General features: G+C 37.9%; 63 protein-coding genes, 2 pseudogenes and 3 riboswitches (2 of these 68 cut by a window edge). Of the genes and pseudogenes, 44 read left to right on the top strand and 21 right to left on the bottom strand.

The genetic code is table 11. The annotated features are described in order from the left end of the window. From iolD to SB717_RS22950, 4 genes are all read left to right on the top strand, one after another. Positions 1–511, top strand: the end of a protein-coding gene (iolD, locus tag SB717_RS22965) for a 3D-(3,5/4)-trihydroxycyclohexane-1,2-dione acylhydrolase (decyclizing) (protein ID WP_410904800.1). Its footprint begins 1,424 nt before the window's first position; 511 of the gene's 1,935 nt are visible here — the last part of the coding sequence; its start codon lies beyond the left edge, outside the window; its stop codon occupies positions 509–511. Positions 512–595: 84 nt separating this feature from the next. Next, positions 596–1,492, top strand: coding sequence for a myo-inosose-2 dehydratase (gene iolE, locus SB717_RS22960; RefSeq protein WP_074682896.1), 897 nt, complete (start codon positions 596–598; stop codon positions 1,490–1,492). A 60-nt stretch (positions 1,493–1,552) separates the two neighbouring features. Continuing rightward, the gene (locus SB717_RS22955; RefSeq protein ID WP_410904799.1) at positions 1,553–2,578 is read left to right on the top strand and encodes a LacI family DNA-binding transcriptional regulator; all 1,026 of its coding nucleotides are present in this window, start codon (positions 1,553–1,555) and stop codon (positions 2,576–2,578) included. Between the two features lie 134 nt (positions 2,579–2,712). After that, complete coding sequence (locus SB717_RS22950; RefSeq protein WP_410904798.1) at positions 2,713–3,501, top strand: 5-deoxy-glucuronate isomerase; 789 nt, start codon at positions 2,713–2,715, stop codon at positions 3,499–3,501. A 242-nt stretch (positions 3,502–3,743) separates the two neighbouring features. Here SB717_RS22950 and SB717_RS22945 read toward each other — a convergent pair whose 3' ends face one another. The 3 genes from SB717_RS22945 to SB717_RS22935 form a co-directional block, all read right to left on the bottom strand. Beyond that, positions 3,744–3,962, bottom strand: coding sequence for a hypothetical protein (locus SB717_RS22945; RefSeq protein ID WP_098448871.1), 219 nt, complete (start codon positions 3,960–3,962; stop codon positions 3,744–3,746). A 340-nt stretch (positions 3,963–4,302) separates the two neighbouring features. Then, positions 4,303–5,169: a YitT family protein gene (locus SB717_RS22940; RefSeq protein ID WP_074682900.1), complete on the bottom strand. Its 867-nt coding sequence runs from the start codon at positions 5,167–5,169 to the stop codon at positions 4,303–4,305. 381 nt (positions 5,170–5,550) lie between these two features. Next, positions 5,551–5,961 carry an Lrp/AsnC family transcriptional regulator gene (locus SB717_RS22935; protein ID WP_098623202.1) on the bottom strand — a complete coding sequence of 137 codons (411 nt, stop codon included), beginning with the start codon at positions 5,959–5,961 and terminating at the stop codon, positions 5,551–5,553. 196 nt (positions 5,962–6,157) lie between these two features. Beyond that, a riboswitch (PreQ1 riboswitch) is annotated at positions 6,158–6,202 on the top strand. A 9-nt stretch (positions 6,203–6,211) separates the two neighbouring features. On the opposite strand from SB717_RS22935, the gene SB717_RS22930 reads away from it, so the two are divergent. From SB717_RS22930 to SB717_RS22915, 4 genes are all read left to right on the top strand, one after another. Beyond that, positions 6,212–6,700 carry a QueT transporter family protein gene (locus tag SB717_RS22930; RefSeq protein WP_410904797.1) on the top strand — a complete coding sequence of 163 codons (489 nt, stop codon included), beginning with the start codon at positions 6,212–6,214 and terminating at the stop codon, positions 6,698–6,700. Positions 6,701–7,135: 435 nt separating this feature from the next. Beyond that, a complete protein-coding gene (locus SB717_RS22925; RefSeq protein ID WP_410904796.1) occupies positions 7,136–7,585 on the top strand; it encodes a hypothetical protein in 450 nt (149 codons plus the stop codon). Between the two features lie 111 nt (positions 7,586–7,696). Then, entirely contained in the window at positions 7,697–7,906 is a 210-nt protein-coding gene (locus SB717_RS22920; RefSeq protein WP_081350987.1) for a hypothetical protein, read from the top strand. Between the two features lie 27 nt (positions 7,907–7,933). Beyond that, positions 7,934–8,281 carry a hypothetical protein gene (locus SB717_RS22915; RefSeq protein WP_410904795.1) on the top strand — a complete coding sequence of 116 codons (348 nt, stop codon included), beginning with the start codon at positions 7,934–7,936 and terminating at the stop codon, positions 8,279–8,281. Between the two features lie 56 nt (positions 8,282–8,337). On the opposite strand, the gene SB717_RS22910 is transcribed toward SB717_RS22915, so the two are convergent. Next, positions 8,338–8,676 (bottom strand): MFS transporter, encoded by a 339-nt coding sequence (locus SB717_RS22910; RefSeq protein WP_312036212.1) that lies wholly within the window; start codon positions 8,674–8,676, stop codon positions 8,338–8,340. A 336-nt stretch (positions 8,677–9,012) separates the two neighbouring features. Here SB717_RS22910 and rluF point away from each other — a divergent pair, with 336 nt between their 5' ends. Beyond that, positions 9,013–9,729, top strand: a complete 717-nt coding sequence (rluF, locus tag SB717_RS22905) for a 23S rRNA pseudouridine(2604) synthase RluF (protein WP_170836846.1) — start codon at positions 9,013–9,015, stop codon at positions 9,727–9,729. 37 nt (positions 9,730–9,766) lie between these two features. Here the strand turns inward: rluF and SB717_RS22900 are convergent, their stop codons facing one another. After that, positions 9,767–10,720, bottom strand: coding sequence for a TRM11 family SAM-dependent methyltransferase (locus SB717_RS22900; RefSeq protein ID WP_340428677.1), 954 nt, complete (start codon positions 10,718–10,720; stop codon positions 9,767–9,769). A gap of 260 nt (positions 10,721–10,980) precedes the next feature. On the opposite strand from SB717_RS22900, the gene SB717_RS22895 reads away from it, so the two are divergent. From SB717_RS22895 to SB717_RS22870, 6 genes and pseudogenes are all read left to right on the top strand, one after another. Continuing rightward, entirely contained in the window at positions 10,981–11,139 is a 159-nt protein-coding gene (locus SB717_RS22895) for a hypothetical protein (protein ID WP_013055238.1), read from the top strand. Between the two features lie 154 nt (positions 11,140–11,293). Continuing rightward, positions 11,294–11,683, top strand: coding sequence for a tautomerase family protein (locus SB717_RS22890; RefSeq protein ID WP_013081615.1), 390 nt, complete (start codon positions 11,294–11,296; stop codon positions 11,681–11,683). A 359-nt stretch (positions 11,684–12,042) separates the two neighbouring features. Next, positions 12,043–13,047 carry a cell division protein FtsZ gene (gene ftsZ / locus SB717_RS22885; RefSeq protein WP_013055240.1) on the top strand — a complete coding sequence of 335 codons (1,005 nt, stop codon included), beginning with the start codon at positions 12,043–12,045 and terminating at the stop codon, positions 13,045–13,047. A 2-nt stretch (positions 13,048–13,049) separates the two neighbouring features. Then, positions 13,050–13,242, top strand: a riboswitch (cobalamin riboswitch). 143 nt (positions 13,243–13,385) lie between these two features. Continuing rightward, positions 13,386–14,927, top strand: coding sequence for a nickel ABC transporter substrate-binding protein (gene nikA / locus SB717_RS22880; RefSeq protein ID WP_074682907.1), 1,542 nt, complete (start codon positions 13,386–13,388; stop codon positions 14,925–14,927). A 69-nt stretch (positions 14,928–14,996) separates the two neighbouring features. After that, positions 14,997–15,161 (top strand): hypothetical protein, encoded by a 165-nt coding sequence (locus SB717_RS22875; protein WP_410904794.1) that lies wholly within the window; start codon positions 14,997–14,999, stop codon positions 15,159–15,161. Positions 15,162–15,179: 18 nt separating this feature from the next. Next, positions 15,180–15,512: pseudogene (locus SB717_RS22870) on the top strand (GNAT family N-acetyltransferase); the annotation flags it as partial. Between the two features lie 324 nt (positions 15,513–15,836). Here SB717_RS22870 and SB717_RS22865 read toward each other — a convergent pair. After that, positions 15,837–17,149, bottom strand: a pseudogene (locus SB717_RS22865) (CitMHS family transporter). A 142-nt stretch (positions 17,150–17,291) separates the two neighbouring features. After that, on the bottom strand, positions 17,292–17,735 hold the full coding sequence (locus SB717_RS22860; protein ID WP_074682909.1) for a YfmQ family protein: 444 nt from the start codon (positions 17,733–17,735) through the stop codon (positions 17,292–17,294). 187 nt (positions 17,736–17,922) lie between these two features. Here SB717_RS22860 and SB717_RS22855 point away from each other — a divergent pair, with 187 nt between their 5' ends. After that, the gene (locus tag SB717_RS22855; RefSeq protein ID WP_013055244.1) at positions 17,923–18,060 is read left to right on the top strand and encodes a lmo0937 family membrane protein; all 138 of its coding nucleotides are present in this window, start codon (positions 17,923–17,925) and stop codon (positions 18,058–18,060) included. Between the two features lie 32 nt (positions 18,061–18,092). Here the strand turns inward: SB717_RS22855 and SB717_RS22850 are convergent, their stop codons facing one another. Further along, positions 18,093–18,863 carry a TatD family hydrolase gene (locus SB717_RS22850; protein WP_074682910.1) on the bottom strand — a complete coding sequence of 257 codons (771 nt, stop codon included), beginning with the start codon at positions 18,861–18,863 and terminating at the stop codon, positions 18,093–18,095. Positions 18,864–19,207: 344 nt separating this feature from the next. Between SB717_RS22850 and SB717_RS22845 the strand changes: the two genes are divergently transcribed. Then, positions 19,208–19,603 (top strand): SET domain-containing protein, encoded by a 396-nt coding sequence (locus SB717_RS22845; protein ID WP_410904793.1) that lies wholly within the window; start codon positions 19,208–19,210, stop codon positions 19,601–19,603. Between the two features lie 35 nt (positions 19,604–19,638). Here SB717_RS22845 and SB717_RS22840 read toward each other — a convergent pair whose 3' ends face one another. After that, a complete protein-coding gene (locus SB717_RS22840; protein WP_013081622.1) occupies positions 19,639–20,781 on the bottom strand; it encodes an AI-2E family transporter in 1,143 nt (380 codons plus the stop codon). A gap of 127 nt (positions 20,782–20,908) precedes the next feature. On the opposite strand from SB717_RS22840, the gene SB717_RS22835 reads away from it, so the two are divergent. Further along, positions 20,909–21,178: a hypothetical protein gene (locus SB717_RS22835; protein ID WP_410904792.1), complete on the top strand. Its 270-nt coding sequence runs from the start codon at positions 20,909–20,911 to the stop codon at positions 21,176–21,178. Positions 21,179–21,426: 248 nt separating this feature from the next. Here SB717_RS22835 and SB717_RS22830 read toward each other — a convergent pair whose 3' ends face one another. Then, entirely contained in the window at positions 21,427–21,957 is a 531-nt protein-coding gene (locus SB717_RS22830) for an IseA DL-endopeptidase inhibitor family protein (RefSeq protein ID WP_074682913.1), read from the bottom strand. A gap of 412 nt (positions 21,958–22,369) precedes the next feature. Between SB717_RS22830 and SB717_RS22825 the strand changes: the two genes are divergently transcribed. Continuing rightward, entirely contained in the window at positions 22,370–22,522 is a 153-nt protein-coding gene (locus SB717_RS22825; RefSeq protein ID WP_410904791.1) for a hypothetical protein, read from the top strand. A 43-nt stretch (positions 22,523–22,565) separates the two neighbouring features. On the opposite strand, the gene SB717_RS22820 is transcribed toward SB717_RS22825, so the two are convergent. Next, the gene (locus tag SB717_RS22820; protein WP_410904790.1) at positions 22,566–24,146 is read right to left on the bottom strand and encodes a lactate permease LctP family transporter; all 1,581 of its coding nucleotides are present in this window, start codon (positions 24,144–24,146) and stop codon (positions 22,566–22,568) included. Between the two features lie 62 nt (positions 24,147–24,208). Then, the gene (locus SB717_RS22815; protein WP_013081626.1) at positions 24,209–25,165 is read right to left on the bottom strand and encodes an L-lactate dehydrogenase; all 957 of its coding nucleotides are present in this window, start codon (positions 25,163–25,165) and stop codon (positions 24,209–24,211) included. Positions 25,166–25,498: 333 nt separating this feature from the next. On the opposite strand from SB717_RS22815, the gene SB717_RS22810 reads away from it, so the two are divergent. Together SB717_RS22810 and SB717_RS22805 are read left to right on the top strand one after the other, a co-directional pair. Continuing rightward, positions 25,499–26,374 carry a cation diffusion facilitator family transporter gene (locus SB717_RS22810; RefSeq protein WP_074682915.1) on the top strand — a complete coding sequence of 292 codons (876 nt, stop codon included), beginning with the start codon at positions 25,499–25,501 and terminating at the stop codon, positions 26,372–26,374. Positions 26,375–26,515: 141 nt separating this feature from the next. Further along, positions 26,516–28,534, top strand: a complete 2,019-nt coding sequence (locus SB717_RS22805; RefSeq protein WP_410904789.1) for a methyl-accepting chemotaxis protein — start codon at positions 26,516–26,518, stop codon at positions 28,532–28,534. A gap of 37 nt (positions 28,535–28,571) precedes the next feature. Here the strand turns inward: SB717_RS22805 and SB717_RS22800 are convergent, their stop codons facing one another. Next, entirely contained in the window at positions 28,572–29,483 is a 912-nt protein-coding gene (locus tag SB717_RS22800; RefSeq protein ID WP_074682917.1) for an RluA family pseudouridine synthase, read from the bottom strand. A 154-nt stretch (positions 29,484–29,637) separates the two neighbouring features. On the opposite strand from SB717_RS22800, the gene SB717_RS22795 reads away from it, so the two are divergent. From SB717_RS22795 to SB717_RS22750, 10 genes are all read left to right on the top strand, one after another. Beyond that, positions 29,638–30,030 carry a DUF5365 family protein gene (locus SB717_RS22795; RefSeq protein ID WP_074682918.1) on the top strand — a complete coding sequence of 131 codons (393 nt, stop codon included), beginning with the start codon at positions 29,638–29,640 and terminating at the stop codon, positions 30,028–30,030. 403 nt (positions 30,031–30,433) lie between these two features. Continuing rightward, a complete protein-coding gene (locus SB717_RS22790) occupies positions 30,434–31,228 on the top strand; it encodes a SurA N-terminal domain-containing protein (RefSeq protein WP_410904788.1) in 795 nt (264 codons plus the stop codon). Between the two features lie 189 nt (positions 31,229–31,417). Further along, complete coding sequence (locus SB717_RS22785; protein WP_074682920.1) at positions 31,418–32,188, top strand: L,D-transpeptidase; 771 nt, start codon at positions 31,418–31,420, stop codon at positions 32,186–32,188. 131 nt (positions 32,189–32,319) lie between these two features. Then, entirely contained in the window at positions 32,320–32,502 is a 183-nt protein-coding gene (locus tag SB717_RS22780) for a hypothetical protein (protein ID WP_200508623.1), read from the top strand. Positions 32,503–32,581: 79 nt separating this feature from the next. Beyond that, the gene (locus tag SB717_RS22775; RefSeq protein ID WP_013055260.1) at positions 32,582–34,120 is read left to right on the top strand and encodes a carbon-nitrogen hydrolase family protein; all 1,539 of its coding nucleotides are present in this window, start codon (positions 32,582–32,584) and stop codon (positions 34,118–34,120) included. A 113-nt stretch (positions 34,121–34,233) separates the two neighbouring features. After that, positions 34,234–34,788, top strand: a complete 555-nt coding sequence (locus tag SB717_RS22770; RefSeq protein WP_074682922.1) for a glycerol-3-phosphate responsive antiterminator — start codon at positions 34,234–34,236, stop codon at positions 34,786–34,788. A 178-nt stretch (positions 34,789–34,966) separates the two neighbouring features. Further along, positions 34,967–35,794, top strand: a complete 828-nt coding sequence (locus tag SB717_RS22765; protein ID WP_028412592.1) for an MIP/aquaporin family protein — start codon at positions 34,967–34,969, stop codon at positions 35,792–35,794. A 67-nt stretch (positions 35,795–35,861) separates the two neighbouring features. Next, positions 35,862–37,352 carry a glycerol kinase GlpK gene (glpK, locus tag SB717_RS22760; RefSeq protein ID WP_074682923.1) on the top strand — a complete coding sequence of 497 codons (1,491 nt, stop codon included), beginning with the start codon at positions 35,862–35,864 and terminating at the stop codon, positions 37,350–37,352. A 186-nt stretch (positions 37,353–37,538) separates the two neighbouring features. Then, a complete protein-coding gene (locus SB717_RS22755; RefSeq protein WP_410904787.1) occupies positions 37,539–39,218 on the top strand; it encodes a glycerol-3-phosphate dehydrogenase/oxidase in 1,680 nt (559 codons plus the stop codon). Positions 39,219–39,382: 164 nt separating this feature from the next. Then, positions 39,383–41,137, top strand: coding sequence for a phospho-sugar mutase (locus SB717_RS22750; protein ID WP_074682924.1), 1,755 nt, complete (start codon positions 39,383–39,385; stop codon positions 41,135–41,137). 34 nt (positions 41,138–41,171) lie between these two features. Here SB717_RS22750 and SB717_RS22745 read toward each other — a convergent pair whose 3' ends face one another. Then, on the bottom strand, positions 41,172–41,780 hold the full coding sequence (locus SB717_RS22745; RefSeq protein WP_410904786.1) for a biotin transporter BioY: 609 nt from the start codon (positions 41,778–41,780) through the stop codon (positions 41,172–41,174). Positions 41,781–41,990: 210 nt separating this feature from the next. Next, positions 41,991–42,242, bottom strand: a complete 252-nt coding sequence (locus SB717_RS22740) for a YhdB family protein (RefSeq protein WP_013055267.1) — start codon at positions 42,240–42,242, stop codon at positions 41,991–41,993. Between the two features lie 320 nt (positions 42,243–42,562). On the opposite strand from SB717_RS22740, the gene SB717_RS22735 reads away from it, so the two are divergent. Together SB717_RS22735 and SB717_RS22730 are read left to right on the top strand one after the other, a co-directional pair. Next, the gene (locus tag SB717_RS22735; protein ID WP_013055269.1) at positions 42,563–43,972 is read left to right on the top strand and encodes a SpoVR family protein; all 1,410 of its coding nucleotides are present in this window, start codon (positions 42,563–42,565) and stop codon (positions 43,970–43,972) included. Between the two features lie 151 nt (positions 43,973–44,123). After that, positions 44,124–44,555, top strand: coding sequence for an Rrf2 family transcriptional regulator (locus tag SB717_RS22730; RefSeq protein WP_074682927.1), 432 nt, complete (start codon positions 44,124–44,126; stop codon positions 44,553–44,555). A 52-nt stretch (positions 44,556–44,607) separates the two neighbouring features. Here the strand turns inward: SB717_RS22730 and SB717_RS22725 are convergent, their stop codons facing one another. Further along, entirely contained in the window at positions 44,608–45,603 is a 996-nt protein-coding gene (locus SB717_RS22725; protein ID WP_410904785.1) for an NADPH:quinone oxidoreductase family protein, read from the bottom strand. Positions 45,604–45,782: 179 nt separating this feature from the next. Between SB717_RS22725 and SB717_RS22720 the strand changes: the two genes are divergently transcribed. Further along, a complete protein-coding gene (locus tag SB717_RS22720; RefSeq protein WP_098623212.1) occupies positions 45,783–46,727 on the top strand; it encodes a nucleoside hydrolase in 945 nt (314 codons plus the stop codon). Between the two features lie 34 nt (positions 46,728–46,761). Here SB717_RS22720 and SB717_RS22715 read toward each other — a convergent pair whose 3' ends face one another. From SB717_RS22715 to SB717_RS22705, 3 genes are read right to left on the bottom strand one after another with little or no spacing between them, the layout of a single operon-like run. Further along, a complete protein-coding gene (locus tag SB717_RS22715) occupies positions 46,762–47,496 on the bottom strand; it encodes an amino acid ABC transporter ATP-binding protein (RefSeq protein ID WP_045292439.1) in 735 nt (244 codons plus the stop codon). 30 nt (positions 47,497–47,526) lie between these two features. Continuing rightward, entirely contained in the window at positions 47,527–48,231 is a 705-nt protein-coding gene (locus SB717_RS22710; RefSeq protein ID WP_074682930.1) for an amino acid ABC transporter permease, read from the bottom strand. Then, the gene (locus tag SB717_RS22705; protein WP_410904784.1) at positions 48,215–49,036 is read right to left on the bottom strand and encodes an amino acid ABC transporter substrate-binding protein; all 822 of its coding nucleotides are present in this window, start codon (positions 49,034–49,036) and stop codon (positions 48,215–48,217) included. The genes SB717_RS22710 and SB717_RS22705 overlap by 17 nt, the downstream gene beginning before the upstream one ends. A gap of 323 nt (positions 49,037–49,359) precedes the next feature. Here SB717_RS22705 and SB717_RS22700 point away from each other — a divergent pair, with 323 nt between their 5' ends. From SB717_RS22700 to thiD, 9 genes are all read left to right on the top strand, one after another. Further along, the gene (locus SB717_RS22700) at positions 49,360–49,776 is read left to right on the top strand and encodes a fluoride efflux transporter FluC (RefSeq protein WP_234483876.1); all 417 of its coding nucleotides are present in this window, start codon (positions 49,360–49,362) and stop codon (positions 49,774–49,776) included. Next, positions 49,777–50,166 (top strand): fluoride efflux transporter CrcB, encoded by a 390-nt coding sequence (gene crcB, locus SB717_RS22695; RefSeq protein WP_074682933.1) that lies wholly within the window; start codon positions 49,777–49,779, stop codon positions 50,164–50,166. A gap of 47 nt (positions 50,167–50,213) precedes the next feature. Next, positions 50,214–50,429, top strand: a complete 216-nt coding sequence (locus SB717_RS22690; RefSeq protein WP_013055279.1) for a hypothetical protein — start codon at positions 50,214–50,216, stop codon at positions 50,427–50,429. Positions 50,430–50,575: 146 nt separating this feature from the next. Next, positions 50,576–50,677: riboswitch (TPP riboswitch) on the top strand. 122 nt (positions 50,678–50,799) lie between these two features. Further along, complete coding sequence (locus tag SB717_RS22685) at positions 50,800–51,423, top strand: thiamine phosphate synthase (protein WP_074682979.1); 624 nt, start codon at positions 50,800–50,802, stop codon at positions 51,421–51,423. After that, positions 51,407–52,534: a glycine oxidase ThiO gene (gene thiO / locus SB717_RS22680; protein ID WP_074682934.1), complete on the top strand. Its 1,128-nt coding sequence runs from the start codon at positions 51,407–51,409 to the stop codon at positions 52,532–52,534. Before SB717_RS22685 ends, thiO begins: the two co-directional genes overlap by 17 nt. Further along, positions 52,531–52,734, top strand: a complete 204-nt coding sequence (gene thiS / locus SB717_RS22675) for a sulfur carrier protein ThiS (protein WP_028412577.1) — start codon at positions 52,531–52,533, stop codon at positions 52,732–52,734. Before thiO ends, thiS begins: the two co-directional genes overlap by 4 nt. A gap of 5 nt (positions 52,735–52,739) precedes the next feature. Beyond that, on the top strand, positions 52,740–53,507 hold the full coding sequence (locus tag SB717_RS22670) for a thiazole synthase (protein ID WP_045292429.1): 768 nt from the start codon (positions 52,740–52,742) through the stop codon (positions 53,505–53,507). Continuing rightward, positions 53,504–54,523 carry a thiazole biosynthesis adenylyltransferase ThiF gene (locus tag SB717_RS22665; protein WP_410904783.1) on the top strand — a complete coding sequence of 340 codons (1,020 nt, stop codon included), beginning with the start codon at positions 53,504–53,506 and terminating at the stop codon, positions 54,521–54,523. The genes SB717_RS22670 and SB717_RS22665 overlap by 4 nt, the downstream gene beginning before the upstream one ends. A gap of 20 nt (positions 54,524–54,543) precedes the next feature. Continuing rightward, positions 54,544–55,353 (top strand): bifunctional hydroxymethylpyrimidine kinase/phosphomethylpyrimidine kinase, encoded by an 810-nt coding sequence (gene thiD, locus SB717_RS22660; protein WP_074682936.1) that lies wholly within the window; start codon positions 54,544–54,546, stop codon positions 55,351–55,353. Between the two features lie 30 nt (positions 55,354–55,383). Here thiD and gpmA read toward each other — a convergent pair whose 3' ends face one another. Further along, complete coding sequence (gene gpmA, locus SB717_RS22655) at positions 55,384–56,109, bottom strand: 2,3-diphosphoglycerate-dependent phosphoglycerate mutase (protein WP_410904809.1); 726 nt, start codon at positions 56,107–56,109, stop codon at positions 55,384–55,386. Between the two features lie 181 nt (positions 56,110–56,290). Between gpmA and SB717_RS22650 the strand changes: the two genes are divergently transcribed. Continuing rightward, entirely contained in the window at positions 56,291–56,488 is a 198-nt protein-coding gene (locus tag SB717_RS22650; protein ID WP_016762958.1) for a hypothetical protein, read from the top strand. Positions 56,489–56,526: 38 nt separating this feature from the next. Here the strand turns inward: SB717_RS22650 and SB717_RS22645 are convergent, their stop codons facing one another. Further along, positions 56,527–56,654: the 3' portion of an NAD(P)-dependent oxidoreductase gene (locus SB717_RS22645; RefSeq protein ID WP_410904782.1), read on the bottom strand. The gene runs 493 nt beyond the window's last position; only the last 128 of its 621 coding nucleotides appear in the window; the start codon falls outside the window, past its right edge; its stop codon occupies positions 56,527–56,529.

The raw sequence follows: 56,654 nt of genomic DNA, 5'->3' as shown, positions 1-56,654 counted from the left end.
ACTTGGAGTTAAGCTGGCAGAACCAGCTAAAGAAGTATATGCGATGGTTGGAGATGGAAGCTATCAAATGCTTCATTCAGAGCTTATTACAAGCCTTCAAGAAAGAAAAAAGATAAACATTTTACTGTTTGATAACTCCGGCTTCGGGTGCATTAATAACCTTCAAATGTCAAACGGTATGGGGAGCTTTGGCACAGAGTTTCGTTATCGAAACGATGAAACAGGAAAACTAAACGGAAACGTGATGAAAATTGATTTTGCAGCCAGCGCCGCAGGCTACGGTGTAAAAACGTATCGCGTAAGTTCTCTTGAAGAATTAAAATCGGCGATAGAAGATGCACAAAAACAAGAGGTTTCTACGCTAATTGATATTAAAGTGCTGCCAAAAACTATGACGAACGGTTATGAATCATGGTGGCATGTAGGAGTAGCAGAGGTATCTAAAAATCAGCATGTACAGGAAGCTTATGAAGATAAGGTGAAAAACCTTGAAATGGCAAGAGTTTATTAAGGAGCAGGAGAAAATGAGGTTGTTGAAGAGAAACATTCGATAAATATAAAAGAGGTTTTAATTTCATATAAGGGAGAGGAAGAGATGTTCAAGGAAAATACGGTCAAACTGGGGATTGCTCCAATTGCTTGGACAAATGATGATATGCCTGAACTGGGAGCTGAAAATACATTCGAGCAGTGTATCAGTGAGATGGCTTTAACCGGTTTTAGAGGAAGTGAGGTCGGAAACAAATATCCGCGAAATGTTTCAATCTTAAAAAAGGCATTATCGCTTCGGAATTTGGAAATTGCAAGTGCCTGGTTTAGTACATTTTTAACAACAAAGCCGCTGGAAGAAACGGTAACGCCATTTATTGAACATCGTAATTTTTTATACGAAATGGGAGCAAAAGTAATTGTTGTGTCTGAACAAGGGCACAGCATTCAGGGGCTGATGGATGTTCCTTTATTTAAAGAAAAGCCTGTGTTCACGCCAACAAAGTGGAGCAGACTTGCAGAAGGCCTGCACCATCTTGGGAAACTGGCACAAGAAAAAGATATGCATATTGTCTATCATCACCATATGGGAACGGGCGTACAAACAACAGAAGAAATTGAGCAGCTAATGGAGCTTACCAATCCGGAGCTTGTTTCGCTGCTATTTGATACCGGTCATCTTGTCTTTTCAGGAGAAGAACCTCTTTATATCTTAAAAAAATATCTGCACCGTATTAAGCATGTTCATTTAAAGGATATTCGTCAAGACGTAGTTGATCGAGTCAAAGAACAAGACCTAAGCTTCTTGCAAGCGGTAAAAGAAGGAGCCTTTACTGTTCCAGGTGACGGAGCTATTGAATTTGATGAAATATTTACTACGCTTGCCGCTTCGGATTATAACGGATGGTTTGTCGTAGAAGCAGAACAGGATCCAGCCCTTGCTAATCCTTTTGAATATGCGCTAAAAGCGAGAAATTTTATTAAAGAAAAAAGCGGTCTTTAATTTCGAATGTAAAAGACTTGATGCCTTTTATATGCTTATCAAGTGAAAGGAGGAGGGGAAATGAAGCCAACCATTTATAGTGTGGCTGAAGAAGCAGGTGTATCAATTTCTACCGTATCAAAAGTTATCAATCAAACCGGTCATATTAGTGAAAGAACAAGACAAAAAGTAATTGAGGTTATGGCGCAGTTGAATTATCATCCAAGCGTCGTAGCATCTGCTTTAACAGGAAAACCCACTAAAACGATTGGGCTTCTCGTACCCGACATCTCCAACCCTTTTTTTGCCGACTTGGCGAGAAGCATAGAAGACCGAAGTCATGAGCAAGGTTTCCATGTGGTAATGTGCAATACCGATAACGATGCGGAAAAAGAGAAGAAGTATCTATCGCTGTTAATTCGTCAAAGAATCGATGGTTTAATTGTAGCATCTGCTTTTCGCAATGCTAATCTTTTAAAAAATATGCTTAAGCAAGATATACCGATTAGCGTTATTGCTTCAGAAATTCCTCATATATCCGTTAATACAGTGACAGTGGATGACTACAAAGGGAGCTATTTGGCGACTGATTATTTGCTGTCTTTACATCATGAAAAAATTGCAATTATTACAGAAAATGCAAAAAGTAATCACGCTCGTTTAGATGCTTTTCGAGACGCTATGCAAGAAAACGGAATCATCGTGCCGCCTGAGCACGTTATTACGACTGAAGCAAGTATTCAAAAAGGATATGAAAGTGCTAAGCGGATTTTTTCAATGAAGGAGAAAGTGACGGCTATTTTTGCTTGTAACGATTTATTGGCTATCGGCGTTATGCAAGCTGCAAAAGAATTCAAAATTGATGTGCCGCAAGACTTATCAGTGATTGGCTTTGATAATACGGTTCTTTCTACTACTATCACGCCCATGTTGACAACGGTAGCACAGCCGACAAAAGAAATGGCTGTAAACGTAGTGGATTTGCTGGTTAGAGAAATGAAATATCCAGCGATTCATAAAGAACATTTGCTTCTTGAGCCAAAATTGATTATTCGTAAATCAACGGCTCCGTTAAGAAGGGGCGCCACAGCATCTGTAAATAATTGAACACAATCAAGAATATTGCTGTTAATAAAAACTCATCATAGTCACATATTCAAAAGAATGTATAGAGTCTATAAAGAAAAAATGAGTGATTAGTAAATTCCGATTGCGCTATTACATAAAGGAGGAAGTTAAGCATGCTAGGTAAATTAGGTGAATTAAATAAAGGATACAACGTACTTACAGAAATGGCCGGTCAGCACAAAGATATGTTGATGGATATTGGGATTTATAATATGTCTCAAGGAAAAGAAGAAACCTTGCTAGACAGCAGCAATGAAACGGCTATTCTTTTACTAGAAGGAAAGGTAAACCTAGAGTGGGAAGGACATTCGAAAGAAATTCAGCGTGATTCCCTTTTTGAAGAAGAGCCTTGGTGTTTGCACGTTTCAAAAAATGTGGAGGTTAAAATTACCGGTCTTGCCGATAGTGAAGTACTAGTTCAAAAAACGGATAATGAAAAAGAGTTTTCATCAAAATTATATACGCCTGAAGATTGTCAAAATACAGTAGCTGGTGAAGGAGTATGGGAAGGTACTGCTCAGCGTGTAATTCGAACAATCTTTGACTATAATAACGCTCCTTATTCTAACCTTGTTATTGGAGAAGTTATTTCTTATCCAGGAAGATGGTCGAGTTATCCGCCTCATCATCATGACCAGCCCGAAGTTTATTACTATCGTTTTGACAAGCCGCAAGGGTTTGGCTGCGCAATGGTTGGAGAAGATGCGTACCGTGTAGTTGATAATAGTTTTATTACAATTCCTGGTGAATTAGATCATCCTCAAGCAACGGCTCCCGGCTATGCGATGTACTTCTGCTGGATGATTCGCCATCTTGATAATAATCCGTGGACAGACCGTATTATGGAAGAAGAGCATAAGTGGTTATTAGAGCCAAATGCAAAAATTTGGCCTGAAAAATAAATAAAATTCTTTATACAAAATGGGTTTTAAATGTTGAAAAACCTCGAATAAAAAATAATTATGCGTAAAATAATAGTTTATTTTTGTAAAAATTGTTTTTATATGTTAAAATGTAGCTTGTATTAATATTCAGGCGATGATATCGCTCTTTTTGGCAGATTCCTTTTTTAGGAGTCTCTTTTTTTTCTAAACAGAAGCAAGAGATCGTATGTCAATCAAAAAAAGGAGATAAGCGTAGCCGCTTATCTCCTTTTCTTTTTAGCATTATCTAACGCTAGGTTCTTTTTCACTACTTTTTCTAAAGTAACTTCCACGTGAACATTTTTTTCATCGATGTCATTCACAAGCACGACGGTTCCTTTTCGTCCTTTAATCTTTAAATCATCACCCGTAGAGGGAATATTTTCCCGCAGCTGGCTTAATAGAAGCTTTCTGTTTTCAAAAAAGTGGACAGCCACCATTTTATCTCACCTAATTTCATATGATATGTGTGATACAAAGATGTGTATATGAAATCCTTCCTATACATTATGTCGTCAATGGTGGTTTTAGAACATGTTCAATAGATAATTGGTGCATCAAATAAATAGAATGACATAGTTATAAATTTCCTATCCTTGGACATACTTATACTACTAATCTAAAAAGGGATGTGGATGAAAATGAAGGTGGCTATCGGATTAAGTGTATTTACGGTCGTTACAGGAGCAATTGCTTTAGGGGCAGTTTACTTTTTAGCAGGTATCTTTTCTTTTTTCTTAACGGTTTTTTCATAAAAAAATCCACCAAGAGGTGGATTTTTTATTTAGCAGCGGCTTTTGTTTCATGAGGCGAATTGCCGATAAATCCAAATTTCCCGCCGACAACTTCTTTTACTTCGTGGATGACAATAAAAGAATTTGGATCAATTTGCTGGATTTTCTTTTTAATTTTTAATAGCTCGTTCTTTTTAATAACAACATAAATGATGCGTTTATCTTTATTGGCGTAGTAGCCATATCCGTAAAAGATTGTGGCTGCATTTCCAAATTCACTGGTGATGACTTGCGCGATGTCTTTGTATTGATCGGACATAATCGTCATTGCTTTTTTGTTGTGGAAACCTTCGATAACAATATCGACGATTTTGGCACAAAGATAGACGAATATAAAAGTATAGAGCGTGTTGTTGACGCCAATGGCAAAAACCGATGCTAAAATAATAACGCTGTCCATGTAGAACATGCTTTTAGAGATATTATAGCCTTTTGTGTAGTTTAATAAATAAGCTAAAAGAGTTGTTCCGCCGGTAGATCCATCTGCGATAAAAATAAGAGCTAGTCCTGTTCCCATTAATAAGGCGCCGAATACAATTCCTAAAATCATGTCGTGAACATGAAAGGGAATATAGCTGACCAGACCTAAGAAAACGGACGTCATGACAGCTCCTAGAATCGTATAAAGAATGGTTTTTTTGGTTAGAAATTTATAGGCTAAGGCAATAAATATAAGGTTTACAAGAAACGTGCTGATACTTGTAGGGATATGAAATAAATAATATAAAACAAGAGCAATACCAACTGTACTTCCGTCACCTAATTTATTTGGAATGACGAAAAAATCAATGGATGCAGCAACTAAAAGTGCTCCAACAATAATTAAGATGATGTCTTTATAGATTGTTTTCAATATGCAAACCTCCTTGATTATTAGGATATTTTTATGGGGAATCTTGTTTTTACTAGTGTTTCACAAATGATAAAATAAAAAACGTCTTAGAAATTGTCTAGTTATAAAACTGATCAACTTCTAAGACGAAGAATTACGATACGTGTATAGGTCTTGATCCTGCTTTTCTATGCTTCGATGTCACCGATTATATAAACCTCTGACCGCTATGTCAACGCTATGAGAGATGTTCAACTTTTCAAAAAATAGAAGGCGGTTTCCTTCATAAAAAAAGAATCCTTTGCGACAGTGCAAAGGATTTTCAAATTTATTGGAATAGGGGGAATACGTTATTAGGATTACCATTTTCATAAATTAATATACCTTTATTTTTTAAAAAAATTATTTGTTAATGACGATTGAAAGTTTGTAATTCACATGCTGATTTAGCTCTGTCAAAAAATCATTTAGTTCTTCATTTGAATGAAATTTGCATTCTAGTAAGTAGCAGCCATCGCCGCTGATTTTAAAGTTGTTGATAACGTGCTCCTGTTGACTTTCTACAAATGTAAGGTAGGGGTGGTGATGAATACTCTGCGTATAGATATTTAAAAATGCATGGACGGTGTAGCCAATTTTTCGTTCATCAATGTTAATTGTGTAGCCTTTGATAATGCCTTCATCTTCTAACTTTAATACTCTAGCAGAAGCGGCTTGGCCGGTTAAATGCACTTTTTCTCCTAATTCTTTCATTTTCACACGTCCGTTTTTTGATAGTTCTTCTAGTATGCGCTTATCTGTATTATCTAACATCGCTACAAATCCTTTCGTATGTCTAATCAAAAGGGTTAACTACTTGATGTCACCTATGTATACTGATACGTCTTCTATTTTATACTAAAGGAAAGTAAGAAAAAAGAGCAGTCAATATGCAAGATATAGAAAGTAGCAGTAGTTTGTAAACAGCTAGATTGACGAAAGCTTAAGCTTGCTGTATGATTCTTTGAGTGTTTACGTGGTTCGTAACCATCCCACGTTAAAAAACTAAGGAGAGAATAGTAAGATGAATATAAGAACACTTTGCGTCAACGGTCTTTTAGCTGCTATGTATATTGCTGTCAGCATGCTAATTCAGCCGTTTGGCTTCACCAATATCCAATTTCGTATATCGGAAATGTTCAATCATTTGATTGTATTTAATAAAAAGTACGTGTACGGCATTGTACTAGGGGTATTTCTGACGAACTTGTTTTTTTCACCAATGGTTGCTTATGACCTGGTGTTTGGGGTAGGACAGTCTGTCCTATCATTACTCATTACCATTTTTTCTATGCGCTACATTAAAAATATGTGGGCTCGTATGCTTGTGAATACACTTGTGTTTACATTTACGATGTTTATTATTGCTTTTGAGCTGCGCCTAGCATTTGACTTGCCATTTTTCTTTACGTGGCTAACAACAGCCGTTGGCGAGTTTGTTGTTATGCTTGTTGGAGCACCAATTATGGCAGCAATTAATAAACGTGTACAATTTAATAAGCTAGTTGGATAAAAAAGATGGGGCTGTGATAAATCTCACAGCCCCATCTTTTTTTCTTTGTTATTCTATAAGTGTAGTGATAAACCCCTTATTATTGAAGAGCTTTTCACGCATGAACAAATTACCCATATCTAGCATGTGAAAAGAGCAGGTCGCGTTTGCGATCTGCTCTTTTTGCGTAAGGCAATAGGAAGTATCAGGTTGGGTTATTTTGAAAGAAGGAGTGACAAATCTCACAGCGCATTCTTTTTTCTTTTGTTACGATATATATATAGTTGGCAAACTCCTTATCGAAAAGTTTTTCGCACAACAACACATTACCTATGCGTAGCAATTAAAAAAGCAGACCGATGACGGTTTGCTTTTTTAATTGTATTTTTACCATTAAATAACTTTTTTGAATTATAATTGTAAAATAACCTTTGTTACTAGAGAGGGGATTGTTTTTTGAATAGACAGTTAGGAATTCTTGTTTTATTAGCATTAGCCATCTTATTTGCCGGCTGTTCAAAAGAAGAAGACAACGTTCCTTTAAGAGAACTAGAAAAGATAAGTATTAACGTAATCAAAGAACAAAAAATGAAGCAAGGGATTTCATATGAAATGGAATTAGTAAACAAGAGCGATTTGACCATTAAACAAAACAATGTATTTTTATCCTATCCTTTAAAAATAAAAAACGGTTATTCTGATAATAAATTTAAGGTGTTAGCAGAAGGAAATAAATTAAATATCAAGCCAAAGCAAAAGGTGAAGTTAACGGCATTTCTTCCTTATAAAGGAACTAATAAAGAAGTGTTAGCTATTGATGAGCCTGACGTAAAGTGCATAGGGTATTGGAATAAGCTTGATGACTACCATCAATTTTCTTTTGGAGGATCTTTGAAGCGAGAATAATAGAAAGTTATTTATTAAATAGTGGAATTTGAAGGGTGTGAAATCGTATATAAACTAAGGGGGAGATTTCATTGAAGAGATACGGACGGACTGTTTATCATTAGCTTCATCGTGTTGCTAGGTAGCTTTCAACTGCTATCAGGCATGATTCTTACGCTTTGGTATGTTCCAGAAAGCGCGGATATGTGGAGTTCAATTGAAGGTTTATTAAATGAAGTCATTTTCGGCAGTCATTCACCTAGCTTTGCTTTTGCAATTCCCGTTGTAGCAGCTACAGCCGCCTTTTTCATCTCTAAAAAATGGGTTAGGAAAAGTGCATAAGGGATTGATAAAGGTGGTGAATAAACAGTGAGTGTAGATACGGATAGATTAGTTGACTTATTTATTTTATGGGGAACACCGGCTGTTTTTAGCATAATAGAGTACTTTAAACTGAGTAAAACTGAAAAAAAAGAAGCTATCCGAGACTTAACATCTTTAAAATCTATTGTAACAACAGGATTTATATTGATTGGAGGAGTGATGGCGAGTTTAGGCAGAGTATTATCTCTGCTGCCTCTCCATATTATAGGTGCTTTTATTTTAGCTATTGGTGGTATCGCGGGTGCTATTGAAGCATGGAAGGTAAAAAGAAAGAATAGTATTGTTATCTTTGTTTTAATAGTATCTATGATTGCTCTTACATTTATAATATAAATTCTGCATGTAACAAGAGCTGCTCAAATCATGAGCAGCTCTCGTTAGCTTCTTATTTATTGCGTCTCCCGCTGCTGGTCTTTTTTCTTTAACGTGAGAGCGAGCAGGAACGAAACGATAGCGAAAGCGATGGCTACATAATAGACGGTATGCACCCTGCTTGTCATACTTTTTATTTGTAACAGCGTTTTATTCGTTTCATTTGATTGTTGAATAAAGTGCTGAGAAGCCATAGTCATAATACTTGTATACAAAGCGGGTCCAATCGCACCTGAAACTTGGTTAATCGTATTTGAAATGGCTGAACCGTGAGCGTGAAGAGGTTTAGGTACTTGATTTAAAGCAAGCGTCATCACGGGACCGATGCTTAAACCTACGCCATTGGTTGATTCCATGAAAACAGCTCCCTGACATAATTACTAGTTGATCGGTCAGTATAATAGTAGCAACCCTATACCCCTATACGGATCAGTCAATCTAGACGTTTAGGTCTTATAGAAGTGGAGAGTGACGTTAGTTTGACAGGTGTAAGCATTGCTTGAAATGTTAAGAATAAGATTACAAAGTATTTTGGATCTATACTTCTATTACTGTTAAAAAAATATGATCAAGTAATGAAATTAAAAGAAGACGAGAAGCGTATAGCATGTTACGATAGGGACGGTATAGAAATTGACACATATCTGTTTCTAATAGAAGAGACAAATTTTAAAATTTTTAAATGTAAGGTTGTGATTCACCTGAGACTGAATAAATTTATTAGCGAATCTGGCAAAGCGTCAAGACGAGGGGCAGATAAGTTAATTAGTGAAGGAAGAGTAACCGTCAATGGAAAGGTTGCAAAAATCGGAGATCAAGTTGAGCCTGGCGATGATATTCGAGTAAGCGGCCAACAGCTTCGGATTGCTCGAAACAATGTATATATTGCGCTTAATAAACCAGTCGGCATTACAAGTACGAGTGAAAAAAAAGTAAAGGGAAACATCATTGACTTAGTCAATCACCCTTTGCGTATTCACCATGTCGGACGACTAGATAAGGATTCAGACGGCTTAATTTTACTTACAAATGACGGCGATATTATTAACGAAATTTTACGTGCAGAAAACAAACATGAAAAAGAATATATTGTTGCAGTAGATAAGCCCATTACACCGGAGTTTATCAAAAACATGTCTGAGGGAGTAAAGATTCTGGGTACAAAAACGCTTCCTTGTAAAGTGACACAGCTGTCTAAGTACGAGTTTCAAATTATTTTAACACAGGGCTTAAATCGTCAAATTCGCCGTATGTGTGAAGTGCTTGGATATGAAGTATACCGCCTTCAGCGCACGCGTATTATGAATATCCATTTAAACAACTTACCTGTTGGGCAATGGAGAGATTTAACGAAAAAAGAGCGTACGCAGCTATTCAAAGAATTAGACTATGAACCTAAAGAGTGGTAAATCAAAAGACACCAGCCTGTTAGACTGGTGTCTTTTTTTATTCGCATACAACTACTTGTCTAGAAAATACGCTTTTGCGCGCTACGCAGCGATCTGAAATAGAAAAGCCAGCTTCATGAATCATATGGTCAATCGTATCTACTGTAATCACGACTACTTTATCCGAAAAGCGGCGAGCGTGTTTCAAAATAGAAAGCTGATCTTCAGGCGTCGCGTGGGTGTAGAGATTGTAAGGCATGTCGATGATAGCTACATCATAGTGAGTTGTAACATCCGAAATCGGTCCAGTTTTGACATCACCGCTTAAGCCGAAATACGCAATATTTTCACGAGATCCGTCGGTCACAAGTGGATTGATATCCCGTCCTACAATATCAATGCCCATTGAAAGAGCTTCTACCAGGACTGTACCAATACCACAGCATGGATCAATCGCTTTGATTCCTTCAGGATTTGGAACGGCAATGTTAGCTACAGCTCTTGCAAGGCGGGTACTGAGTGCCGTAGAGTATTCACGCGGTTTCTTCAAATGATGCAGCCATACAGCTTCACTTTTTTGATATTTTCCAAAATACCAGCGTCCTTCAAACGTAACAATGCCAAACAAATGGTCAGGGTTATGCAAGTCTGCTTCTGCTACAAAATGCCAACCCACATCACGTTCAACAGCACGCTGACCTTTATAACTTATTTTTTGATCTTTTTCCAAGTCATTAATTTTCATAAAAATGAGTTTGAATGTTTGATCTCCAAGGTCAATATCTTCTACTTGTTTGCAAATATCCGCAAGGTCATCTGCTTCATACATAATATCTAATCGCTCTTTGATAAAAGGGCTTCTGCTTGGATCAAGTTTAACGGCACTTTTTATGATAGGTTTCTCAGTTTCAATTTCAAAAAGAGAGCGTCTCTCTAATTGACATAGTGAGAGTTCCTCTTCGCTGCATGCGTATGTGTAGATATACTGAGGCAGCTGCGTATGGTTATTCAATATCGTATCATCCTTTATCGTATCTAATTATCCTTCTCCTCAAACAATAGCGAGAAAAGAAGAGAAAAGCAACGAATTTAAATATATTTGGCCGTGAATACTAAATTGAAGCGCTACATAGTCCACTTATTTGACAAAACATGCTAAAATAACTGTTGGTAACCTGCATGTGATGCTGTTTATACACAAGAACTGGATCAAGGTTTCTCAAAAATCATTTACACACTGCTGACATTTTGATGAATAGGAGAGGCTACGTGATGTCTAAAAGTGATCATGAAAAGCAACAGATGAGTCGGGCTGATATGAAAAAACAAGCCAAAACATCCTCGCAAAACCTTGTGATGAACGTACTCATTGCCATTGTATCTGTATGTATTTTAGCTCTTATTATAAATGTTTTTGTACTAATGAAATGAGCCGTTATGCTGCTCATTTCTTTTTATTAGATTCAGCTTTTATTGAAGCGTTTGAGGTCAGCACATTGTGAATAGCATATCTTTTTTTTACAAATGATAGTTGTGATATGATAAAGCAATAATACATTAGGCAAAAAGCTGGAGGTTACTTAGTATGCCATTACTTAGATTTGATGTAATAGAAGGAAGAGACGAAAAAGAGTTAAAAGCATTACTAGACGCTACTCACCGAGCGATGCTAGAAGCCTTTGGCGTCCCAGAACGCGATCGTTATCAAATTGTACATCAGCATCCTGCTCATGAAATGATTATTGAAGATACAGGTCTTGGCTTTGAGAGAAGCAAGGATTTGGTTATTATAAGTGTGACGAGCAAACAGCGAACAGAAGAGCAAAAACAAGCTCTTTACAAATTAATTGTAAAAGAGCTGGGAGAAAGCTGCGGTATTCAGCCAAACGACATTATGATTTCAATTGTTGAGAACGGTAATGCTGACTGGAGCTTTGGCATGGGAGAAGCTCAATTCTTAACTGGGAAATTATAAAACGGTTTATTATTTAGAGAAGCCCTTATTTCTAAGGGCTTTTTCTCATTTTGTCTATAAAAATATTATTCTCTTAGTCACATCTTACTCAAAATTAAATACAGACATCTGTCAAATGAATGATACAATAAGCTTATATGCCGTTTTGAGTGGGAAAACCAAAAAAGAGTTCGGCGTACTAACTTCAGAACAACAATAATTTTACATAAAGATGTAAAGATTTAAAGGTTAAAAGAGAAATGTATAAAATCTGTAAAACAAAAGAACAGTTACGCGTTAAATATAGTAGTAAAAGGTTCTTCACGTGTTTTTTCGGATAATAAGAGAAAGTAATTTTGATCATTGAGGAGGAACTTAGAATGTTTGGATTTGATGCAGATGTATCACCATTAGTGCGAATTAAAGTAATTGGAGTCGGCGGTGGAGGAAATAACACCGTTAACCGTATGATTGAACATGGTGTACAAGGGGTAGAATTTATCGCCGTTAATACGGATGCTCAGGCGCTTAACTTATCTAAAGCAGATGTGAAAATGCAGATTGGTGCGGCCTTAACGCGAGGATTAGGTGCAGGAGCTAATCCGGAAGTAGGAAGAGAAGCAGCCGAAGAAAGCAGAGAACAAATTCAAGAAGTACTGCAAGGCGCAGATATGGTATTCGTAACAGCTGGCATGGGCGGAGGAACTGGTACTGGAGCAGCTCCGGTTATTGCCCAAATTGCCCGTGAACTAAATGCTTTAACAATTGGAGTAGTCACTCGCCCGTTCAAGTTTGAAGGAAATAAACGTACGAAGCAAGCAGTAGGCGGTATTACTGCGATGAATGAATCGGTAGATACCCTTATTGTGATTCCAAATGACCGCTTGCTTGAAATTGTCGATAAAAAGACGCCTATGCTTGAAGCATTCCGTGAAGCAGATAATGTTCTTCGCCAAGGTATTCAAGGTATTTCAGATTTAATCGCTGTTCCGGGGCTGATTAACCTTGACTTTGCTGATGTAAAAACAATCATGTCTAATCAAGGATTTGCGCTTATGGGTATCGGACGAGCTTCCGGATCAGACCGGGCAATCGAAGCAGCGAAAAAAGCGATTTCTAGTCCGCTGCTAGATGCATCGATTGATGGAGCAAGAGGCGTGCTGTTGAACATTACGAGCGGCAGTAGCTTGAGTCTTTACGAAGTACAGGAAGCAGCAGATATTGTCACGTCTGCTTCTGATCAGGACTTAAATATGATTTTTGGATCTGTGATTAATGAAGACTTAAAGGACGAAATGATGGTAACCGTTATTGCCACTGGATTTGATGATGAAGATGTTTCACCATCAGCTTCTACTTCTAGAGTTTCAAGAGCACGCTACTAAATTAAATAACAAGCTTTTATGGTGGTAATTGTTTTTTGTCAATTGCCTTAAAAGGGAATCCGGTGCAAATCCGGAGCGGTCCCGCCACTGTAACAAGGAGCCTTATGTCAAAAAGCCACTGTCTATTTAGAGACGGGAAGGCGGTATAAGGCAATGACTTGAAGCCAGGAGACCTGCCATAAATCTCAGCACACAATAACCTACGAGGATAGGGAGGTGTTTTGGCAGAATCAAAAATAAGATAAACAAGGGATACGTTTATCTGAATTTGTTGTGAAGACAAGCACTTCTTTTTAGAAGTGCTTTTTTGTGTATTAAAATAGAAGGTGGAAAAATCAATGATAAATAATAAAAAACTCGTGTCTATGATATTTCTTGTGTTACTTTGCCTCACTGCTTGCGCTCCTAATGAAGAGAGCGTAAGTATAAAAGAAAGAAAGAAAACGGATAAAAGTGTAACGTTCTTATTTAATTTTACATCTGCAACGCTTGATCCTCATACGGATGATAATTATACAGCAGTTCGTGCGGGAGTAGGGGAGACGCTTGTTAAAATCAGCGACGATTTAAAAATAAAGCCTTGGCTTGCTGAAAAGTGGGAAACGAAAGATAACGGCCTTACATGGACATTTATGATAAGAAAGAACATCACGTTTCAAAATGGAAAAGCGCTGGATGCAAATGCCGTTAAGTCTTCTCTTCAAAGAACGATAGATCAAAGTTATGCGATGAAAAACGCTTTAAATATTAAAGAAATGAAAGCGAACGGTCACATGCTGACAATTACGTTAAAAGAACCGATTCCTAAATTCCCTTCTGAATTAATGCATCCAAATACAGCTATTATAGACGTTGATGCTTCTAATATAACTAAGAAGCCCATTGGTACGGGTCCATTTCGCGTCTTGTCTTTTGATCAAGGAAATCAAGTGAAATTAGGGAGATATGAACATTATTGGGATGGGAAAGTGAAATTAAAAAACGCGATTTTTGCATTTAACGAAGATGCTAATGCGCGAGTTGCTGCTCTTCAGTCCGGGACAGCCGATATTATTTATCGCCCGCCTTTAGAAAGCTTGAGCACTTTACAAACAGATCCGTCTTTTAAGGTAAGTGGAGTACCTAGTGTACGTACCCATTTATTGCTTTATAATCAAACCAATGACGCATTAAAAGACGAAATTGTAAGAAAAGCTATCGATGCTTTATTGAACCGAAAAGAAATTGTCAGCAGCATAATGAACAATCAAGCGACAGCGGCTCGAGGTCCATTTTTACCCCAATTTCCTTTTGCTGATAGTACTGCTAATGAGCAAAGAGGTATGACATCTGCTAAAAAATATTTAGAGAAAGCAGGCTATCAAATCAAAAATGACAAAGCAATCAAAAATGGAAAGCCACTATCGCTCTCTCTTGTCACATACAGCTCTCTGCCAGAACTGCCTTTAATTGCTCAGCTTATACAGTCTAATGCGAAAGAGTTAGGAATTACTATTAAGATTCACCTAGTTGAAGATAGCGATGAATATATAATGGCAAAAGATGATTGGGATTTAGCATTGTACAGCCTTATCACAGCACCTAGAGGGGATGCCAGCTATTATTTAAGTACGAACTATTTGCCGGGCGGTGGTTTAAATGCCAGTCGGATTAATGACGATAAGCTAACAAAAATGATTCAGCAGTTAAATTCAACAGTAGATGACGCAAAACGAGATCAATTAGCCAAACAAGCAACCGCCTTGATTAATAGAAAAATGCTGACGTCATCGATTGTATATCCAAACATTGTTGTTGCTTACAATCAAAAAGTGAAAAACTGGACAACAAATCCAAGCGAGTATTATATGCTGACTCAGCATTTAGATGTAACCCCATAGTCAATATTGAGACATAGAGAGGGAAAAGAGAAAGTATAAAATGACAGATAAAAGGACGTGACAATAAACGTGCAAGAAGTACAAATGTATCAAATTAAAGAAGTAACAGAAAAGGATGCTGAAGTGATTCAGTTTGTCATGAATATGCGAAATGAGCTGTTTCCTATGCTGGAAAAAAATCAGCTTCCTGTGGATTTGCTTCATTTTAATGAACATTATGTTCAAGCGAAATGAGCTGCTTTTTTTGCAGCTGTTATGGAAAGTCAACAAGTAATTGGAACCATAGGTTTATACGCTTACGATGGAAGGTTTCATGCATTAAAAAAGCAATATGAACATAAAACTGCAGCTGAGATTGTAAAATGCTATGTCGATCCAGCGTACCGGCGTCTAGGCATTGGACAGCAGCTGTTAAAAGCAGTAGAACAATTTGCCCAAAGTCATTTTTATGACACGCTGTATCTGCATACTCATCCTTTTTTACCTGGAGCTATTCCTTTTTGGGCTTCACAAGGCTTTATCAAAAGGCTAGCTGAACAGGATGAACCATGGAATACGCTGCACATGGACAGAAAAATACAATGAGTCATAACGTAACGAGATCATACAGTAATTACCATGGAATCTATATACGGGCTCATGCTATAATGAACGTAACTTACATTTATAGCCTGTAGGGCAAGTCCTTACAGAAAAGAACCACGTTTCGAATTGGCTGAAACGTGGTTCTTTTCTATGAAAAAAAAATAACAAAATATTTTCAAAAATATATATGAAATCGCTTTCAAAAAAATGAAATATATTATATAATTACTAGTGTTGTGTTGTACTTTGTTAGTGTTAAATCAATATCCTACATGTGTGAGCCGATTGCCTTATGGTAGTCGGCTTCCTTTTTTATGGTAGAGTCTAAAGGGAAATAGCATTCGTTAAAATGGCTGTAATTGTCATCACAATAGTTGTCCCAAAGGCCCACTTGAAAAGAAACTTTTGATGCTCCCCAAAATCTACTTCAACCAGCCCAATCAGAATGAAAGTAGCGGGTACTAAAGGAGATAGGGGAAACCCAGTTGTGGAATGTCCCAATAAAGCTGCTCGCCCTATTTCTACAGGGTCTACACCAAAATTAGCTGCTGTATGGCTAATAACAGGTAAAATGCCAAAGTAATAAGCATCAGGTGAAAATACAAAGCTAAGAGGAAGGCTCGTTATTGCTACAACTAAGGGAAGGTGAGAGCCCAGCCATTCAGGAGTGAGGCTGACGATGGTATTAGCCATGGCATCCATCATTTTTGTTTCTGTAAAAACGCCTGTAAAGATTCCGGCTGCAAAAACCAACGTACTAACCATTACAAAGCTGTTTGCATGACTTAAGATTCTTTCCTGCTGCTCTTTTGGATGAGGAAAATTAACAAATAAAGCAATGGCAAAAGCAATAGCAAATAAAATAGGAATAGGGAGTATGTCTACGACCAAGAGAGTCATTAAGCACAGTGTCAATAAGGCATTAAACCAAAAGAGTTTAGGTGGCTTCCCAGGAGTCTTCCCAGGAGTCTCATGAACTGAAAGCTGTTCAGCAAAAGCCATTGATGAACCTTTTAAATGAATGGTTCCTAAGCGCGCTTTCTCTCTTTTTCCGAGTAGATATGCTGAAAATAAAGTCCACATCAATCCCGCTGCTATAGCTGGAATAAGAGGGTTAAATAGATCTGATACTTCTAATTGCAAACTTGCTGCGGCTCTTACGAGAGGACCTCCCCAAGGAATCATATTCATAACACCTGCGCTTAAACTAATAACACAAGCCAGTATTAGTCGGTTCATTCCGAGTTTTGTGTACAAAGGAAGCAAGGCGGAAACTGTAATTAAAAATGTAGAAGACCCGTCTCCGTCCAAGCCAACAAGCATTGTAATAACGGCAGTTGCCATTACGACTTTTAAAGGATCGCCTTTCACAATGTTTAGGATACGAGAAATCATAGGATCAAATAAACCGACGTCAATCATTAGTCCAAAATATAAAATAGCAAAAACGATCATAATGGCCGTAGGAGCTACTTTTAAAATACCATTCATCATCATATTGCCCATATCGGCACTAAAACCTCCAATTATACCAAAGAGGATACGACAAAAATAAAAGCAACAACCACGGACAAGCGTTTACTGATGACAAGAAATAGAAAAGTAGCAATCATTCCAAACCCTAACAAAGAAAGCATTATCCATCACCTCTTAAAAAGTTAGAAGATTATATTAATTCACATTATAGCATTAGAATTACTGTTAAAGGTTGGTATTTTTAAATAAGATAGCTTCAAACTAAAACTAAAAACTAAAAAGGCCGCCTTATAGGCGACTGGTTTAAGCTAGGTCAGCTGTTATGGTCTGCTTTTGAAGGTGATCAGACAGCAGGCTGTAGGCGATAATCTTCTTTTTGTATTGTTTCACGACGTCGACATGATCATGATAGCTGTATACGCATAATCGAACATCGTTTTTCCCTTTTTTCGTATCGATAACAAGTGGAGTTTCACTGTCTTCTAGGTGTTTATAATAGTCCTTATTTCCTTCATGGACATAATATTGTTTTAAAAATGTTGCTTTATTAAAATAATCAATCACTTGAATTTTATCTTTGCCTTCTAAATGTTTCCCATCAACTGTGACAGTAGCGTTTTGATCATCAAGTGTTGGATGTAATTGGAACTTGCTCAAAAGCCATTTGACAACTGGAGTTGGAAGACACGTTACTAATATTTTGAGCGCACTTACAAGAATAATGGAAAGTAGTACAATCCATGTCATAGTTAATCATCTCCGCTTAAATGAAATAAGATTACATACTTATTTTACCACAGAGAACATGATTGCTTTTTGTACATTATGTGAACCTTCTTTAGTGAAAAGATGTATATGAAATGCGTTTATTTATGCACATTTAGGGAAATATAAAATTATAACAAATACTACATATAAAAAAGGAGAAAAAATTATGTTGTGGACGATTATTGGACTTTTATTTATTTTTTGGTTATTAGGATTAGTTTTTCATATTGGCGGCGGCATCATTCACATTCTTCTTGTCATTGCAGTGATTGTGCTGATCGTAAAACTTGTGAAACGAATTTAGATATAAAAAGCCTTTCCTTAGGGAAAGGCTTTTTATATGGAGAGATTATAAAAACAAGCTGTATTTCGATATAAAAAATCATATGTTTCCGTTACAGAAACCCTTTTGAGACGTGCTATTTGCTGAATGGACTGATGCATCATTGATGGAACGGTTGTCTGGTTTTGAAAAGGTCCTTCAAATGGCCACGGCCCATCTGTTTCAATCATCAAATAGTCAAGAGGGTATTCCGTGGCAAGCGCTTGGATTTTAGGCTTATATACAATATCAGGTGTAACGGAAATATAGTAGCCGTTGTTTTTCATTCGCTCAACGGTCTTTTTAGCTCCTTTGAACCAGTGGAAGTGAGCTTTAGACACAGAATGTTTTTCTAGTAAGTCGCACACGATCTCAGCATCTTCATATACAGCATGCAGAATTAACGGCTTTCTCCACTTTTTTGAATGAATAATAAAAGCTTCAAGCAGCTCCAAATAGGGCTCTAGAGAAAGAGGGTATGTCTGCCTTAAGTAATAAGGTAGACCAACCTCACCAACAGCGATCATTTCTTCATTGTTTTGATCGATCCAAGCAAACAGCTCCGCTAATTCATTTGAAGAAGGCAGCATTTGTTCAGGGTGAAATCCGTAGGCGGGTTTCACGCAGGAATATAACTTGCTGATTTTTTGATTAAGTTGGCAAGAGTGTAATGTAGAAGATACAGAAATAAGCGCTTGTAACGAACGATCCTTCTCTATTATGTCTTTCCATCTTTTCGGTTCATATTGATCGAGGTGAATATGCGAGTCAATGATTCGTTTCATAAATACTGCTCCTCCCAGCTCATTTTGTTTAAAAATAATAGGTAAGAAAACGTATGATTCTGTTAGACTTCCACTTTATTTCTTATTTGTTTTTTTGTTCCCCCATTTAGTAATAGATGAAAACGTATAAATAACAAGAGCTAACCAAATCATTGCGACTCCATGTCTAAAATAAAACCACATCGCATGTTCCTACTAAGGTAAGTGCTTACACAAGCGCGTATGATATACGTTCCTTCAGCTTATATTCAAGTGGTTATGAAAAACAGTTGATTTCCCCTTTAGAAACTGTCAAGCTTAAGGAAGAAGAAAATCTTAGAGGAAAGAATATATAGGTGACGAATATGATCGAAATAAAAAAGTCTACGATAAGCAACGGAGAATTTAATAGAGGTGTATTTGCTAAGCAAGATATTAAAAAAGGAACGCTTATTCACGAAGCTCCCGTAATCGCTTATCCTAATAAAGAGCATGATTTTATTGAGAAAACAACACTAGCGGATTATGCTTTTGAATATGGAGTGAATCATACGGCTATTCTTTTGGGATACGGTATGCTGTTTAATCACTCGTATACACCAAATGCTACGTATGAAATTAATTTTGACAATCATACCTTTGATTTTTATGCATATACGGATATCCAAGCAGGGGAAGAAATTCTCATCAACTATAATGGAGATGAAGATGATCAAGAGCTCCTTTGGTTTGATCGTGAAGACGAAGAAGAACAAAAGTAAAAAGTTAAGCCCATCGAAAATCGATGGGCTTTTTATTATGCTTTTTTATCTGGATACATAGTAGAATTCAAACGGATGAATTGATAAATATGCGTAATAATAACTTTTAAAACGGCATATCCAGGAACGGCTAAAATAATACCGATGATTCCGAATAAGTTTCCGGCGGTTAGAATGACAAAAATGACCGTAATCGGGTGAATATCCAGGCTTCTTCCCATAATCTGCGGAGATATTACTTTACCTTCAAGCAATTGAACAACTGCCCAGACAATGGCTAGTTTTACAAGCATGAAAGGAGACGTAATAAACGCAATAATAATGGCTGGAATAATGGCGATAATAGGACCAAGGTAAGGGACAACATTGGTTACCATGGCGATAATCGCTAGAAGTAATGCATAATCTAACCCAATAATCAGATAGCCAATGAAAAGCAGTACACCTATACAAATCGCAACAAAAATTTGCCCGCGAATATATGCGCTTAATGCGTGGTTCATGTCGGCTAAAATGAATTTAGCTTCAGAACGAGAGCGGTTTGGAAGCAGTTTTACAATGTAATTAGGCAAGTTTTTCCCATCTTTTAATAAGTAGAAAAGAATAAAGGGTAAAACGGCAACCGATAATATAATTTCTGTAATGGTGCCGACAAAGTTCACAATACCGCTTGAAAATCCAGAAACATATTTACTCAAGTGTTTTGATGCATCTTTTGAAATCTTATCTAGGTCCGTGTTAGCCGACTGAAGACCCTGTTCGACATATCGGTTATTCGAAAGATTCGTCACCGCATGCTGAACGTCATGCGTCAGCTCTGGGATATTATCAATAAGACGGTCAACTTGATTTTTTAGAGGCGGGATAACCGATGAAATAATAATGGCTAATGCGCCGATAATCACTATGTATAAAACAAGAATGGAAATAATTCGTTTTACACCTTTTCGTTCTAAAAAGTCAACAAGCGGATTAAATAAATAAAAGCAAATTCCTGCTAAGATAATCGGCAGTGCGATCGTTTTAATAAAAATAGAGATAGGAATTAAAATAAATCCGATTTTTGATAACGAAAAAATAGTCATGCTGAGAATAAAAATAATAATTGTATATACAACAAATTTATTATTTAAGATTTTTTCTCGGAAAAAAGTTCCTTTCTGAGGTCTAGGTTCCAAGCTGTTCAACTCCTTTAAAAAATAAACGTATAGTTATCATACCCTGATTTAGACTAATTTAAGAGGGTTTTTTACAAAGAAGTGTGCATACTAGTAGAAAATCTTCTAGAAAGAAGGTGTGAAATCATTGAAAGAACACAAACAACCATCGTATGATGATTTCTCTACAGTAGAAAAAAGCCACGAGTATATAACCGCTGAAGAATTTCCAGACGGTCCTTTCGGCTCTCCTGTTAATCAAAAACTGGGGAAATCTACTTCATGGGAAGAAGGGCAGCGAACGTATAGCGCATTTAATTATGAAAACAAAAATCTTCATAAAAAAGCGCAAAGATTATTTCCAGGCGCGCATCCTGTACATGATAACCCAGAGGACCATGAACAAAATCCTAGTTAATGTCTTTATTATGCTCTGAATATATTGCCCTATCTTTTTGCTGAATTATGTTGACAATAAGAAATTTAGCCTGTAATATAAAACGTAACTTATCACTGTTTCTACAGGATTCGACAAAATTTAATTTACTTAAACTTGTGATCTCAACTTCTATTTACAGCTATTAGAGCGCTGTAAGTAGAAGTTTTATTTATGTTATCGATGAAAAAGAAAAAAGCAGGTCTGCTCAAGCAGGCCTGCTTTTTTTATTATTGAACAGCGTCAAATTTATTTACTTTCCACTGTGCACCAGATTTATAGAATGTGACAGTGCGTTTTACGCTGCCTCCATCTACAGTTGGAACTGTAAATTCATAAGAGCGAACTGTTGCTGTTTGATACACAAGTTTTGTTTTTGCTTTTGACCATTCTAACATGCTGAATCCGTCGCCGATTGGGTGTGCAAGTTTGCCGTTATATGTGATATAGCCGTAATTTGTTAGTCCTTTTTCTACTGCACTATTTGTAAATGTTTCAGATAAGTAGCTTGATAGCTCAGCTTTTGTATCAAATTCAGGGCAAAGATATACGTACTCAGTTCCTTTATATTCAAATGTACGTTCTGTACATGGTTTGTTTTTATAACCGTGCAGAGCACTCCAGAAATGATTGCTGGCACTAGCTGCAATTTTGACAGCATTTGCATCCGTTAGTGTTGTAGATGTTGTTTGTGCTGTCACTCCAGTGCTTAGTGTAAAGAAAATAGCGATTGATGATAAAACTAGTCCAATTTTTTTCATTTCTAACTCACTCCTAATCAATTAACCTTATTTATGTAACAATTATGTGTTTTATATTTCTTTTGTTACATTTATATTACAATAAATCTGTAATAAAAGAAAGTGTTTTGTCTTTTTTTCTTAAATTTTTTTAGATTTTTACTAGTTTCTGAAGTAGATATAATAAATAAATTGCGGATAAATGTTGATTTATCAGGGTTTTTAAACCGATTTTTTTGTTTTGCATTCGTTTTGTTACAAACATTTTTTTGTAACAAAACTGTAATAAAAGAAGCTGGATACTTTCACGATACAGAAAAATAAAGATAAAACGGTGAAAAAGCGATTCTAAAAGTTTATTTTCCTTTTTTTTAGCGTATTTCTTTTGCGGTTTTGAGCTTTTTAGTAGAGTAGAGTAAGGGGAGGCGAAATCATGAAAGCCATTATACATAGTGAGAAAAGCGGGATAGCAGGCATGAATTACAGAGATTTTCCGGAGATGCCCCCTGAAAGAGGAGAAATTCAGAATAAAAAAATCCCCAGCACTAACTGGGGGACCTTTTTATATAATCAAACGTTTGTTTAAATGAAAAAAACAAGGTAATAACCGGAGTTTCAGCAGTTTTTTATCATAACCACCAAGCCAATAAAAAGGTAACAAATCCTCCTAATATCAAAAATCCCATGCTGTATTTGAGCGTGTATTTAAACAGTTCACTTTCTTTTCCAGCCAGTCCCACTGCCCCGGCAGCGACAGCAATTGATTGAGGAGAAAGCATTTTAGCCATTACGCCGCCGGCAGTATTAGCCGCTACAAGAATAATTGGCAAGACATTAATTTGCTGAGCTGTAGTTAGCTGCAAGTTGCCGAACAGCGCATTGTTTGATACGACAGATCCCGTTAGAAATACGCCGATCCACCCAAGAAATGGTGATAAAAATGGAAAATAAGCAGCTGATGTAGCAAGCGCCAATCCAAGTGTAGAAGACTGTCCTGAATAATTTGAAATAAAAGCAAAAGCAATGACCATCATTATCGTCATAATAGGTCTTGCTAGTTCTTTTACGGTTTCTAAAAGAGTAGCCCATGCCACCTTTGGCGATACGTTAAGCAAGAGAACTGAAAGGATACAAGCGATAAGAATTGCTGTACCTGTTGCTGCAAATACGTCTATTTTTAAGATAGCAGCATAAGGCGTAGGATCCTTTACTAAAGGAGCTGCTTTAATTACATGATTGTGTAAAAATGGGACGTTAATAAGCAGGTTCATATGTTCAAGCATCGTTTTGACAAAAGAAATGCTCCAAGCCGTAACGAGTACCGTTAATAGAATAAAAGGAGACCAAGCTTTTAAAATTTGTTTTGGTGACAGGCTGAAGCTTTTAGCTGCTGCCGGGCTTGTTCGTTTAATATAAAAAGCAAGAGCAAGCAAACTCACAATAGAAGATGTGATATTTGGAAGTTCAGGGCCGATGTATGTAACAGTTAAATACTGCGTCAGCGCATAGGAAACGGCTGTGATGCTCGTTGCTTTCCATACGTCTTTTAATCCTTTTATCCCATCAATAATAAAGACAAGTAAAAAAGGGATAAGAAAAGAAATAATCGGAAGCTGCGTGCCAAGAAAATGAGCAATTTCTTTTGGATCTATGCCAGATACTTGTCCTGCGACAATGACAGGAATCCCCATGGCGCCAAACGCTCCTGAAGCTGTATTAGCAATTAAACATAGCGCCGCTGCTTTTAACGGCTTGAACCCAAGTCCAACTAGGAGCGCTGCTGTAATGGCAATTGGAGCTCCAAACCCCGCTGCTCCTTCTAAAAAAGCATTAAAGGAAAAAGCAACAAGAAGCATTTGCAAGCGGGGGTCATCGGTTATTGAAATAATAGATTGTCTAATGGTAGTAAACTGTCCGCTTTTGACAGTTAGCTTGTATAAGAACACCGCGCCGATAATAATATAGCTGATGGGCCAAAGTGCATACAAAAAACCATAGCCTGTGGCTCCTAAGACCATTGAGGCAGGCATATCATAAAAATAAATAGCAATAATCATAGAAAGAAGTACCGTAATACCGGCAGCAATGTGTCCTTTTAATTTCAAAAGAGTTAAAGCAATAAAGAAAAAGATGATGGGGATGAGTGCAATTAGTGCAGAAAGCCAAATATTATTTAACGGATTATATACCTGAGTCCACGTCATATTCATACACCTCTACTACATATTTAAGACAAGGGAGCGGGGGAGTCCCCCGCAAAAATCTTTTGATGTTACACAAAAGCTCTGTCGCGAGTTTGCTTAAGAATGCTAGCAGAGTGCTCGAGCTGCTGCTGTTCGTGAGGAGTTAAATTCAATTCAATAATTTGGCGCACGCCGTTTTTATTAATAATGGCTGGTACGCCGATATACACATCAGAAATACCGTATTGTCCTTCTAATAAAGCAGATACCGTTAAAATAGAATTTTCATCATCTAAAATAGCCTTGGTGATGCGTACAAGTCCCATCGCAATTCCGTAATAAGTCGCTCCTTTTCGATTAATAATATGATAAGCCGCATCGCGGGTTTGTTCGAATAGATGCTGCATATCCGGTTCTTTTTCAATAGCGGCAGTATTGATAAAATGTTCGAGCTTCACACCGCCAATTTGCGCATGGCTCCAAACAGGAAATTCCGTATCTCCGTGTTCGCCCATAATATAAGCGTGAACGTTGCGAGAATCTACTTCGAAATAGTCGCTCAGCAAGTAGCGGAAGCGAGCTGTGTCAAGAATCGTTCCTGAACCAATTACCCGTTCGTTTGGCAATCCTGATACTTTTTGTGTAACGTGTGCAAGAATATCAACTGGATTTGTTGCCACTAAAATGATGCCGTCAAATCCGCTGTTCATAATATCTTTTACAATGCATTCAAAAATTTTAACGTTTTTTTCAACTAGATCTAAGCGCGTTTCCCCTGGAGCTTGATTAGCGCCCGCTGTAATAACTACTAAATCAGCGTCAGCACAGTCTTTATAATCTCCAGCCCAGATTTTCATCGGTGTGGCAAATGGCATTCCATGATTGATATCGCGTGCTTCGCCTTCTGCTTTTTCTTTGTTCATATCGATTAACACTAATTCATTGGCAATACCTTGATTCACCATTGAAAAAGCGTAGCTTGAGCCAACAAAACCAGTTCCGATAACGGCAACTTTTCGTGTTTTTGGTGTGAATTGTGTTTTCATTTGTATCATCCTTTGAATTTTATTTTGTGATGTTTTTCACAATGTTAGTGTAACAAGAATAAATACCCTCGGCTGTGATAAAAATCACACCTTTTAAAAAATAGTAAACAATTTTAAAGGGCGATTTTAAAAAAGAGTCCTTCTACATGAAGTGCCACATTTAGAAAGATCTTAAACGTTTAAAGTGTTGAGTAAAGGCAACTTGTTTTGCAGAAAGCTAAAGAGTTTAACGTTCTCTATTTGTATGTTAACAGCCAATAATGTTTCTATAGACCCACACGAAATCCATTTGTTACACTAAATTTGCTTATTTTGAATAAAGGAGTTGAAGGGATGGAGAACTACTATGAGCAAGCCCAAAAAGGCGCTTGGGTTAGTATCTTATCATATATCTTTTTATCAGCATGTAAACTTACTATTGCGGGTGTCACCGCTTCCTCTGCATTAAAAGCCGACGGTCTTAATAACGTCACAGATATTATTGCATCAATTGCCGTCTTAATCGGTTTAAAAATCTCTAAAAAACCTCGCGATAATGATCATCCCTATGGACATTCCAGAGCGGAACATATCTCTTCACTTATTGCTTCTTTTATTATGATGGTCATCGGACTAGAAGTATTGGTCGATGCGGGTCAGTCATTATTTATGGACAAATCTGAAGCGCCTAATTTACTGGCTGCTTGGGTAGGTCTTGGAGCCGCTGCTGTTATGGGTGGTGTCTACCGATATAATATTAAGCTTGCTAAAAAACTTGATAGCCAGTCTTTATATGCGGTTGCTAAAGATAATTTGTCTGATGCACTTGTGAGCATAGGGGCTGTTGTGGGAATTTTCGGCTCACAATTCGGCCTGCCTTGGCTGGACGTGGTAGCTGCTTTTGCTGTGGGAATTATTATTTGTAAAACAGCCATCGAAATTTTTAAAGAAGCAGCTCATTCTTTAACGGACGGATTTGATGAAGAAAAGTTAGGGCACTACAAAGAAAGCATTGGGCTTGTAGAAGGGGTAAAAGAAGTAGAAGATGTGAAAGCGCGCAAGCTTGGTAATCAAGTCGTTATTGATGTAACTGTTAAAGTAGATCCTCATTTAAATGTTATTAAAAGCCATGAAATTGCTGATCAAATTGAACATATGATGAACGATGAGCATCAGATTAAAGATACGCTTGTTCATATTGAACCTGATGCATACGAAAAGCAAAAATAAAACCAGCACGTTCTTTCGTTATGAAAGGATGAGCTGGTTTTATTTTTGGGGAAATTTGAAATAATTCACAAAAACTTCTTCAAAAATGAAAATAAAAAGCCGTTATTAGTAATATAAAGATTTTTGTAGAAGGGTGAGGGAATGAAGAGGTTAAGTGCAAAGCTCGTAGTATTTTTTAGTATTTTTATAGCTATTTTATTATTAGTTGTTTCAGGGGCTGTTTATCAATTTACCAAAACACAAATAGAAAAAGATGTAGAAGTTCAGTCTCAAAGTCAAGTGAAAGAGTTAAAAGAAACGATTCATACGTACTTAGACATGTATAGTCGTTCTTTGCTGACGTACAGTGAGAACGATGTAATCGTTAATTTTGTTAAGCAAGAAGGAAATGGAACAAATCAAGAGAAAAATCCTTATTTTACATGGAATACGGTTCAAAAAGAGTTTACGCAGTTTAAAGAAAAATATCCGAACCTGGCACTTGAATACATAGGCACTAAAAATAAGGGAATGTATTCTGTTCCTAAGCAAGAGTTTGGTTCAAACTATGATCCGACTTCCAGGGTGTGGTATAAACAAGCAGTAGAATCACCTGAGGAGGTTGTTTATACGGATCCATATGAAGATGCAGCAACAAAAAAGACGGTTGTGACGATTGCAAAGGCTATTTTAGATCCAGATACTAAAAAGGTGCTGGGTGTTATAGCTACTGATTTAGACTTAGATGCATTAAAAAACATTGTAGGTAAGGCAGAAGTAAGTCACGGTGGGTATGCATTTTTATTTGATCAAAATGGCACAGCGCTCGTCCATCCAACAGAAGCTGGAAAAAATTTAATGAATCAGCCATTTATGAAAAAAATGTACGAAGCAGACCGAAATAGAGATTTCATGAAGTATACCTTTCAAGGTGAAGAGAGAGTGATGGCATATGATACTCTCGAAGGAACGGATTGGAAGATAGGAAATGCCTTTATTTATAATGAAATGCTCTCAAGCGCTCATCATTTACTGACTGTTATTGTCTGGATTGCGTTAATTGGCATCTTATTATCAGTGGTGTTAACCATCTTTTTCTCAAGAATCATTACTAATCCAATTCGCCGCTTGAAAAACGAAGTAGCCAAAGTAACAGCTGGCGATTTAACAGTTCAGGTTAAGACGAAGTCAAAAGATGAAATTGGTGAGCTTACTCATTTATTTAACGATATGGTAGCTAAAATGAAAACATTGATTGGCACGGTTCAGACGTCTGTTGAGACAGTAAAAACGTCTGTTGAAGACTTGAGTGCTGTATCTGAAGAAGCAACTGCATCCAGTGAAGAAATTGGCCGGGCTATCCATGAGATTGCCAGCGGCGCCACGCAGCAGGCTTCTGATGCGGACTCCACTAATCACAAAACGATGAGTTTATCTTCGCAAATTGAAGAAGTCATTGAACAAAACGCCCAGATTAATAAAATGACGATTGAAGCTGTAACCATCAATGAAAAAGGTTTAAAACAAATGCAGCTGCTTCGCAACCAAACCACTGAATCGTCTCAAACGATTCACGCTGTTCAAACTGTAATGGAAGAGTTAACAAGTAAGATGAAAGAAATTGAATCTATTATTTTCACGATTAATAGTATTTCAGATCAGACAAATTTGCTTGCACTAAATGCTAGTATTGAAGCAGCTCGTGCAGGAGAACATGGCAAAGGATTTGCGGTAGTAGCTGAAGAGGTGCGAAAACTTGCTGAACAGTCCTCGCAGGCCACTGAACAAGTTCGCCACACGATTGCAGCGATTCAAGGGGAAGTGGTAGCTGCGCGTGAAGAATGTAACCGTACAGAAGAGCTTTCAAAGTCTCAAGACTTTGTGGTAGGAGATACAGAACAAGCTTTTCATGAAATTGCAACCACGATTGAACAAGTGGCGGCGGCTGTCGAACATGTGACAAGCAGCATGGACAGTATTGATGAGCATAAGGAAGACGTGGTAGCGGCCATTCAAAGCATAGCAGCTATTGCACAGCAGTCAGCTGCGGGAACTGAAGAAATTACGGCTTCTACAGAAGAACAAATTAGAGCTATTTCTACTGTTTCTCAATCCGCTGAACATCTGCAGGAGATTAGTGAAGAATTGGCGAATTTGATTCGTCAATTTAAAATTAAATAAAAAAGAGCGCCAATATGTTATTGGCGCTCTTTTTTATTTAGTAGGAAAACAAGTTGCTGTACGGTAAAAGAACCTGCTGATCTGGAGGTGCAACAGCTGACACTCGCTGATGAGTAAATGGATGTAGAAAAGAAAGCTTAATGGCGTGTAAAGCTTGCTGCTGTTCTTTCAATTTCTTTCCTCCATAAAGCGTATCACCAACTAATGGATGGCCAATGTGACTCATATGAACACGAATTTGGTGAGTGCGGCCGGTCTCTAGCGAAAGTTCAATAAGCGTTTCATTTTTTGCCGTATTGCGCTTTAACACCCGATACGATGTTTTGGCAGCTTGTCCCGTTCTAGATACTCTTCTTCTCGTAGCGTGATGCCGATCGCGTCCAATAGGTTCGTTAACGATTCCTTGCTCTTTTTTCATGATTCCTTGGACAAGAGCAACATAAGTCCGATTAATTTTACGTTCAGCCAGCAGCTGGTCAAACACAGAGCTTGCTACAAAATGCTTCGTGAATAAGATAGCACCTGATGTATCGCTGTCCAAACGATGAACGTGTCTAGGCTTTGTTCTGAGGCCTATTTTTTGAAAATAAGCAGCTACAGCATTTAAAAGAGTTTTTTGGTCCTGTTCTGATGAAGGATGAGTATCTAGGTTTATTGGTTTGTTTACGATTAGTACGTGCTCATCTTCAAACAAAATCTCTATATTAACATTATAAGGTGTTACTTCATTAGGCTCTGCTTCAAAAAAAGGGAGTGACACTCTATCATCTTCCTTAAGGGTGTTCCTCCATGGTAAAGGCTCACCGTTTAGAAGCACATTTTTATTCATCCGAAACTGATGCAGCGTTTTTTTAGGAATATGCCATTTCGTTTTTAAATAATCTTCAATTGTTTGCCCTGCATCATTTTTTGCGATTTTATCTTCTAGCCATTGGCCGTGTATACTCATATTTAATCCCTTCCTTACATACTAGTAAATATCCTTTAATCTCTAAAAAGAACTTGTAAATAATTAGGAGGAAATAACTACCTGAAGTTCTCGTTTTATGTTTATGTTATGCTAAATAAAGAGACATAAGTTAAGAGAAAAAGGGGGGGTAACCATGAAAATTGCCCAAGCAGCTCCGCCAGAAATGGAGAATTACATAGAAGAGTTGACTGAACAGCTTCGCTATGACCTGTTACCTCGGTATGTATCTGTAGATAAGCTTAATCCTGATGAATTATTAAATCCAGATTATTGTACAGACCATTTATATAATGGCTTACTCGATGAAGCATTGCAAGTCATTAGTAGCCTTCAGACAATAATTGCCGTGATTGAAGCGATTCAACACCGGCCGATTGAAGAAAGCGACTGCGAGCAATTCGAAAAAAATATTGCAATTTTAAAAAAATATGGATTCTTATTTCCTGTTGCTATTGAATGTTTTGCAAAAGAAAACAATTTGATTACGTATTCGTATGAATCGTTTTATAATTCATACATAAATTGAAAAGAAAAAAGCATGGTTATCCCATGTTTTTTTCTTTTTTTAAATGAATTTAGGCTTTCAATTGGATAAAAAAAGAACTTGTGCTATCGTTAAATTCGGATAAAGTTCTTATAGAAACATGAAATCAAATACTATTGCTTTCCATATAACAAATAAATTGAAATAATACAGATGTATAACGTACTGTAAATTATGTAAATCATACTAAATAATGTTATGATTAGACAGGCTGTATAGAGAAGAACATTTATCTTTCATAAGATTACAGAACGTTTCAATCTTATTACATATGTTTAAAATTAGCCTAAATGGTTTCTTTTTACGCCTATATCATATACAATGCCCCCTAGATGATTTTTTCGAATAGCTAATAATCGTTTGGGATTATGAAAGGAGATTGATCATGAAAAAACTGATGTATACAATGCTCATTGGATTAATTGCTGCGGCTTTAACAGCATGCGGTTCAAACGATGATGCAAAGCAATCAAAGAGTGATGATCAAAAAACTGCACAAACTGAGCAGCAAAAAGAGGCTCAGAAGAAGCAGGAAAAACAAGCAAAAGAAATGCAGAAAAAATTAGATAAACAAAAAGTAGACGACAAAAAAACCGTAGCGGTTGTAAACGGTAAAAAAGTTTCTGGTGAAGAATATAATGCGGCATTATCTTCATCACAAGCCCAATATCAACAAATGGGACAGGACCCAACATCTAAAGAAGCAGCTAAACAAGTAAAACAGCAAACCATTGACAATTTAGTAGGTCAAACGCTGCTATTACAAGAAGCTGAAAACAAAGGCTATAAAGCAACTGATGAAGAAGTAAATAAAAAGTTAAAAGAAACGAAAAAGCAGTTCAAAACAGATAAACAGTTTAAAGCGGCTTTAAAAGATGCAGGACTAACTCAATCACAATTAAAGTCTGAGCTGGCTGACAGCATTAAATATCAGCAGTACGTAGATAAAGACATCCAAACACCAGAAGTAACGGATAAAGAAATTCAAGATTATTACGATCAATTTGCAAAACAAAGCCAAAGTCAAGCAAGCAGCGGTAAAGAACAATCTCAAATGCCAAAGCTTGAAGATGTAAAGCCTCAAATTAAGCAGCAGCTTGAACAACAAAAGAAACAAGAAGCATTAGAGAAAAAAGTTGAAGAACTTAAGAAAAATGCAAAAGTTGAAGTGAAGCTTTAAATACAAATGAAACGGCCTTTTAAAGAGCCGTTTTTTTTGTTATGTACATTATTGCTTTTTGTCAGTAAAAAGGGGTGCGTGAAAGATTTTATTGTATTTTGACTTATAAAGTAAAAAGTGTTCTGATGGTTTGCCTTTCATCCTATACTTTTCTTATATAGATACAAGAGAAATTGGGGGAGTCAATAAATGAAAAAGGTGGCTGTTTTTTTTGTTGGGCTTATTTTTTTACTCGCGGGGATGGGTCTGACAGGCAATGCGTCTGCGGCGTCCAATCAACTTATTATTATTAATAAATCTACTAACACCCTTGCTTTTTATGATGGAGGAAAATTAGTAAGGACGTTCAAAGTTGCGACAGGGAGGCAGATGGGTTATACACCAGAGGGTACTTTCAGCATTGTGAATAAAATTAAAAACCGTCCTTATTATAAAGACAACATTCGGGGAGGAGATCCTAGGAATCCGCTAGGTGATCGCTGGCTAGGGTTAAATGCACGCGGAACATATGGAACGACGTATGCTATTCATGGAAATAATAATCCAAGTTCTATCGGGACTTACGCAAGTTCAGGGTGCATTCGTATGTATGATGAAGAGGTACGCTGGCTGTTTGACCGCGTTCAAACCGGTACAAAAGTGGTTATTGGTCAATTTCATTCTCAAAGTTTTGATTCAATCGCTGTTAAAAACAAATACAAAGTAAGCAGTGCTCCAGTCGCCCAGAATCTTTGTAAAACGAAAAAGCTCTCAAAAGGCCAAATTGGTTTTGTAACGATTCAATCACCGATGGTTTTGTTAAAAGAAGAAAAAGGAAAATGGGTAAAGATTCGTACGTTAAATCGCGGTGAACGCTATAATGTATATAAAATAGACGGCATTAAAGTCTCTTTAGGACCAGGATTTATTGAAAATTATCCTAATAAAAAAACATCCATAAAATTAGATGTTTGCAAATAGAAAATGACGCTGGGACAAAAGTATTTTAGCCCAAGTGAAAAACGAATCGCTAATCAACATGTTTGATTTGTGGTTCGTTTTTTTATTGTGGTGAACGCGGGTTTCATCTGTTTTGTTCCTTCTAGCAGTTGATGGGAGGGCAAGGCGAAGGCTCCTGCGGGAAAAGCGGAAGGGATGAAACCCCGCAGGAGCGTACGCGACGAGGAGGCTCATCGGCCGCCCGCGGAAATCAACTGCAGTGTCACAAGCTAATGCATCCATTTGTTCGTCTTTCGACTGGATTTATTTCGTTATATCTCAACCTCATTTTTTGAATTTTTAATAATGTTTATTATAATAAAAAACAGGGAAACTAATTGCCTAATGAAGAGAGAGAAAGGGTTGTTTTAACGTATGTCTACAATAGATTTATCAAAATTCGAGAAAAAAATGATTATTCGTAACATCAAACCGGACGATATAGATGAAATTTTAGCACTTCAAAAGCTATCATTCCCCGGAATGGATCCGTGGAAAAAAGAACAGCTTGAAAGTCACCTGGCCATTTTTCCAGAAGGACAAATATGCGCAGAGTACGACGGGGAAATTATCGGATCTTGTTCAAGCTTGATAGTGAACTTTGATGAGTACGATGATCAGCATACGTGGGACGATATTACAGACGAAGGATACATTACAAATCATAACCCGGAAGGCTACAATTTGTATGGAATTGAAGTAATGGTTCATCCAAAGTATCGCGGCATGAAAATAGGACGCCGCTTATATGAAGCGCGTAAAGATTTAGCACGTGAATTGAACCTGAAAAGTATCATCATCGGAGGAAGAATTCCTAATTACCATAAGCATTCAGCTGAAATGTCACCTAGAGAGTATGTAGAGCAAGTTATTCATCATAAAATTTATGATCCAGTGCTATCTTTTCAGCTAATGAACGGATTTACGCTTATGCGTATAAACCCTGGTTATCTTCCTGATGACCTAGCTTCTAATAAGTATGCAACGTTGATGGAATGGAACAACGTAGATTACGTTCGCCGCTCAAAACGCCATTTTAAAACATCATTCCCAGTGCGTATTTGTGTTGTTCAGTATATGATGAAACAGATTAATTCATTTGAAGAGTTTGCAACACAGGTAGAATATTATACAGATGTTGCTTATGATGCAAAAGCCGACTTCTGCGTATTCCCGGAAATTTTCACAACTCAGCTAATGTCTTTCTTGAATGAAAAGATTCCAAGCAAAGCGGTTCAGCGCGTAGCAGAATATACTGAAGAGTACATTGAGCTGTTTACTAACTTAGCGGTTAAATATAACGTAAATATTATTGGAGGATCTCACTTCGTCGAAGAAGATAATGGAGATATCTTCAACATTGCCTATCTATTCCGCCGAGATGGAACAATTGAAAAGCAGTACAAAGTGCACATTACACCTAATGAAAGAAAGTGGTGGGGAATTAGCCCAGGAGATAAAGTTGAAGTGTTTGATACAGATTGCGGTAAAATTGCGATCCAAATTTGCTATGACATTGAATTTCCGGAGCTTGCTCGTATTGCTACAGATAAAGGTGCAAATATTATTTTTACACCATTCTGTACGGAAGACCGCCAAGGCTATCTGCGCGTAAGATACTGCTCTCAGGCCCGTGCGATTGAAAACCAAATTTATACAGTTATCGCAGGTACAGTTGGAAACCTGCCTGAAACAGAAAACATGGATATTCAGTACGCTCAGTCTGCTATTTTTGCACCATCTGACTTTGAATTTGCACGAGACGGTATTGTAGGAGAATGTAATCCTAATATTGAAATGGTGGTTATTGGAGATGTAGATTTAGAAATTCTTCGTCGCCAGCGCCAATCAGGAACGGTTCGTCAATTAAAAGATCGACGCCATGACGTTTACAATATTAAATATAAAAAATAACGTATTTTCTAAAAACATCATGCAAATGCATGGTGTTTTTTATTTCAACTTTTGCCATAATAAAAACTATTACAATGAATTTTGTGTACTAACCATGGAAAAGAGGGGAAAACATGAGTTTTCATGGACAATCGGTATTACCCGCTGTTCGAGATATGAAGCAATTGGAAAATTTTTTAGCAAGTAGCTACGAGTACGGAGTTCTTTTAGACAATCAAGTGGGCATGCTAAAAGGAATTATGAGAGAGGTTCATAAGCATGAAAAGAAGCTAATCATTCATTTAGACTTAATTCATGGCTTAAAGCACGATGAGTATGCGGTTGATTTTTTGTGTCAGGAGTTTAAGCCTGCGGGGATTATTTCGACAAGAACAAACGTCATTTTAAAAGCTAAACAAAGAGGGATCTATGCCATTCAACGGGTCTTTTTATTAGACAGTACGGCTTTGAAGAAAAGCTACGAGTTAATGAAGAAAGTAAAACCCGATTATATTGAGCTTCTTCCTGGAATTGTGCCCACTTTAATCCAAGAAGTCAAAGCTGAAACAGGCATTCCAGTGTTAGCTGGAGGTTTAATACGAACCGAAGAAGAAGTTCGTAATGCTTTGGGAGCCGGGGCTTCTGCTGTTACAACATCAAATAGAGAATTGTGGAGTATTTCAACTTAAAAAAACTGTTTGACAACGCTTTCATCATCTAGTAAACTTCTAGATAAGTTAATAGATGTGAGGGAGAATAGGAGATCCACGGTATAGCCTTTTAATGATTTTATTAGGGGGATGTATTGTGGATTTTCTTGTTTTCTTGTCATTTTAATTGTTTTCATACAAAGGGGAGGTTATTTATATGCAAGCATTCTTAGGAGAAATAATTGGAACAATGATTTTAATTATCCTTGGCGCTGGTGTATGTGCGGGCGTCAATTTAAAAAAATCGTTTGCTGCTAATTCAGGATGGATCGTTATCACAATGGGATGGGGAATGGCAGTAGCGATGGCAGCATATGCGGTTGGTAATATGAGTGGGGCACATTTAAACCCAGCGTTAACTGTAGCGCTTGCGATTACAGGTGATTTTCCGTGGTCACAAGTACCGATGTACATCTTAGCTCAGTTTATTGGAGCCATTCTTGGCGCAACAGTTGTTTATTTACACTATCTTCCACACTGGAAAGAAACAAAAGATGCTGGTACAAAATTAGGCGTATTCGCAACGGGACCAGCAATTGCTAACCCATTTGCAAACGTTTTAAGTGAGGCAATTGGAACGTTTGTATTAGTAGTAGGAATCTTAGCAATTGGAGCAAATAAATTTACAGATGGATTAAATCCTTTAGTAGTAGGATTTTTAATCGTAAGTATTGGTTTATCATTAGGAGGAACAACAGGTTATGCCATCAACCCTGCTCGTGATTTAGGACCTCGTATTGCTCATGCTATCTTGCCGATACCTGGCAAAGGCAGCTCGAACTGGAAATACGCTTGGGTGCCAGTAGTGGGTCCTTTATTAGGCGGATCAATTGGCGCAGTATTTTATCAAGCAGCATTCTTAAATAAAATGTCTAGCAGCTTATGGATTGTTTTAAGCATTGCGGTGATTGTTTTAGCTGTTATCTACGCTGTTTCTAAACAAAAGGCAGCACAAATTCAATCAGCAGTAGTACCAAAAAAATAAATGCGCTTTACCATCTAACTATGTACAATAAAGAAACGACACTATACAGAGAATAGGGGATATTGATATGGAAAAATTTATTTTATCTTTAGACCAAGGAACAACAAGCTCACGAGCAATGTTATTTAATAAAAAAGGTGAAGTTGTACATGTAGCTCAAAAAGAGTTTACGCAGTACTTCCCAAAACCAGGTTGGGTAGAGCATAATGCTAGTGAAATTTGGGGTTCTATCCTAGCAGTTATCGCATCTTGTCTATCTGAGTCAGGTGTTCATGCTGATCAAATCGAAGGGATTGGAATTACCAATCAGCGTGAAACAGCAGTAGTATGGGAAAAAGCAACAGGAAAGCCAGTATACAATGCAATCGTATGGCAGTCTCGACAAACTTCTGGTATTTGTGAAGAGTTAAAAGCAAAAGGATTAAACGATACGTTCCGCGACAAAACGGGATTATTAATTGATGCATACTTCTCTGGAACAAAAGTGAAGTGGATTTTAGATAACGTAGAAGGTGCACGAGAAAAAGCCGAAAACGGTGAATTGTTATTCGGAACAATCGATACATGGTTAATTTGGAAGCTATCAGGCGGAAAAGCGCATGTAACGGATTACTCAAACGCATCTCGTACGCTTATGTTCAATATCTATGATTTAAAATGGGATGATGAACTGCTAGATATTTTAGGAGTACCGAAATCCATGCTTCCAGAAGTAAAGCCTTCTTCTGAAGTATACGCTCATACAGTAGATTATCACTTCTTCGGTCAGAGTATTCCAATTGCGGGAGCAGCAGGAGATCAGCAAGCCGCTTTATTTGGACAAGCGTGCTATGAAAAAGGAATGGCGAAGAACACGTATGGAACAGGTTGCTTCATGCTCATGAATACGGGTGAAAAAGCAGTTAAGTCCGATCACGGTTTGTTAACTACATTAGCATGGGGGATTAACGGCAAAGTAGAATATGCGCTTGAAGGCAGTATTTTTGTAGCAGGATCTGCTATTCAGTGGCTTCGCGACGGTTTAAGAATGTTTAAAAATGCGGCTGAAACTGAAAACTATGCGACGCGAGTAGAGTCTACAGACGGCGTATATATTGTGCCAGCTTTCGTAGGACTTGGAACACCTTATTGGGATAGCGATGTACGGGGGGCGATGTTTGGATTGACTCGCGGTACAAAAAAAGAACACTTTATCCGTGCAACGCTTGAATCACTAGCTTATCAAACAAGAGATGTATTAAGCGCAATGGAAGCGGACTCTGGAATTACATTAAAAACATTGCGTGTAGACGGAGGAGCAGTTAAGAATAATTTCTTAATGCAGTTCCAAAGTGATGTGTTAGACGTTCCGGTTGAGCGTCCTCAAGTGAATGAAACAACAGCTCTTGGGGCAGCATATTTAGCGGGTCTAGCGGTTGGCTACTGGAAAGATTGCGATGAAATTGCGAAGCAGTGGAATATGGAAAAATCTTTCGAACCAAATATGGAAGAAGAAAAGCGTGAAGAATTATATAGCGGCTGGAAAAAAGCTGTACATGCAACAATGGCTTTTAAGTAATTATTTGATGAAAACCCTTTAATTAAAAGCGCATGTATGATATAATTTACTCAAGTTAATAAATTGGTTGGAGAATCGGAGAGACCACAGATCCATATGTAGGTATACTATATATGTGATTTGTGGTCTCTCTTTTTGTATATTGGAAGAATTTTATATCTCTGAAAAATGAAAGGGGAATGACGTATGTTTTCAAGTCAAACACGTTCGAATAAATTGGTAGACATGACACAAAATCAATATGATTTACTAGTAGTTGGTGGGGGAATTACTGGGTCAGGTATTGCACTTGATGCGACTCATCGAGGCATGAAAACGGCATTAGTTGAAATGCAGGATTTCGCAGCAGGAACATCTAGTCGTTCAACGAAGCTTGTTCACGGCGGTCTACGCTATTTAAAACAGTTTGAAGTTAAAATGGTAGCCGAAGTTGGTAAAGAACGTGCTATCGTATATGAAAATGGCCCTCATGTAACGACTCCGGAGTGGATGCTGTTACCTTTCCATACGGGTGGAACATTCGGTAAATTCTCAACTTCAATTGGACTGCGCGTTTATGATTTCTTAGCTGGTGTAAAACGCTCAGAACGCCGCAAAATGTTTAGCGCAGAAGAAACGCTTAGCCGCGAGCCATTAGTGAAATCTAAAGATTTAAAAGGCGGCGGTTACTACGTTGAATATAAAACAGATGATGCACGTTTAACGATTGAAGTAGCTAAAGAAGCTGCCGCAAGAGGAGCAGACTTAGTCAATTACACAAAAGTGGAAAACTTCATCTACGATAAAGGAAAAGTAGTAGGGGCTGTTGTTCGTAATCAGCTTACGAATAAAGAATATAATATCTATGCAAAAAAAATCGTCAACGCTGCAGGTCCATGGGTGGACACGCTGCGTGAAAAAGATAATTCAAAAAAAGGCAAGCAGCTTCAATTAACAAAAGGAATTCACTTAGTTATTGATCAAGAGCGCTTTCCGTTAAAACAAGCCATTTACTTTGATACACCTGATGGACGTATGGTATTTGCGATTCCGCGTGATGGAAAAACATACGTAGGCACAACAGACACGGTCTATAAAGAAGACGCTAGACATCCGCGTATGACTGTAAAAGACCGTCAATATGTTATCGATGCGATTAACTATATGTTCCCAACGGTTGATATTACAGTAGACGACGTAGAATCAAGCTGGGCGGGTGTTCGTCCACTTATTCACGAACAAGGAAAAGATCCTTCTGAAATTTCGCGTAAAGATGAAATCTGGACATCAGAATCAGGTTTAATTACAATCGCTGGAGGGAAATTAACTGGGTATCGTAAAATGGCTGAAATTGTCGTAAATCGTGTAGCTGAAGATTTTAAAGCAGAAGGACGCGAATTTGAAAGCTGTCAAACTAAACATTTACCCATTTCTGGAGGTAATGTGGGAGGTTCAGGAGGGTTCCCGACGTTTGTAGAGCAAAAAGTTAAAGAAGGCATCAAACTAGGGTTATCACGTGACGCTGCTGAAAAGCTTGTGAAACGCTATGGCTCAAACGTAGATAAAGTATACCGCTATATGATTGAACGTCCGGATCAGCTAAAAAACAGCGACCTTCCAGCTAGTGTATTTTTGCAAATTCAATATGGCATAGAAGAAGAAATGGTTTCAAAACCAGTGGACTTCTTCATTCGACGTACGGGCGCTTTATTCTTTGATATCAACTGGGTAAGAAGCTGGAAAAAACAAGTGATTGCTCATATGGCCGAAGAGTTAAAGTGGACGCCTGAGCAAACAAAAGCTTATACGGATGAATTAGAACAGCACCTTCATGATGCAGTTGTACCAGTAGATGAAAAAGTTAACCGTATGACAGGTATTTCATGATAAAATAAAAAAGTACCTCAAAATTTGTCAATGCAGCCATAATATAATAGCAGGAAGTCAAATTTTGACGAAGAAATATAATATGACTGTTAAAAAAGAGAAAGACGATTACTCGTTTTTCTCTTTTCATACATATTTACATTTATATAAGGAGGCTTTTTTTTATGAGTTGGGAAGAAACGTATACATCTTGGATTAATCACCCAAATTTAGATCCTGAATTACGTCAAAATTTGGATTCAATCAAAGGTGATGAAAAGCAATTAGAAGATAGTTTTTACAAAACGTTGGAATTCGGAACAGGCGGAATGCGTGGGGAAATTGGAGCGGGTACAAACCGTATGAATACGTATACAATCCGAAAAGCTTCCGAAGGCTTTGCTGAGTACATTAAACAAGCTGGCGAAGAAGCTATTAACCAAGGCGTAGTCATTGCATATGATTCTCGCCACAAATCGCCTGAATTTGCAATGGAAGCAGCAAAAACATTAGCAAGTCACGGAATTAAAACGTATGTATTTGAAGAGCTAAGACCAACACCTGAACTTTCATTTGCAGTGCGTGAGTTGAACGCATTTGGAGGTATTGTTATTACAGCGAGCCACAATCCTCCTGAATATAACGGATACAAAGTATATGGTCCAGACGGTGGTCAGCTGCCGCCAAAAGAAGCTGATGAACTAGTTGGCTTTGTAAATGCTGTGGAAAATGAACTTACATTAGCTGTTCAATCTGAAGCGGAGCTAAAAGAAAAAGGTCTTATTGAAATGATTGGTTCAGCGATTGACGAAGCATACAATGAGAAACTAAAAACGATTTTAATTAATCCAGAGCTAGCTTCTGAAACAGGTAAAGACTTAAAGGTAGTTTTTACACCTCTACATGGTACAGCTAATAAGCCAGTTCGCAACGCGCTTCAATCCATCGGTTACGAAAATGTCACGGTTATTGAAGAACAAGAACTTCCTGATCCGAATTTCTCGACGGTTAAATCTCCGAATCCTGAAGAGCCGGCTGCATTTGAATATGCTGTTCGTAAAGGAAAAGAAATTGATGCAGATATCTTAATCGCAACGGATCCAGATGCAGATCGTTTAGGAATTGCTGTCAAAGACCCAAGCGGCGAATATGCGTTATTAACAGGAAACCAAACGGGTGCTTTATTGCTTCACTATTTGCTTTCTCAAAAGAAAGAAAAAGGCGTACTGCCTGCTAATGGCGTTGTGTTAAAAACGATTGTAACGTCAGAAATCGGCGCACAAATTGCTCGTTCATTTGGACTGCAAGTTGTTGACACTCTAACAGGTTTTAAATTTATCGGTGAAAAAATTAAGCAATATGAGCAAACTGGCGAGTATACATTCCAATTTGGTTATGAAGAAAGCTACGGCTATTTAATTGGTGACTTTGCTCGTGACAAAGATGCTGTACAAGCAGCTATTCTAGCAGTAGAAGCTTGTGCTTATTATAAAAAGCAGGGCATGACGATGTATGAAGCGCTTCAGCAAGTGTTTACTAAATATGGTTTCTATCGTGAAGGTCTAAAATCTTTAACGCTTAAAGGAAAAGAAGGGTCTGAGCAAATTCAGCATATTTTAGCTACATTTAGAAATGAGCCTCCTACTGACATTGCAGGATTAAATGTTTCGGTTGTAGAGGATTATACATTAAGTGAGCGCCAGCATATTAAAGCAGGAAAAGTAGAAGAGATTACATTACCAAAATCAAATGTATTAAAATATATCTTAGAAGACGGTTCTTGGTTCTGCCTTCGTCCGTCTGGTACAGAGCCAAAGGTGAAGTTCTATTTTGGCGTCGTGTCAGAAGATGAAGCGACGAGCATTGCCCATTTAGAAGCTGTACAAACAGCTGTAATGGGTGAAGTAGAACGTGTATTAGACAAAGTGAAAACGGTATAAAAGTAAAGCCTGCTCAAACTTGAGCAGGCTTCTTTTATGATACTTTATTTGATTGCGTATTTGACAAATACGAAGAAGATCGTAGGGCTTTATAAATTCTCGGAGCAAGCATAGCCCCAAGAACAGTAAAAATAAGATCCTTTACCGCAAACCACGACATAATCTTCCAAGCGGCTGCATATGTCATTGCAGGAGCTTCAAGCCAATAATTAACCGCTATATACATATACGTAGTACCAATTAAATAAATAACGGCAATACCAACTAGCGATGAAATTAAAAAGATAGAAAAAGTTGGCTTGCCGCGCATTTCCATAATTTTTCCTATGATAAATGCAGCGACAATATAAGAAAGCAAAAAGCCGCCGGTGCTTCCAAATAAAATACCAATTCCTGCTTTAAATTGAGCAAATACCGGAGCGCCGGCAATGCCAATTAATACATATACAATCATCGAAATAGAACCCACTCGGCTCCCCAGTAAAAGTCCTGCTAATATAACAAAAAAAGGCTGAAGTGAAAGAGGCACGCCGCCTACTTGTAAAAAAGGTGCCCAAGAAGTAATATTTGCACCAATAGCCATAAGAGCTGCAAACATACCGGCTAATGTTAAATCTAATGTGCGAAACCTTTTAGTACTCATATATGTTCCTCCCAGTATGTACTGAAATATCTTAGCGTATGTACTGAAGATTGTACGTCGAATCCGCTTTTATGTCAACGATAAAAATAAATATGTTTACATATATTTTTCGATGTTTTTTGAAATAAAGTATGCATATTTTTAGTGTAAGATAAAAAAATAAAGAAGGGAATTCATCCCTTCTTTGTCCAAGTGTGTGTATCAAAAATACTAGTACAATGATTCTTCCAGAAGCTCCGGGTTGTGCTCCGAATATTCCGTTGCATGATCAATGTAGCGTAGTAAAGAATAGAGCTCTTCTTGAATGATGCGGTAGTTTCGTTCAAAATTGTAGGCGTGCAAAAAATGTTCAATCTTTTTTGAAAGAAAATCGTCGTCTGTTCGAACCATTAAAATTAATAAGTTATCCCATTGTGAACGGTGTGTGTAATATAAAGCTCGATCATAATCAATTACATCCATTAATAACGTTCCTCCTTTTGAGGAGTTGAAATTAGTGTATGATATTTGCGGGAATTCTTACGCTGTAAATGTTGGGCAAAAGACCAGTGCATAATTAAAAGAGGTTGTAGTCATTATGGAAGAAGAATAAACGTACAGACCGGATAAATGATAAGAAGAGCAAAGAATAATGCAGCGTCGCAGTTATATTACATCCATTATTTAAGACAACTAAATAAAAATCCCCTTTTCTTGAAAAAATAAAGCTTCTTTTTGATGAAAACACATGAATTGACATGTTTGTACATAGATTGAAGTAAGGAGTGAAAGGGGGAGCTGTCGTGAAAGAAGCAGATTATAAGCAATTATACCGTGCGATTGATGAAATTACGGAAATAGCTAGCGGTTTCGGCTTGGATTTTTATCCGATGCGCTATGAAATTTGCCCGGCAGATATTATTTATACGTTTGGTGCATATGGGATGCCAACTCGTTTTTCACATTGGAGCTTTGGAAAACAATTTTACAAAATGAAATTACACTACGATCTTGGATTGAGTAAAATTTATGAATTAGTTATCAATTCGGATCCTTGTTATGCATTTTTATTGGATTCCAATGCGCTTATTCAGAATAAATTAATTGTAGCTCACGTGTTAGCCCACTGTGACTTCTTTAAAAATAACAGCCGTTTTGCCAACACTAAACGGGATATGGTAGAAAGTATGGCAGCGACCGCTGATCGAATTAAAGAATACGAAGTAAAGCACGGTAAGCGTGAAGTAGAAAAGTTTTTGGATGCTGTCTTATCGATTCAGGAACATATTGATCCTTCTCTTATGCGTGCTAAGCTTTCTTGGAGCATAGATGATGTAGAATCATCGGAAGAAGAAATCATTTCTCCTTATGATGATTTATGGAATTTGGATTATAAAGAAAAGAAAAAACCAAAACCTCCAAAGTCTTTTAAAAAATTTCCGCCTCAGCCTGAAAAAGACATCTTATTATTTATTGAAGAATACAGCCCTTATTTAGAGGATTGGCAGCGGGATATTTTAACGATGATGCGAGAAGAAATGCTTTATTTCTGGCCGCAGCTTGAAACAAAAATTATGAATGAAGGCTGGGCTTCTTTCTGGCATCAGCGCATTATTCGAGAAATGGACTTAACGAGTGATGAAGCGATAGAATTCGCCAAGCTAAATGCAGGTGTTGTGCAGCCGTCCAAGACGGGAATCAATCCATATTATTTAGGATTAAAAATCTTTGAAGACATTGAAGAACGCTACAACAATCCAACAGAAGATATGATTCGCCGGGGCGTGGAGCCTGGGTCAGGAAGAGAGAAGATGTTTGAGGTACGTGAGGTTGAATCAGATATTTCCTTTATTCGCAATTACTTAACAAAAGATTTAGTCATGCGGGAGGATATGTATTTATTCCAAAAACAAGGAAAAGACTATAAAATCGTCGATAAAGAGTGGACAGAAGTTAGAGATCAGCTTGTTAATATGCGCGTAAACGGGGGATTTCCTTACATCACAGTAACCAATGGAGACTATTTAAAAAATGGAGAGCTCTATTTAAAACACTGGTATGAAGGAATCGAATTAGATGTTAAATACTTAGAAAAAGTGGTACCGTACGTTCATCAGCTTTGGGGCCGACCCGTTCATTTAGAAACGGTAATGGAAGGAAAGCCAATCGCCTTTACGTATGATGGAAAAACAGTGCATAGAAAACATTTGTAAAAAAGAAGACCGCTTAAACAGCGGTCTTTTTGTGCTTCTGTAACTTATCCATATAAATTGAAAAAATAAAATTACTATGCAATAATCGAATGAGAATTACTTTCATAAATGTTGTAACTATAATGATTACAACAAATTAGGAGTGAGAGCAATGAAAATTAGCAGTCGATTCACCGTGGCCGTTCATATACTATCTTTAATTAAAGTAGATAGCAGTCATCCTAGTACTTCAGAGTGGATTGCTAGCAGTGTAAATACAAATCCTGTTGTTATAAGACGAGTAATTGGGATGTTAAAAAAAGGTGGACTCGTGGGCGTAAAAGCCGGAGCTGGCGGAGCTTATCTATTGAAAGATTTAGAAGAGATAACGTTGTTAGACGTTTATCGAGCGGTGGCGGCAGTGGAAGAAGGAGAATTGTTTCAAATGCATGAAAATCCGAATGTGGAGTGTCCTGTAGGAGCCAATATTCAAAGTGTCCTTGAATTGATTTTAAAACGTTCTCAAGATGCCATGGAACAAGTCTTAGCCGATGTGACGATGAAAGAATTAGTGACGGATTTAATAGCAAAAATAGATGCATAATAACATGCTTCTGTTCGTGAAAAAACGGAGAAACCCAGGTTTCTCCGTTTTTTTATAGCTTCACAATTGTTCGTCCTCGAGCTTGTCCTTTTAATAAAGTAGGAAGTACCTCAGGGAGCTGTTGCAGTGAAATTTCCTGCTGAATAAAAGGTTCAAAGCTTTCAGGCTTAAAGTCATTAGCGAGTCTATTCCAAATCTCTTTTCGAGTAGGCATTGGACAGTAAACGGAATCGATGCCGAGTAAATTAATCCCTCTTAAAATGAAGGGAAAGACGGTTGTTGGCACCTTAACTCCAGCTGTTAGCCCGCTGACCGCTACAGAGCCTCCGTACTGAATTTGACTGAGAACAGAAGCTAGAGGCTCTCCGCCCACAGGATCCACCGCAGCAGCCCATTTTTGCTTGCCTAATGCTTTTAATTTGCCATTATAAACGTCTTCACGCGCTACAATAGAGGAAGCGCCAAGCTCTTTCAAATAAGCTGCTTCCGAGCTTTTTCCCGTACTTGCTTCCACTGTGTAGCCTAATTTTGAAAGAATGGCAACCGCAAAGCTTCCTACGCCTCCCGTAGCGCCTGTTACAAGTACGGAGCCATTAGCTGGACTAGTATGATTTTCCTCTAAGCGATGCACAGATAAAGCAGCTGTAAAGCCAGCTGTTCCGATAATCATTGCTTCTTTTAACGTTAAATTTTCAGGAAGAGGCACAACCCATTCGCTGCGTACGCGCGCATACTCACTGTAGCCTCCAAAGTGCGATACGCCAATGTCATAGCTTGTTGCGATGACACGATCACCTTCTTTAAAATCAGGGCTGTCAGAAGATACAACAACTCCTGCTAGGTCGATTCCTGGGACAAATGGGTAGCTTGTCACAATATTGCCATTTGCGATGCTGGCTAAGCTATCTTTATAATTCAACCCTGAATAATGCACGCGAATAAGTACATCGCCTTCTGGCAAATCGTTTAGCGTCAGTTCTTGGACAGAGGCCTCCACTTGTTCTTTACCTGTTTTATCTACCACTAATGCTGAAAATGATTGCTCCATTTTATTTCTCCTTTCTATACTGAGATGTATATATCTATACATAGATTACCTTATTTCTATACCCATTATAGAAAATAATAAAAGAAGTTCCTAATACTTTGATTACGAAAGAGGCCATTTCATTATAAAATAGTGGTATAGCTATTAGGTAGCAATACATAGAAAAGAGGAGAAGAGAAATGAGCACAAACATATATTTTAACCATGATGCAGGGATTGATGATTTAGTATCCCTTTTTTTACTGCTGCAAATGGATGATGTAAAGGTAACGGGGGTATCTGTTATTCCTGCTGACGGATACTTAGAGCCAGGTATCAGTGCAAGCCAAAAAATTATTGATCGTTTTGGAAGTTATGATGTCGAGGTAGCCAAATCTACTTCACGCGGTATGAACCCATTTCCAAAAGAATGGCGCATGCATACGTTCTATGTAGATGCACTGCCAATTTTAAATGAAAAAGGGGAAGTGCAAACAAAAATAAGTCAGCTGCCTGCTCATGATCATTTAATTGAAACATTGCAGCACACAGCCGGAAAAACGACTTTATTATTTACAGGACCCCTAACTGATTTAGCAAGAGCGCTTGAAAAAGCGCCGGAAATAGAAGAGAAGATTGATAAGTTAGTGTGGATGGGAGGTACATTTCAAGAAGTAGGAAATGTGCAGGAGCCTGAACATGATGGAACGGCGGAATGGAATGCTTTTTGGGATCCAGAAGCAGTAGCAAAAGTATGGGAAAGCAGCATTAAAATTGAGATGGTTGCTTTAGAAAGCACAAATCAAGTTCCATTAACGCCGGCTATTCGTCAAATGTGGGCTTCACTTCGAAAGTACGAAGGAGTAGACTTTGTAGGGCAGTGCTACGCGGCTTGTCCGCCGCTTGTGCACGTTGAAACCAATTCAACATATTATTTGTGGGATGTACTCACAACAGCATTTACAGGGAATTCAACGCTTGTGAAGGTGAAAACCGTTTCGAGTATTGTGCATACAGAAACACCAAGCCAAGGAAGAACAGAAATTTCTGAAGAAGGACGACCTGTAGATGTCGTATATGATGTCACAGCTGAATCATTCTTTACGTACATTACAGATTTAATGAAAAAAGCAGTAGCCAAATAAAGAAAAAGGTTGCACGTGAAAATGTGCAACCTTTTTAGTGAATCATATTTAAAAATTGACGTGTACGCTCTTGTTGAGGATTTGAAAATATTTGATCCGGTGTACCTCTTTCCATAATGACGCCTTGGTCCATAAAAATAACTTCATCTGCTACTTCACGGGCAAAGCGCATTTCATGAGTTACCACCACCATCGTCATTCCTTCTTTTGCCAGGTCTTTCATCGCTTGAAGAACATCTCCTACAAGCTCAGGGTCAAGAGCTGAAGTAGGCTCATCAAACAGCATAACTTTTGGGTCCATCGCCATTGCTCGAGCGATGCCAACGCGCTGCTGTTGTCCGCCTGATAGTTGGAAAGGATAAAAGTCAAGCTTATCTCCTAAACCAACTCGTGTTAATAATTCTTTCCCTCTTTTTTCTGCTTCTTGAGTAGAAATGCCTTTTACAATTACAGGACCTTCCATAACATTTTCAAGCGCACTTTTATGAGGAAACAAGTTATAGTTTTGAAAGACCATCCCTGTTAGGCTTCGAAATGAAGTGATGTCTTTTTTACGAACAGGTTTGGTGAAATTCATGCTTTTTTTATCAAGTTCAATTGTACCGTCTGTTGGGATTTCTAAAAGATTTAAGCAACGTAAAAAAGTAGTTTTACCCGATCCAGAAGGACCAATTAATACAATTACCTTGCCCTGTTCAACTTCTAAATCAATCCCTTTTAATACTTGCAAATCACCGAATGATTTATGCAAATTTTTGATATTAATCATATGAAAAACTCCTTTAGCTACTCGAAACGGTTATTTAGATACGTAACGATCTAGTCTTATTTCAATGCGTCCTTGGATAATGGATAAGATTGTGCACATAATCCAGTACAAGAGCGCTGCTTCACTATAAAGAAGTAAAAACTCATAGTTAGTGGAAGCAATTTCTTGAGCTTTACGGAACATCTCAGAAACCAGAATAAGCGATGCAAGTGACGTATCTTTAATAAGGCTAATAAAAGAGTTAGATAATGGCGGAATCGATACACGTGCTGCTTGCGGTAAAATAATTCGTCTTAACGCTTGGGAATAGGTCATACCAAGTGAGTAGCCAGCTTCCCACTGTCCTTTAGGAATAGATTGAATCGCTGCTCGGATAATTTCAGATGCATACGCACCTACACTTAATGAAAATCCAATAATAGCAGAGATAAATGGGTCAATTGTTATATCTAAATTGGGTAAGCCGTAGAAAATAATAAATAATTGCACAAGCAGCGGTGTACCTCGAATAATCGATACATAGATGCGCGCAATTATATTTAAAACTTTTATAGATGATAAACGAGCCAAGGCTGTTAAGACAGCTAAAATGATACCGAGTACAAACGTGATTAATGTTAGTGGAATAGAATATTGAATAGCTCCCTTTAGCATTGGTAAGAGAGATGATTGAGCGATTGAACTCAATTGATTCAATCGCTCTCCATCAGGAAAAATATTATTTAGGAGAAACATCTTCGCCAAACCATTTCTTAGAAATTTTTGCGTATGTTCCGTCTTTTTTCATATCTTTCAATGCTTTGTTTACTTTATCCACTAACTTACCGCTGTCTTTTCTAAACATAAAGCCGCTTGCAGCACCATCGGATTTTTCATCCGCGATTTTGATAGGTGCGTTAGGGTGCTTTTTCTTATAGTCAAGGAACGATAATTTATCGTTGATTGTAGCATCAACACGGTTTGCGCTTATTAGTTCTACTGCTTGAGCAAAACCTTCGGCACTCGTAATGTTTGCACCGTAAGATTGAGCCATGTCTTTGTAGTTACTTGTTAATGACTGCGCTGATTTTTTTCCTTTTAAATCTTTAAATGATTTGATATCTTTTTCGTCTTTACGAACAATTAACACGGCGCCTGACTGGATGTATGGGTCAGAGAAATCGTATTTCTTTTGACGATCTTCACGAATACCCACTTCATTAGCAATCATGTCAAATCGTTTAGCATCTAATCCAGCAAACATGCCATCCCACTGTGTTTCTTTGAACTCAGCTTTTACGCCAAGACGTTTAGCTACTTCTTGAGCCAATTCTACATCAAACCCAGTTAGCTTTTGTTTGTCATCATGAAAAGTGAACGGAGGGTATGTACCTTCAGTTCCAATTGTTAATACGCCATCTTTTTTCACTTTATTATATAAATCCTCTTGTGAAGATTTATTGTCTCCATTGTTTGCTTCATTTTTTGAGCTAGAACCGCATGCGGCAAGCACAACTGTGAAAGCTAATAGTAGCGACAAAAGTGCAACAAATTTCTTCATTTTCTAAACCCCCTAGTATTCTGATAGGAAATGATACTCTGTGATACTAAACAAGAACACAGCAAAAGTCAACAAAAAAAACTTATACGATTAATGTGACTTAAAATAAGGGAAATATACCTTCTATACACGGTTTGTCATAAGGATACAGAAAGATTTTAAAATTTGGATTAAGTGGATTTTTAAGGGATATTTGAGGAGTAAAAAGGAAGTTTCATGCGACGATTTTCTCTTTCATTTTTTCATGACTTTTGGTGCAATAAACATATAGTTAAATGTTAAGGTAGAAATAAATTCCTTATGGTACACTTAAAGAAGAATTTATGAAACGGAGCGATATGATGAAAGCCATAAACTTAATCTCAATTGCCTTTGGTGCTATCGCTGGTACATATGCACGTTATTTGCTTAATCTTTCCTTATTATATACGGGCTGTCCAATAGGAACGGTAATTGAAAACCTATTAGGAAGCTTCATACTAGGCCTATTAACAGGATTTTTTGCATGGAAAAAGCCAAAAGAATGGATAAAGCTTGGACTAGGAGTGGGCGTGTGCGGCGGTTTTACAACGTATTCAACGTTTGCAGGAGACGTCATTTCTCTCACTCAGCACCATTTATTTGGAGGAGCCATTTATGCCATTGTCTCTTTAGTAGGTGGAATACTTCTTGCTTTAGCAGGCTATCTATGCGGTGAAGCGGCAGGGAAAAATTTAGTGAAAGTACATGAGGTGAAGTAAATGAGCATAGTGAGCTTGGCGCTTGGCGGGGCGGCTGGAGGAATATGCCGTTATCTTTTGGGTTTAAAAGTTACAAAAATAGTTTCAAACCCTCCTTTTCCAGTATCAATGCTGTTTGTAAACTTGCTCGGTGCGTTTGGGCTTGGTCTTTTTTACGGTAGTTATTATGGAAAGATTCCGAGTCATGCTTATGATGATTCAATATTTTTAATGATTGGCATTGGGTTTTTTGGTGCCTTTACCACTTTTTCAACGTTTAGTGTGGAAACCGTGCAGTTAATTCGAGAAAAATCTTATAGAAAAATGTTGGCGTACGTGGGGATTTCAGCATTTGGAACAGTTGGTTTATTTACAGTCGGTTTACTGGCAGGAACGTTTTTATTTAAGTAAAGAGAACGTTTCTAGTAGGGAAAAACAAAAAGACGGAGAAGTAGAGAATGGATAGAAAAGCAGAAGTTTGGAAATACATTTTGTTGATTGTAGCTGTTGCAGGTCAGATCATCGGTTTTTTATTTTTATTTATAAATGTTGTGGCGGCATTTATTTTTTACGGTTTTTATATTCTAACTTTTATTATGTTACTCCTGCTGTTTATATGGGATCGGAAAAAGGAAAAAGACAAAGAAGAATTTGACGACTATACCGATTACTAACCATGTAAAAAGCATAATAATGCGGTGCGCCGGGTCTCTTAGAAAGATACATCTATAAAAGGAAGAGAGCCGTAAGCGTATAAAGAGATATTGTATTTACATCTAGTTGTGTTATAATTTTAAGTGCGAAAACAAAATTAATAAATAGCAATCACTAGGGGCGCTTTCTGAAGCTGAGACGAATGTATTTCGGACCCTTTGAACCTGATCTGGTTTGGACCAGCGTAGGGAAGTGGCGATCATGTTTACATAACGATGCATGCTAACCACTCTACGTTGTAGAGTGGTTTTTTGTATGCAATAAAGCCCTCTGCACAAGATGAAGTGATTGAAATTTCTCTTTATCTCTGAATGGAAAGGTTTCGATCATGTGGATATTCCTAAATTTCATGTCATTACAACAGATAAGCAGTCAATCGAAGAGCTTCAAAAAATTTTAACGGCTATCGCGCCTTTTGCGGGTGCCATTCATATTAGAGAAAAAGAGAAAACGGCAAAGCAGATTCAATGTTTACTAGAAAGCCTGCCATTTTGTCGCTCTAAAATTATTGTGAATGACCGAGTTGATGTAGCGCATGCTTTAAAAGCAAAAGGCGTACAGCTTGCCTATCATAGTTTAGACGTTTCGTTTGTTATAGACGCATTTCCTTCTCTTATTGTCGGAAAGTCAGTTCACTCTGTGGAAGAGGCTTTAGAAGCTGAAAAAGATGGTGCTCACTACATTCTATACGGACATATTTATTCAACACATTCAAAAAAAGGATTAAAAAGTCGAGGGGTAGCAGCACTAAAAGAAGTAGTAGACGCTGTGCAGATACCGGTTATTGCCATTGGAGGAATTACACCTGTAAATGCCAAAGAGGTACTTCAAACAGGAGCACACGGTATAGCTGTGATGTCTGGTGTTATGCTTGCGCAAGATCCCCTCAAAGCGATTAAACAATATTCTCATATATGGACATCTGGAGGTGGAGAAAATGAAGCAGCATTATGATGTACTGTTAATCGGAGGAGGTATAATCAGCTCTTCTATCGCTTATCATTTGTCAAAACAAGGAGCGTCAGTAGCTATTCTTGAGCGTAATCAAATTGGTTGTGAAGCTTCAAGTGCAGCCGCTGGTATTCTAGGTGCTCAAGCTGAAATTGATGAAGAAGGTCCTCTTTTAGACCTTGCTATTAAGAGCAGAAGCATGTTTCCTGAGCTGGTGAAGGAACTAAAAGAAAAAACGGCCATCGACGTAGAGCTCATTCAAAAAGGCTTATTAAAAGTCGCTGTAACAGAAGAAGATGCACACGTATTAAAGAAAAAAGCCGCTCAGCACCACCGGTGGGATGAACATGTAAGATGGATCGATGTAAAAGAAGCGCGTTTGTTAGAACCCGGGCTCTCTCCAGACATATACGGAGCCATTACAATACCGGGAGACGGCCAGCTAGCTCCGGCTAAGTTAACGCAAGCTCTTGCTCATGGAGCCTTGTATCACGGAGCAGATGTATTCGAATACTGTGACGTTCATTCTCTTATTATGGAAAGTGAAACAGTAAAAGGTGTACAGACGTCCAAAGGCTCTTTTTATGGAGGAAAAGTAGTTATTGCAGCAGGCTCATGGGCTAAACGCTTTATTTCTTCTGAACATTTGGGTCACGTGTTTCCCGTAAAAGGGGAGTGTATTGCTCTTCAAAGTCATAAGCCGCTGCTTTCTAAAACGATTTTTTTAGATGAAGGTTTTTACTTAGTGCCTAAGACTGGCGGAAGGATCGTAATTGGGGCAACTAAGCTACAGCACGATTTTACTAAGACCGTTTCTGCACAAGGTATTCAATTTTTGCTAAATAAAGCTTCTGCGCTTCTGCCGGCTATTAAAGAAGCCACATTTGAAAAAGCATGGGCTGGTCTTCGTCCACAAACAAATGATGGCTGGCCTTATTTAGGAGAGCATCCTGAAATAGCCAATCTACACATGGCGTTTGGCCACTACCGAAACGGTATTTTATTAAGTGCTGCAACTGGAAAAGTTATGGCTGATGCTTTGTTAGGGGAAAAGCCGAATCATTCATTTTTTACATCATTTCAGCTAACGAGAGCAATGGAGGGAGTTCATTGAATCTAATTATTAATGGTAAGACCGTCACTGTCGGAGATGAAATTGAAACGGTCGAGCACTTGCTGCAGGCTCAGAGTCTGCATGAGCGAGTTGTAATTGTTGAATTAAACAAGAACATTTTGCAAAAAGAAGAACATAGCGATGCATGCTTAAAAGATGGAGATACATTAGAAGTTGTTTCATTTGTTGGAGGAGGATGAAGAGTATGTTAAAAATTGGACAATATACATTTAATTCACGTTTATTATTAGGAACAGGCAAATTTCCGGACTTTACGACTCAGCGTCAAGCGGTAGAAGAGTCGGAAACAGAAATTTTAACATTTGCGGTTAGACGAATGGATATTTTTGATCAAAATCAGCCTAATTTATTAGAAGCACTTGATGTGAAGCGTTTCACTCTTTTACCTAACACTGCTGGAGCAAAAAATGCAGAAGAGGCCGTACGTATTGCTAAATTAGCAAAGGCTTCTGGACTTTGTGACATGGTAAAAGTGGAAGTGATTGGATGTAATAAAACGCTGCTTCCTGATCCAGTTGAAACATTAAAAGCTAGTGAAGAACTGTTAAAAGAGGGCTTTACCGTTTTACCTTACACATCAGATGATGTTTTACTTGCGCGTCGTTTAGAGGAGTTAGGCGTACATGCCATTATGCCAGGAGCTTCGCCTATCGGTTCAGGTCAAGGTATTATTAATCCGTTGAACATGCGTTTTATCATTGAACAATCAACTGTTCCAGTAATTGTAGATGCAGGTATTGGAACGGCTTCAGACGCAGCTCAAGCTATGGAGCTAGGAGCAGATGGTGTGCTATTAAATACAGCTGTTTCAGGAGCAAAAGATCCTGTGAAAATGGCTCGTGCTATGAAGCTAGCGATTGAAGCAGGACGAGCAGCATTTGAAGCAGGACGTATTGAAAAGAAACAATATGCAACGGCAAGCAGTCCAACAGAAGGGATGAGTATCGGTTGATTAATCGTTATTCCCGCCAAGAATTGTTTCAACCTATTGGAAAAGGCGGACAGCAGCAAATTCAAGAAAAGCATGTTCTCATTGTAGGAGCAGGTGCTCTTGGAACAGGGAACGCCGAGGCCCTTGCACGAGCGGGAGTAAAGAAAATAACGCTCATCGATCGGGACTATGTAGAGTGGAGCAACCTTCAGCGGCAGCAATTGTATAGTGAGAAAGATGCTGATAAAAGAATTCCAAAAGCAATTGCCGCTAAAAAACGGCTTCATGATATTAATCACGATGTAAAAGTAGAAGCGCACGTAGCAGACGGTACCCCTCAAGTTTTAGAACAGCTTGTTGAGGGGGTAGATGTTATGATTGATGCAACCGATAATTTTGACACACGCCTTGTAATGAATGATTTATCACAAAAATATGATATTCCTTGGATTTACGGAGCATGTGTAGGAAGTTACGGAATTAGTTATACTATCATACCAAGTGAAACACCGTGTTTATCCTGTTTGCTTGAATCTGTACCGCTTGGAGGGTTAACATGTGATACAGTGGGGATTATTAGTCCTGCTGTACAAATGGTAGTCGCTCATCAAGTAACAGAGGTGTTAAAAATATTAGTTGGAGACTGGAATGCGCTCAGGAGGGAACTTGTTTCGTTTGACGTATGGAAAAATGAGTATACGAGCATCAATGTGAACGTGTTTCGCAAATCTGCTTGCCGCTCATGCGGCAGTGAACAAACGTATCCCTTTTTACAATATGAAAATCAAACGAAAACAGCTGTGCTATGCGGAAGAAACACGGTACAAATCCGTCCGGGTAAATCAGCCAAGCAGCCGCTGCAGTCTTTAGGTGAACGATTAAAAGGAAAAGGATATAAAATTGAACAAAATCCGTATCTGCTTTCTTTTTATGTAGATGATTACCGTTTAGTTATGTTTCAAGATGGGCGCGTCTTTGTCCATGGAACAAACGATATAGTAGAAGCAAAGTCACTTTATCATCGGTATATTGGGTAAGAGAGATGGAGGTTTCAAGCATGACAGTACCAAAAGCATTAACCATTGCTGGATCAGACAGCGGTGGAGGAGCAGGCATTCAAGCAGATTTAAAAACATTTCAAGAGCGTGACGTTTTTGGCATGTCTGTTATTACAGCTGTGACCGCACAAAATACAGTTGGCGTTCAAGGAGTTTATCCTTTAGAAGTAGAAGCAGTTGAAACGCAGTTAGATTCAATTGCCACTGACTTATTTCCCAATGCAGTGAAGACAGGTATGTTGTTCAGTGCTGATATTATTTACGCAGTGGCTCGTAAAATCAAACAGTACGGACTGCAAAATGTTGTAGTTGATCCCGTTATGATTGCAAAAGGCGGTCAGTCTCTTCTTCAAAGAGAAGCCGTACAGGCTCTAAAAGAATTATTGCCTCTTTGTGAAGTCATTACGCCGAACATACCGGAGGCGGAAGTCATCACGGGTAAAGAAATTCACACGATCGAAGACCGAAAAGAAGCGGCAAAACAGATTCATGAGCTAGGTGTAAAGCACGTGGTAATTAAAGGCGGACATGATCAATCTCATCAAGATATGATTGATATAGTGTATGATGGTCATAAGTACGTTGAAATCACGCATGAAAAGATGAATACAAAGCATACACATGGAACGGGATGCACGTTTGCTGCTTGCGTCACAGCTGAAATAGCGAAAGGCAAAAGCGTGGTTGAAGCAGTTCAAATCGCTTCCGATTTTGTTCACTATGCGATTAAGCACACGCTTGAAATTGGTTCCGGACACGGTCCTACTAATCACTGGGCGTATGGAAAATACTTTCGTTCAAAAATATAAAAAAACGTGCCTACCATCTAGGCACGTTTTTTATGAAGAAGGAATATGGGTAGGAATCTCTCCATCGATGCCTAAATAATAATGTCTAAGGGGCTTTAAATTATCATCAAGCTCATAAACAAGCGGCACGCTTGTAGGAATATTCAAGTTCGCAATGCCATCAGGCGAAATGTTATCCAAGTACTGCATCAGAGCCCTAATCGTATTACCGTGAGCGGAAATAATAACCTTTTTGCCAGCTTTAATAGAAGGAGCAATAGTTTCGTCCCAATATTCTAGAACCCGCTTTTCTGTATCGGCTAAGTTTTCCGTTACAGGAAATTGTCCCTTACCTAATTCCTTATACTTAGGGTTGAAAGCTTCATAGCGAATATCTGTTGTCTCTAAAGCAGGAGGGCGTTCGTTCATCGACCTTCTCCACAAATGCACTTGCTCTTCTCCAAATTTTTTTGCGGTTTCTTCTTTGTTCAAACCTTGAAGAGCCCCGTAGTGACGTTCATTCAGCCTCCAAGATTTGTATACAGGAATCCACATGAAGTCCATTTGATGTAAGACAATCCATAGAGTGCGAATGGATCGTTTTAAAACAGAAGTATAGGCAATATCAAAAGTATATTCGTTTTTCTTTAGCACTTTTCCAGCTTCTCGCGCTTCTTGCAATCCATTTTTAGAAAGATCTACATCCGTCCAGCCTGTAAATTTATTTTCCAGATTCCATACGCTTTGTCCGTGCCGAATCAACACAAGTTTTATCATCATGTTCTCCTTTCAACAGTGACTAAGGACTCTATTCTTTTTTATTATGAGAAGGAAAGAGTTTTTTATCCTAAAGCTAGGGAAAGGAGTTTTTATCATTTAGAAAAAGTGATGCTGAAAAGTAAAGCTTTAACTTTTTTACGCATATGATAAAAATAAAAAAGGGAAGGGAAGATAGTCGATGAGTGACCAAGAACGTCAGATTCAAGCGCTGCACGGCCAGATTGAAGATTTAAAAGAAGAAATGTATCAGATGAAGCTTGATATTAGCACATTAGAGAAAGAAAAAGGAAAGCCTGTTTTGACACCGGCTCTCGTTGGTCAAATAGGAGGTTTTGTTCTAGGTGGATTAGCTATAATCGGTATTTTTTGGATGTAGAACTTTTCGTTTTGAAAACGAAAAGTTCTCCTGATTTTTCAATAAGCAATTCCAACGCGGCATTTTGGGAATTTTTGAGCCCATATTTCATGGTAGGTAAAGTGAGCGGTATCTCCCGTTGAAATTTTAACGGCATTTGCTGGCAAGATATCTTTTTCCACTCGGT

Source organism: Priestia sp. SIMBA_032 (genome assembly GCF_046535215.1).
GTDB lineage: Bacteria > Bacillota > Bacilli > Bacillales > Bacillaceae_H > Priestia > Priestia aryabhattai.
The sequence above is the reverse complement of the archived record's forward strand: the minus strand, read 5'-3'. Positions and strand labels throughout refer to the sequence as shown.

What these genes read in the sequence shown, in the direction of transcription:
- SB717_RS22890 (WP_013081615.1), top strand. Translation starts at nt 11,294, where the DNA reads ATGCCATTACTTAGATTTGATGTAATAGAAGGAAGAGACGAAAAAGAG.
- SB717_RS22730 (WP_074682927.1), top strand. Translation starts at nt 44,124, where the DNA reads ATGAAAATTAGCAGTCGATTCACCGTGGCCGTTCATATACTATCTTTA.
- SB717_RS22860 (WP_074682909.1), bottom strand. Translation starts at nt 17,735, where the DNA reads ATGACATGGATTGTACTACTTTCCATTATTCTTGTAAGTGCGCTCAAA.
- SB717_RS22690 (WP_013055279.1), top strand. Translation starts at nt 50,214, where the DNA reads ATGGATAGAAAAGCAGAAGTTTGGAAATACATTTTGTTGATTGTAGCT.
- SB717_RS22710 (WP_074682930.1), bottom strand. Translation starts at nt 48,231, where the DNA reads ATGTTTCTCCTAAATAATATTTTTCCTGATGGAGAGCGATTGAATCAA.
- SB717_RS22930 (WP_410904797.1), top strand. Translation starts at nt 6,212, where the DNA reads ATGAATATAAGAACACTTTGCGTCAACGGTCTTTTAGCTGCTATGTAT.
- SB717_RS22815 (WP_013081626.1), bottom strand. Translation starts at nt 25,165, where the DNA reads ATGAAAACACAATTCACACCAAAAACACGAAAAGTTGCCGTTATCGGA.
- SB717_RS22810 (WP_074682915.1), top strand. Translation starts at nt 25,499, where the DNA reads ATGGAGAACTACTATGAGCAAGCCCAAAAAGGCGCTTGGGTTAGTATC.
- SB717_RS22790 (WP_410904788.1), top strand. Translation starts at nt 30,434, where the DNA reads ATGAAAAAACTGATGTATACAATGCTCATTGGATTAATTGCTGCGGCT.
- SB717_RS22800 (WP_074682917.1), bottom strand. Translation starts at nt 29,483, where the DNA reads ATGAGTATACACGGCCAATGGCTAGAAGATAAAATCGCAAAAAATGAT.
- SB717_RS22820 (WP_410904790.1), bottom strand. Translation starts at nt 24,146, where the DNA reads ATGAATATGACGTGGACTCAGGTATATAATCCGTTAAATAATATTTGG.
- SB717_RS22935 (WP_098623202.1), bottom strand. Translation starts at nt 5,961, where the DNA reads ATGTTAGATAATACAGATAAGCGCATACTAGAAGAACTATCAAAAAAC.
- thiD (WP_074682936.1), top strand. Translation starts at nt 54,544, where the DNA reads ATGACAGTACCAAAAGCATTAACCATTGCTGGATCAGACAGCGGTGGA.
- SB717_RS22795 (WP_074682918.1), top strand. Translation starts at nt 29,638, where the DNA reads ATGAAAATTGCCCAAGCAGCTCCGCCAGAAATGGAGAATTACATAGAA.
- iolE (WP_074682896.1), top strand. Translation starts at nt 596, where the DNA reads ATGTTCAAGGAAAATACGGTCAAACTGGGGATTGCTCCAATTGCTTGG.
- SB717_RS22705 (WP_410904784.1), bottom strand. Translation starts at nt 49,036, where the DNA reads ATGAAGAAATTTGTTGCACTTTTGTCGCTACTATTAGCTTTCACAGTT.
- SB717_RS22895 (WP_013055238.1), top strand. Translation starts at nt 10,981, where the DNA reads ATGTCTAAAAGTGATCATGAAAAGCAACAGATGAGTCGGGCTGATATG.
- SB717_RS22740 (WP_013055267.1), bottom strand. Translation starts at nt 42,242, where the DNA reads ATGGATGTAATTGATTATGATCGAGCTTTATATTACACACACCGTTCA.
- SB717_RS22770 (WP_074682922.1), top strand. Translation starts at nt 34,234, where the DNA reads ATGAGTTTTCATGGACAATCGGTATTACCCGCTGTTCGAGATATGAAG.
- SB717_RS22700 (WP_234483876.1), top strand. Translation starts at nt 49,360, where the DNA reads ATGAAACGGAGCGATATGATGAAAGCCATAAACTTAATCTCAATTGCC.
- nikA (WP_074682907.1), top strand. Translation starts at nt 13,386, where the DNA reads ATGATAAATAATAAAAAACTCGTGTCTATGATATTTCTTGTGTTACTT.
- SB717_RS22780 (WP_200508623.1), top strand. Translation starts at nt 32,320, where the DNA reads ATGGGAGGGCAAGGCGAAGGCTCCTGCGGGAAAAGCGGAAGGGATGAA.
- SB717_RS22830 (WP_074682913.1), bottom strand. Translation starts at nt 21,957, where the DNA reads ATGAAAAAAATTGGACTAGTTTTATCATCAATCGCTATTTTCTTTACA.
- SB717_RS22910 (WP_312036212.1), bottom strand. Translation starts at nt 8,676, where the DNA reads ATGGAATCAACCAATGGCGTAGGTTTAAGCATCGGTCCCGTGATGACG.
- SB717_RS22775 (WP_013055260.1), top strand. Translation starts at nt 32,582, where the DNA reads ATGTCTACAATAGATTTATCAAAATTCGAGAAAAAAATGATTATTCGT.
- SB717_RS22750 (WP_074682924.1), top strand. Translation starts at nt 39,383, where the DNA reads ATGAGTTGGGAAGAAACGTATACATCTTGGATTAATCACCCAAATTTA.
- thiO (WP_074682934.1), top strand. Translation starts at nt 51,407, where the DNA reads ATGAAGCAGCATTATGATGTACTGTTAATCGGAGGAGGTATAATCAGC.
- crcB (WP_074682933.1), top strand. Translation starts at nt 49,777, where the DNA reads ATGAGCATAGTGAGCTTGGCGCTTGGCGGGGCGGCTGGAGGAATATGC.
- SB717_RS22785 (WP_074682920.1), top strand. Translation starts at nt 31,418, where the DNA reads ATGAAAAAGGTGGCTGTTTTTTTTGTTGGGCTTATTTTTTTACTCGCG.
- SB717_RS22670 (WP_045292429.1), top strand. Translation starts at nt 52,740, where the DNA reads ATGTTAAAAATTGGACAATATACATTTAATTCACGTTTATTATTAGGA.
- SB717_RS22825 (WP_410904791.1), top strand. Translation starts at nt 22,370, where the DNA reads ATGAAAGCCATTATACATAGTGAGAAAAGCGGGATAGCAGGCATGAAT.
- ftsZ (WP_013055240.1), top strand. Translation starts at nt 12,043, where the DNA reads ATGTTTGGATTTGATGCAGATGTATCACCATTAGTGCGAATTAAAGTA.
- SB717_RS22755 (WP_410904787.1), top strand. Translation starts at nt 37,539, where the DNA reads ATGTTTTCAAGTCAAACACGTTCGAATAAATTGGTAGACATGACACAA.
- SB717_RS22945 (WP_098448871.1), bottom strand. Translation starts at nt 3,962, where the DNA reads ATGGTGGCTGTCCACTTTTTTGAAAACAGAAAGCTTCTATTAAGCCAG.
- SB717_RS22715 (WP_045292439.1), bottom strand. Translation starts at nt 47,496, where the DNA reads ATGATTAATATCAAAAATTTGCATAAATCATTCGGTGATTTGCAAGTA.
- SB717_RS22950 (WP_410904798.1), top strand. Translation starts at nt 2,713, where the DNA reads ATGCTAGGTAAATTAGGTGAATTAAATAAAGGATACAACGTACTTACA.
- SB717_RS22725 (WP_410904785.1), bottom strand. Translation starts at nt 45,603, where the DNA reads ATGGAGCAATCATTTTCAGCATTAGTGGTAGATAAAACAGGTAAAGAA.
- SB717_RS22650 (WP_016762958.1), top strand. Translation starts at nt 56,291, where the DNA reads ATGAGTGACCAAGAACGTCAGATTCAAGCGCTGCACGGCCAGATTGAA.
- glpK (WP_074682923.1), top strand. Translation starts at nt 35,862, where the DNA reads ATGGAAAAATTTATTTTATCTTTAGACCAAGGAACAACAAGCTCACGA.
- SB717_RS22745 (WP_410904786.1), bottom strand. Translation starts at nt 41,780, where the DNA reads ATGAGTACTAAAAGGTTTCGCACATTAGATTTAACATTAGCCGGTATG.
- SB717_RS22845 (WP_410904793.1), top strand. Translation starts at nt 19,208, where the DNA reads ATGATCGAAATAAAAAAGTCTACGATAAGCAACGGAGAATTTAATAGA.
- SB717_RS22765 (WP_028412592.1), top strand. Translation starts at nt 34,967, where the DNA reads ATGCAAGCATTCTTAGGAGAAATAATTGGAACAATGATTTTAATTATC.
- SB717_RS22720 (WP_098623212.1), top strand. Translation starts at nt 45,783, where the DNA reads ATGAGCACAAACATATATTTTAACCATGATGCAGGGATTGATGATTTA.
- SB717_RS22855 (WP_013055244.1), top strand. Translation starts at nt 17,923, where the DNA reads ATGTTGTGGACGATTATTGGACTTTTATTTATTTTTTGGTTATTAGGA.
- SB717_RS22955 (WP_410904799.1), top strand. Translation starts at nt 1,553, where the DNA reads ATGAAGCCAACCATTTATAGTGTGGCTGAAGAAGCAGGTGTATCAATT.
- SB717_RS22850 (WP_074682910.1), bottom strand. Translation starts at nt 18,863, where the DNA reads ATGAAACGAATCATTGACTCGCATATTCACCTCGATCAATATGAACCG.
- gpmA (WP_410904809.1), bottom strand. Translation starts at nt 56,109, where the DNA reads ATGATAAAACTTGTGTTGATTCGGCACGGACAAAGCGTATGGAATCTG.
- SB717_RS22805 (WP_410904789.1), top strand. Translation starts at nt 26,516, where the DNA reads ATGAAGAGGTTAAGTGCAAAGCTCGTAGTATTTTTTAGTATTTTTATA.